The organism is Bacillus sp. JH7 (assembly GCF_001563515.1).
GTDB lineage: Bacteria > Bacillota > Bacilli > Bacillales > Bacillaceae_G > Bacillus_A > Bacillus_A cereus.
Genome location: NZ_LPUS01000001.1, coordinates 3170053 through 3227723, shown reverse-complemented (window position 1 = coordinate 3227723; position 57671 = coordinate 3170053). Strand labels below are relative to the sequence as shown.

Sequence of the window (57671 nt, the reverse complement as noted above, 5' to 3'; positions counted from 1 at the left end):
CGTATTTGGGGAAATCGCCCAGAACTTATGGATGAAATTAATACGAAACATGAGAATGGTCGATATCTCCCAGGCATTACATTGCCAAGCACAATCGTAGCCTACTCTTCTTTAGAAGAAGCATTAGTAGATGTAAATATAGTACTGCTAGTAGTACCAACGAAAGCGTACAGAGATGTATTACAAGAGATGAAAGAAATTGTTACTGAACCAATTACTTGGATTCATGCGAGCAAAGGAATTGAACCTGGTACGTCAAAACGTATTTCGGAAGTGATTGAGGAAGAAATTCCAGAGCACTTAATTAAAGATGTTGTTGTACTGTCTGGACCGAGTCATGCTGAAGAAGTCGGTTTACGACAAGCGACAACAGTTACGTCTGCAGCAAAGCGTATGGAAGCGGCTGAGGAAGTACAAGATTTATTTATGAATAGTTATTTCCGTGTATACACAAATCCAGATATCGTTGGAGTTGAACTTGGTGGTGCGTTAAAAAATATTATCGCATTAGCTGCTGGTATAACTGATGGTCTTGGATTAGGTGATAATGCAAAGGCGGCATTGATGACACGTGGTTTAACAGAGATTGCTCGTTTAGGAAGAAAAATGGGCGGGAATCCGTTAACGTTTGCTGGTCTAACTGGTATGGGAGACTTAATTGTAACTTGTACAAGTGTTCATAGCCGAAATTGGCGCGCTGGAAATATGCTTGGAAAAGGACACTCTTTAGAAGAAGTGTTAGAAAGCATGGGTATGGTTGTGGAAGGTGTAAGAACAACGAAAGCTGCTCATGAATTGGCAGAGAAAATGGAAGTTGAAATGCCGATTACAGCTGCTTTATATGACGTGCTGTTCAATGGGAATAACGTAAAAGATGCGGTAGGCTCATTGATGGGACGTGTTCGAAAACATGAAGTGGAAGCTATACCTGATTTACTGTAAAGAAAAGCGACAGAAGTACATTTGTACTTCTGTCGCTTTTTTTATTTTTTGGGTCTTTTCACCATTTTTTCATTTTTGCATAGGATGAAGAGTAACTTGAGGAGAGGGTGAAAAGAATGGATAATAACATTTTTAATAATATTGAGAAGGAAGCGAAAGTAAATAAAGAGGATATTTTTAAATTAGCATCATCCGTGCAAAATGCGAATTTACGTGATGAAACTGTACTTCGTCAATTAATTCATCAAGTGGCTCTTATGGCGGGACGTGAAGTGCCGAAAGAGCAAGAGGATCAAATTGTAAAAGCGATTATTAATAATAATATGCCAACAGATTTTGGCTCGTTAAGCAAAATGTTTAAAAAATAAATTATGAGAAACAAAGAGTTTGTAGATTGCATATGATAGCCATGAAAGAATGGGAATAGAGCTGTTTTTGGGCATATTTGGTCAACCGAAGCGAGAGATACAATCGCTTCGGTTTTATTTTTGTCTAGATTGGTGAGAAATGCTGGAAAACCTATTGATTAAAGTTATATATTCGCAATTTGTAGTAAAATGTTCTTTTTGTATTTGTTTAAAGATTTTAATTTGTTAAAATAGTATAAAAATAGATTAATAAAAAGGGGTGTGTATATGTCAGAAGGGCTTATGAAAATGTGGTTAGCTTTAGGGGCAATTGGATTTATGTTTTTTGCAGTAAGTTTTATTTTATTAAGTAGACATAAAATAAAGAATAAATTTTTGAAAGGGATTACAGCGTTAGTAGCGTACACCCTTATGATTGTGTCAGGAATTGTTATTTTTCTTGTTGTATTTAGTGGACCTGTACAGCAGTAAATGGAATGGTCTCGAAAATACTACATACAGAGCAAATTAGATTAGTATGAAAAGGTGATGCTAGTGAAAAAATTACATATTATTTTAATATTTTGTTGTATGAGCCTTTTAACGGGGTGTCTGTATCCGAAAGAAAATATGAAGCAAAATGCGGTTCCTTATGAAGATCAGCTACAGGTTGTTCAAAAAGCTGTTGTGACATTTAAGGAGCAAAATGATGGGATATTGCCAATTAAGACGAGGGATATGAGTACACCTATTTATCAAAAGTATCCGATCGATTTTCAACAGATTGCCCCGCGTTACATACAAGAAGCGCCAGGGAATGCGTATGAAAGTGGAGGAGTATATCAATACGTATTAATAGACGTTGAAACAAATCCAACAGTAAAGTTAATTGATGTTAGGATGGCTGAACAAATTCAGGAACTATCTTTAAAGCTTAGGATATATCGTGATGAACATCAATATCCACCTTTTAAAAAAGTAATTTCAGATGGTGTATATGAATTGGATTTCAAAAAACTAGGATATAAAGATGTGCCACAAGTGACAAGCCCATATTCTGGTAAAGGACTTCCTTTTGTAATTAATGAAAAAGGAGAAGTTTTTGTTGATTATAGAATTGACTTATATGACGCTTTGAAAAAAAATGAAGGGCAGTTTGCGGAGGGAGAAGATATTCGAAATATACTTTCAAAAGGATCCCCGTTTGTACCAGCTTATTCTTTACCGTACACAGTAAAGGACGGAGAACCAATTTTTTTAAAATGATAAGTCATGAACCTTTCTTTTAGTGAATAAGTTCTAGAAGAAAGGTTTTTTATGTTATACAACTTACGATGCAAACAAAAGATATTTTTTAATAGTCATATGAAATTGGACAAAATTATATGATATATTGTCCGAACTTCTAGAATACCATTATATTATATCAGATATTATAGGCAACGTTAGAGAAGGTATTAGTTGACTATAAACGCGGAATTATTCCCAAAAATTTTGAGGGAGGGAATCACTTGGAAAAGGTAGATATTTTTAAAGATATTGCAGAACGAACAGGCGGTGATATTTATTTTGGAGTTGTAGGAGCTGTTCGAACAGGGAAATCAACATTCATTAAAAAATTTATGGAACTTGTAGTTATTCCAAACATTGAGAATGAGTCTGACCGTCAAAGAGCGCAGGATGAATTGCCTCAAAGTGCTGCTGGTCGTACAATTATGACGACGGAACCGAAGTTTGTTCCAAACCAAGCGGTTTCTATCGAAGTAGATGAAGGACTTGAAGTGAATATTCGATTAGTAGATTGTGTTGGATATACGGTTCCTGGAGCGAAGGGCTATGAAGATGAGAATGGCCCGCGCATGATTAATACCCCTTGGTATGAAGAACCTATTCCATTCCATGAAGCTGCAGAAATCGGCACGCGTAAAGTAATTCAAGAACATTCAACAATTGGTGTTGTAATTACAACAGATGGAACAATTGGTGAAATTCCAAGAAGAGATTATATAGAGGCAGAAGAACGCGTTGTAAATGAGTTGAAAGAAGTAGGAAAACCTTTCATTATGATAATTAATACGGTACAGCCGTATCATCCAGATACAGAGCAATTACGCCAAAGTTTATCAGAAGAATATGATATCCCGGTTATTGCAATGAGTGTGGAGAGTTTAAGAGAAACAGATGTATATAATGTACTTCGTGAAGCGCTATTTGAATTCCCTGTATTAGAAGTGAATGTGAACCTTCCGAGCTGGGTAATGGTGCTAAATGAAGGGCATTGGTTGCGTCAAAGTTATCAAGAAGCAGTTCAAGAAACTGTGAAGGATATAAAACGTCTTCGTGATGTGGATCGCGTTGTTTGGCAGTTTAGTCAATATGAATTTATTGATCGAGCGAGCCTAGCTGGCATTGATATGGGGCAAGGTGTGGCGGAGATTGATTTATATGCGCCAGATGAATTATATGATCAGATTTTAAAAGAAGTAGTAGGAGTAGAAATTCGAGGGAAAGATCATTTATTAAAGCTTATGCTCGATTTATCTCATGCGAAAATAGAGTACGATCAAGTGGCGGATGCACTGCGTATGGTTAAGCAAACAGGATATGGTGTAGCAGCGCCTGCATTAGCGGATATGAGCTTAGATGAGCCAGAAATTATTCGTCACGGTTCAAGGTTTGGTGTGAAGTTAAAAGCGGTAGCGCCATCTATTCATATGATTAAAGTAGATGTAGAGTCAACGTTTGAGCCGATTATTGGTACTGAAAAGCAAAGTGAAGAATTAGTTCGTTATTTAATGCAAGATTTTGAAGATGACCCGTTATCAATTTGGAATTCTGATATATTTGGACGTTCACTTAGCTCGATTGTTCGAGAAGGAATTCAGGCGAAATTATCTTTAATGCCAGAAAATGCTAGATATAAATTAAAAGAAACGCTAGAAAGAATTATTAATGAAGGATCTGGCGGATTAATTGCGATTATACTATAAGAAAAAATCCCTCTCACTGTAGAGGGATTTTTTGTTTTTTTGATTATAAAATAGAAAAATAAACAGTCATTATCTAATACATTGTTGTAAATTGTCAAGTTTCATCAGATTTTCACATTTTCAGAGTAACAATTTCCTTAAAAATATTGAATTATAAAGGAGAATCGTATAATATAGGCGTTGATAATGATTTATCTACATCTTTGTAGTATAGAATTTGCAAAAATTGCCTACAAATGAAAGTAAGACTCATTTTATGATCATTATACAGTCTTATCTTTGGGAGGAGGTGAATGGCATGAACAAGACAGATTTAATCAATGCTGTTGCAGAAGCAAGTTCCCTTTCTAAAAAGGACGCAACAAAAGCAGTAGACGCTGTTTTTGATTCTATCTTAGAAGCTTTAAAACAAGGTGATAAAGTACAACTGATCGGATTCGGTAACTTCGAAGTTCGTGAGCGTGCGGCTCGTAAAGGTCGTAACCCACAAACAGGTGAGGAGATTGAAATCGCTGCAAGTAAAGTACCTGCATTCAAACCTGGTAAAGCGTTAAAAGATGCGGTTAAATAATCCTTACATATTAACAGGGAAGAAGAGTTTCCTTTTTGGGAACTCTTCTTTTTGCTTTTAAAAACATAAATATGCTAGAATGTGTTCGTATCACTTTTAGGTTTTCGGGAGGGCTAGCGGATGGCAAAAGTTAATTTAGAACAAATTGAACATGCAGTACGCCTTATTTTAGAGGCGATTGGGGATGACCCAAATCGTGAAGGAGTACTTGATACACCAAAGCGTGTTGCAAAAATGTACGCAGAAGTGTTCTCAGGTATGCATGAAGATCCGAAAGAGCATTTGCATAAAGTATTCGGAGAAGATCACGAAGAGCTTGTACTAGTAAAAGATATACCATTTTATTCGATGTGTGAGCATCATTTAGTTCCATTCTATGGAGTTGCTCACGTTGCATATATTCCGCAAGGTGGAAAGGTGACAGGGTTAAGTAAATTAGCTCGTACCGTAGATACAATTGCACGTCGCCCACAACTGCAAGAACGTATTACATCAACAGTAGCGAACTCTATTATGGAAGTACTAGAGCCTCATGGTGTAATGGTGGTAGTAGAAGCAGAACATATGTGTATGACGATGCGTGGTGTAAAAAAACCAGGTGCGAAAACAGTAACGACAGCAGTGCGTGGTGTGCTTGAAAATGATGCTGCAGCGCGCAGTGAAATTTTATCGTTTATTAAAACGAAGTAAAGAAAAGCGGGAAACTGCTTTTCTTTTTTTTTTTAGTAAATAAATGATATAGTTTTAACTAGACAGAGTGAGATTAGAAAGATTGCTTACATGAATGGCAGGTGTAGCCAAGTTTTGGTTATAGAAAATAGAGTGTATGTGTTATAATAAGTTTTATGAATTAGAAAACAAGGGTGATTTTTTGTGTGTGACATCTACGGAGGGTATGCGGGTATAAAAGAAAAATTGATGGAGAAATTACGCCATCCTTACTTTATAAACTATATTGAAGAACCATTTATTGATGAAGAAAAGATAGCATTGTTATATGGTGCTTTAAAGAGTGCAAACTTACATATAGAACAAATTGAGCATTACGTAGTAACAATTATGCTTGTACAAATTGCGCTTGATACGCATGAAAGGGTATCAAATAAAGCAGGCGAGGAAGAGATTGAATTCCATAAATGTCGTCAATTAACAGTACTTGCAGGCGATTACTATAGTGGACTATATTATTATTTATTGTCTATGAATCGTGATATTGTTTTAATTCGTGCACTTGCTGAAGGAATTAAAGAGATAAATGAACACAAAATTATGTTATACCAAAAAGCGCATGAAACGACGGATGACATAATGAAAAGCGTAGTAACGATTGAGTCTGCGCTCCTTCAAAAAACATGTGATCATTTTCATTTATCACATTGGAAGCCATTTATCACATACGTATTAGGTGGAAATCGCCTTCAAAAAGAAATTCAATTGTATGCTGATAAGCAACATTCACCTGTTTTTCAAGCTATGCAAGATGCTTTAGGGGATAAAGCAGAAGTAGTGATTATTGGTTGGATGAAGGAATTGAGAAAGAAAGAAAAACAATTTTTAGAAAATCACACAGACATAAATGAAATAAATTCTGTGTTAAGGAATAAATAGAAGACATAAGCAATTTTACATTGGAAGAAGGTACGAGCATGCAACAATCAAAAGAAGAAAGAGTACATGACGTATTTGAAAAGATTTCTGATAAATACGATGTGATGAATTCTGTAATTAGTTTTCAAAGACATAAAGCGTGGCGTAAAGAAACGATGCGAATTATGGATGTACAACCAGGTAGTCAAGCGCTTGATGTATGCTGTGGAACCGCAGATTGGACAATTGCGCTAGCTGGAGCCGTAGGTGAACAAGGAAAGGTTGTTGGCTTAGATTTCAGTGAAAATATGTTATCTGTCGGTAAGCAAAAGGTAGAGGCGTTACAATTAAAACAAGTAGAACTTCTACATGGGAATGCAATGGAACTTCCGTTTGAAGATAATACGTTTGATTATGTGACGATTGGGTTTGGTTTACGTAACGTACCGGATTATATGCACGTATTAAAAGAAATGACGCGTGTAGTAAAACCAGGTGGAAAAGTAATCTGTTTAGAAACATCTCAACCAACAATGATTGGTTTTCGACAAGGATATATTTTATACTTTAAATATATCATGCCGTTATTTGGAAAGATGTTTGCGAAAAGTTATAAAGAGTATTCATGGCTTCAAGAATCTGCTAGTACGTTCCCAGGGATGAAAGAATTGGCTCAAATGTTTGAGCAAGCTGGACTTGAACGTGTGCAAGTGAAACCATTTACTTTTGGGGTAGCAGCGATGCATTTAGGTATTAAACCAGAATCAAAATAGAAAAAAGAAGTTTTAGGTTAAGGTGAACAATATGAAGTTACAACTTATGTACTCTTTTTTACGATCGGATATTAATGTGATAGAAAAAGAATTAAAAAAGACAGTTGCTTCTGAACAGCCATTAGTAGAAGAGGCAGCATTACAGCTTATTGAAGCTGGTGGGAAACGAATTCGTCCTGTATTTGTGTTGCTTGCAGGGAAATTTGGAGATTATAAGTTAGATGCGATTAAGCATGTTGCTGTTGCGTTAGAACTTATTCATATGGCTTCTCTTGTTCACGATGATGTTATTGATGCTGCATTTTTACGACGCGGCAGTGCGACTGTGAATGCGAAATGGGGAGATCGTATTGCGATGTATACAGGGGACTATCTGTTCGCTAAGTCTCTTGAATGTATAACAAATATCGAAATTCCAGAGGCGCATCAAGCGTTATCACATACTATTTTAGAAGTCTGTAAAGGTGAAATTGAACAAATTAAAGATAAATACAATTATGACCAAAATTTAAGAACGTATTTAAGAAGAATAAAGCGAAAAACAGCATTGTTAATTGCCGCGAGTTGTCAATTGGGAGCGATTGCTGCTGGTGCTAATCGTGATACGGTAAATCGTCTATTTTGGTATGGGTATTTTGTAGGGATGTCTTATCAAATTATTGATGACATTTTAGATTTCGTTTCTACAGAAGAGAAACTTGGAAAGCCTGCTGGCGGAGATTTACTACAAGGGAATATTACACTTCCTGCTTTATATGCGATGGAAGATCCCGTACTTCGTCAGAAAATCACATCTGTACATGAAAATTCAACAGCAAGTGAAATGCAAGAAATTATTGATGCTGTAAAAAATAGTACAGCAATTGATCAAGCATTTGCGTTTAGTGAACGTTATTTACATAAAGCTTTAGAAATAATAAAACCACTTCCACGTGGAAAAGCAAAGTACGCATTACAAAATGTTGCAAAGTATATTGGAAAACGAAAATTTTAATGTTTATTCTAAAAAATAAAATAATCTCTCTATTTCAAAACTATTGCACAATTGTGATAAGGGTGATAATATGTGTGTGGGGATATACAATTACATACATAATTCAGAAGTGGAGAGATTTTTTATGGAAAAAACATTTCTAATGGTAAAACCAGACGGTGTACAACGTGCCTTCATTGGGGAAATTGTAGCTCGTTTTGAGAAAAAAGGCTTTCAATTAGTTGGTGCAAAATTAATGCAAGTCACTCCGGAAATTGCTGGACAACACTACGCTGAGCATAAGGAAAAACCTTTCTTTGGTGAGTTAGTAGACTTTATTACATCTGGACCTGTGTTCGCAATGGTATGGCAAGGTGAAGGTGTAGTAGATACAGCGCGTAACATGATGGGGAAAACAAGACCACATGAAGCAGCTCCTGGAACAATTCGTGGAGATTTCGGTGTAACTGTTGCGAAAAACATTATCCATGGTTCTGATTCTTTAGAAAGCGCAGAGCGCGAGATTGCTATTTTCTTTAAAGAAGAAGAATTAGTTGACTACTCAAAATTAATGAATGAATGGATTTACTAATTATTTTGAAATAATTTGTAAACGCTTTAATCACTGTGATAATAGTAAAAAGTGCAAGGAGAATAGGGGTATTCTTCTTGCACTTTTTTTATTTTCAGTTAGTTACGAAGTTTGAGCTGTTATGATATGTTGATATTTAAATTAGGCCTATCGGAAATATAGAATAAGAAAATGGTCGATTTATGATATAATTTCTTTAATATTTTTAGAATGATAAAAGTTAATATAGTGAGATAAATACATATACGAAAAGAGGAATAACGTATGCGATATATTACAGCTGGTGAATCTCATGGTCCACAACTTACAACGATTATAGAAGGTGTTCCGGCAGGATTGTCTTTAGTAGCAGATGATATAAACGAAGAGTTAGCTAGAAGGCAAAAGGGATATGGGCGCGGTAGACGCATGCAAATTGAAACGGATCAAGTGCAAATTTTAAGTGGTGTTAGACATGGAGAAACATTAGGTTCCCCTATTGCACTTGTTGTTGAAAATCGTGATTTTGCACACTGGACAAAAATTATGGGGGCGGAGCCTTTAACTGAGCAAGAAGAAAAAGAGATGAAAAGGAAAGTGACAAAACCAAGGCCTGGGCATGCTGATTTAAATGGTGCGATTAAATATGGTCATAGAGATATGAGGAATGTACTGGAACGTTCGTCAGCGCGCGAAACGACGGTGCGTGTTGCTGCTGGTGCGGTTGCTAAAAAGGTGTTAGCAGAACTTGGTATTAAAGTGGCGGGCCATGTAATTGAAATTGGCGGTGTACAAGCTAAGGAGATTACGTATAGTTCAATTGAAGAATTAAAGAGTATTACAGAAGCATCTCCTGTACGTTGCTTAGATGAAGAAGCTGGTAACCAAATGATGAAAGCGATTGATGATGCGAAAGCAAATGGTGATTCAATTGGTGGAATCGTTGAAGTAATTGTGGAAGGGATGCCAATTGGAGTAGGTAGCTACGTGCATTATGATCGAAAACTGGATGCGAAATTAGCAGCTGCAATTATGAGTATTAATGCTTTTAAAGGTGTCGAGATTGGAATTGGTTTTGAAGCAGCGCATAGACCAGGAAGTGAAGTTCATGATGAAATTCTGTGGGATGAGGAGCATGGATATACACGAAGAACAAATAATGCAGGTGGACTAGAAGGCGGTATGACGACTGGAATGCCAATTGTTGTGCGCGGTGTGATGAAACCGATACCTACACTTTATAAACCTCTTCAAAGTGTAGATATTGATACGAAAGAGCCTTTTACAGCGAGTATTGAACGTTCAGATAGTTGTGCAGTGCCAGCAGCTAGTGTCGTTGCAGAAGCGGTTGTGGCTTGGGAATTAGCGACAGCTTTAATAGAACAATTCGGATTAGATCGTATGGAACTAATTCGTGAAAATATTGAGAAACATAATGAATATGCGAGGGGATTTTAATGGGAAACATACATATTCAAACGAAATCAAAAGAATATGATGTACATGTTGGTAAAGAAGCGTTGTCAAACTTAACAACGATCGTTCAAAATATGCAGCCAGCGGTATCTAACGTAATGATCATTTCAGATGAAGCTGTTGCATCACTACATTTACAGACAGTTATCGATGCATTACAAGTAGAGCAGCACGTGTTTTCGTTTGTTGTACCAAGTGGCGAAAAAGAGAAGTCTTTCGAAAATTTCTATGCGGCTCATACGTCAGCTCTTGAAAATAAATTAGATAGAAATTCTTTAATTCTTGCACTTGGAGGCGGAATGATTGGAGATTTAGCTGGTTTTGTTGCTGCATCGTTTATGCGTGGTATTCGCTTTGTGCAGGTTCCGACAACTTTATTAGCGCACGATAGCGCAGTGGGTGGGAAAGTAGCGATTAACCATCCGTTAGGTAAAAATATGATTGGTGCATTCCATCAGCCAGAAGCAGTTGTATATCATACACCGTTTTTACAGTCTCTTCCTGAAAAAGAGTGGCGTTCAGGTTATGCAGAGGTGATAAAGCATGCTCTTATCGGTGATGTGGAGCTATACCATTGGTTAAAAGAAGAAGTGCAAACATTAGCGGATCTTCATGATGAGAAGTTAATCCATATATTAACGAAGGCGATTCCTGTAAAGGCAAATGTTGTGTCACAAGATGAAACAGAGAAGGGTGTACGTGCTCATTTGAACTTTGGACATACGTTAGGACATGCTCTTGAAAAAGAGCTAGGGTATGGAAATATTACTCACGGTGACGGTGTAGCGGTTGGAATGTTATTCGCCATATTTTTAAGTGAGCAAGTGTACAAGGTTGATCTTGCTTATGAAGATATGAAGCAGTGGTTCTTGAAATACGGCTATCCAAAAATGCCAAGAGATTTGAATGTAGAGCGCCTCGTTCAATTGATGAAACAAGATAAGAAAGCAAATGCAGGAGCAATTCATATGGTGCTTATGCAGGAATATGGGGTAGTGAATGTCGTATCTATTTCAGATGAGACTGTTCATATTGCGTTAGAGGCATTTCAAAAAGATATGGTTTAAAATGATAGCGAAGTGCTGTGAAGTGCTCATTTAGAGGTATTCTCGTAATAGTGACGGTTATGACAAAAGATTACAGTAAGGGGCTATAACCGTATTGTAATCAAATTGAATGAAATGACTGGGGGAAGAAAAATGAGAGTGAAAGAGCAATTGTTAACTTTGAGAGCGTATGTGCCTGGGAAAAACATTGAAGAAGTAAAAAGAGAATATGGTTTATCAAAAATTGTGAAATTAGCATCCAACGAAAATCCATTCGGTTGTTCAGCACGTGTGACAGAAGCATTAACTTCTTTAGCGAGCCAATATGCCCTTTATCCAGATGGATATGCCTTTGAACTTCGGACAAAAGTAGCGAAACATTTAGGTGTAAAAGCAGAACAACTACTATTTGGTAGTGGATTAGATGAAGTCATTCAAATGATTAGCCGAGCGTTATTACATGAAGGAACAAACGTTGTAATGGCGAATCCTACGTTTTCACAATATCATCACCATGCTGTTATTGAAGGAGCAGAAGTTCGTGAAGTATCACTTAAAGATGGTATTCACGATTTAGATGCAATGCTAGAGCAAGTAGATGAGAAAACGAAAATTGTATGGATTTGTAATCCGAATAATCCAACAGGTACATATGTTGAGAAACAAAAATTACTTTCATTTTTAGAATCAGTTCCTAAGTCGGCTCTCGTTATTATGGACGAAGCATATTATGAATACGCGGAAGCAGAAGACTATCCGCAAACATTACCACTTCTTGAAAAGTATGAAAATCTTATGGTTTTACGCACGTTTTCAAAAGCATATGGTTTAGCTGCTTTTCGTATCGGATATGCGATTGGGGATGCGAAGTTAATCGGACAGCTAGAAGTAGCTAGGTTACCATTCAATACATCAACTGTAGCCCAATCTGTAGCACTCGCTGCATTAGAAGATCAAGCCTTTTTACAAGATTGTGTGCAAAAGAATGCTGAAGGTTTAAATCAGTATTATGCATTTTGTAAAGAATATAACGTATTCTATTATCCATCTCAAACAAATTTCATTTTCTTAAAACTTGGTATACCGGGTAATGAAGCTTTCGAACGATTAATGAAAAAAGGATATATCGTTCGTTCTGGTGCTGCATTTGGTATCGATGATGGTATTCGTATTACTGTCGGTTTGAAGGAAGAAAATGATGAAATTATAGAGTTGCTGAAAGAGCTTGTAAATGAGCAAGTACAGAAAGAAGAAACATATTCTTAAGAGATTGTGAAGGCTCCTAGTATAGGAGCCTTTTTTATCGCATTCAAAATAAAGGTTGAAGACTGCTAATTAAGTTATTCTGTAAACCACGGTTTGTATGGCTCGATAATTAGTGAGAGAAGTTATTTGCACGGTCATAAAAGAAAGCGGTACAATAGAAGATGATGGTAAGGTATCGGTGTCATATCCGAACCTTTTGAACAATTAACTACTCTGTAAGAAGAAGTATAAGAAGAAGTATGCTCATTCTAAAGGTTGCGTTCTAACAGTGAGTTGCTTATGATAAATGAACAGAAGAGAATATTTTTTAGAATTAAAGGAGACGTTTATGCAAAAGTTTGAACAAGCTGTTTCATATATTGAAAATGGTGAAGCGGAAAAAGGATTACAATTATTAAAAGAACAATTAAAAATTGCGAATGATGAAGAGAAGTATGATATCGCTCGTTACTATCATACGCTTGGATTTACAGATGAGGCATTAGCAATTACTGAAGACTTACGTTTACTGTATCCAGAAGAAAGTGAATTCACTGTATTTTTAGCAGAATTATATATTGATCTAGATAAAGAAGATGAAGCGATTGAAGTGCTTCATGATATTCCAGAAAATGACGATTTATATGTTCAATCGTTATTACTTGTTGCAGATTTATTCCAAATGCAAGGTTTTGATGATGTAGCAGAGCAAAAACTATTAAAGGCGAAAGAAATGATGCCTGATGAACCTGTTATTACGTTTGGGTTAGCAGAATTATATAGTAGTAAAGGTGAAGAACAAAAGGCAATTACTTATTATGAATCGCTATTAGCGGAACATAAAGTAATGGGTGGTGTTGTGATCGCACTTCGCCTCGCAGAAACGTTAAGCGCGATCGGAAACTGGGAAGAAGCGATTTCTTATTATGAAGCAGGCCTAGAGGAACAAAAAGATATTCACTCATTATTTGGATATGCCTTTACATTATACCAAGGTGAAGAATATCAGAGAGCAATTGGTGCTTGGCAAGAACTAAAAGAATTAGACCCTGAGTACGCATCACTGTACATGTATTTAGCGAAAAGCTATGAAAAAGAAGGAATGCTTCAAGAAAGCTATGAAACGCTTCATGAAGGAATTAAAGTAGATGAGCTTTCAGTTCCATTTTATGTAGAGTTAGCGAACATTGCGGCGAAATTAGGGAAAATAGTAGAAGCAGAGGAAGTTCTTCAAAAAGCGCTTGAGTTAGATCCAGGGCATTTAGGTGCAACATTAAAATATGCATATATCTTAAAAGAACAAGAAAAGTACGAAGAGTTAATTGCAATTGTAGAGCGTGCTATTGATAGTGGAGAACCAGATACACAACTACTTTGGGATCTTGCGTATGCAAAAAAACAATTAGAAATGTATTCGGATGCATTAAAACACTATGAAAGTGCATATACTTCTTTTAAGAATCATCCAGACTTCTTAGAAGAGTACGGTTATTTCTTATTGGAAGAAGGAAAACGAAAAGAGGCGAAAGAAGTATTTACCCAGTTATTACAACTAGACCCGACACAAATTCATATTGAAGAATTGTTATATAATTTAGAGGATTTTTCATAAGTTGGAAGGAAACTGAATGCCGCTTCTTGAATCTAAAAAGAAAAGAGAAAGACAGAGGAGGGACTTAATTGCTATGAATACCCCTGTTTCTGTAAACGAGAAGAAGGATTTTGTAAAATGGTTTTTGAATAATTACCAACTGAAACAGCGTGAATGTGTATGGATTCTGAATTATTTAATGAGTCACGACCAATTGATGCATAAAGTCCACTTCGTAGAGCATGCAAAATATTGTCCGCGTGGCTTAGTGATGTCAGCGAATTGTGTGAAAGACACACCGTTTCACTTTTTTAAACAAAATGTTATGACAACAGATGCTGAAAAATCGTTTCATGATATTCGTTTAAATCGAGATGAGGATATTTATATTCAACTCAACTTTAAATCATCGTTTCAAAATGCGAATTATGTAGCTGTATTAGAAGAAAACCCATATCTACCAAAGCATATTGAAGTAAATGAAAAAGATCGTTTACTTGCAGAAAGGTTTTTGGAAGAAAGTGTATTTTCGTTTAGGAGAGAACGCCTTTTGAAACAAATTGATGAAGCGTTAGATAAGCAAGATAAGGAAGCGTTTCATAGATTAACGGCAGAGTTAAAGACTTTATAGAATTTATTTGGATTAATTAATTTTTACAAATTTCAGACTTTTATAAAGAAAAACTACCTATATTGGGTAGTTTTTCTTTTTTTACCTCTTTTAGTGTGGTTTAATATATATAAAGTGAAAGTTCTGTCATTTGCAAGTGAAGGAGGGAAGGGATTTGAAGTGGATTGTAAAAGATGTAGAACAGTTTGAGCAAGCAAGAGAGTATGTTGATACAGGAGTAATACCGCTGTTATCAATTTCGGCAGCAAAAGAAATGAAAATGGTTGTAGAACAAGGTGAATTTATCGAATTGTTGAGCACGGAATTGGAAAGAGAGTATAAAGGAAGAGTGCTTTTACTGCCTGCGTTTACGTATTTGGTAGAAAGTCAAAAGAATGAAAAAGGTCGTTTGCAAGAATGGACAAATCATTTACGAAGTGAAGGTTTTAAGCATATTGCTTATGTTACAAGTGATTTTTCATGGAAAGAGGATATGCAAGAGTTACAGGGAGATTTATTTTGGTTTCCTTCATTAGCGTTAGAACAATTTAGTGATCAAGCAAAAAGAGAAGTTATTCATGCGCATATAAAAAATATAATGGTGATGTTGGAAGAGAAATGGGGAAACTCGCAATAAACAGAAAGTTCTTATTATTATGAGTAGTATGATATTGACCTGTGCATGAGCGTATTATATCATGATAGTGTCCTAGTTTTTATTTTTTATATAATTTATCACGAGGGGACAATTTCTGATAGAGGGGGGGAAATTTTCGTGAGCGACAAAGAACATCGCGTGTCAAGAAGACAATTTTTAAATTACACACTCACAGGGGTAGGAGGCTTTATGGCTGCCGGTATTTTAATGCCGATGACGCGATTTGCGCTTGATCCGGTGTTAAGAAAAGAAGCGGGAACAGATATGGTTGCTGTTGCGCAAGTAAAGGATATTACAACAGAGCCGAAGCGTTTCGATTTTAAAGTGAAGCAGGTTGATGGTTGGTACAAGTCTGAAGAACCAAAATCGGCTTGGGTTCATAAAGATGAAAGCGGAGACATTGTTGCGTTCTCTCCAGTATGTAAACATTTAGGATGTACAGTTAACTGGAATTCGGACAAAGCACATCCGAATCAATTCTTTTGCCCATGTCACGGGGGGCGTTATACAAAAGATGGGATTAACATTAAAGGTACGCCACCCCTTGCTCCGCTTGATGTGTACGAGTCTAAAGTGAAAGATGGAACGCTGTATCTAGGAAAAGCGAAGCCAAGAGGGGGTGCAAAGTAGATGTTAAATAAAATTTATGATTGGGTGGATGAAAGATTGGATATTACACCAATATGGCGTGATATCGCTGATCATGAAGTACCTGAACATGTAAACCCGGCACATCACTTTTCTGCATTCGTCTATTGCTTTGGAGGACTTACCTTTTTCGTTACTGTAATTCAAATTTTATCTGGAATGTTTTTGACGATGTATTATGTGCCTGATATTAAAAATGCTTGGGAATCAGTTTACTATTTACAAAATGAAGTTGCTTATGGGCAAATTGTTCGTGGTATGCACCACTGGGGTGCTAGTCTCGTAATTGTAATGATGTTTTTACATACACTCAGAGTTTTCTTCCAAGGTGCGTATAAAAAGCCCCGTGAGTTAAATTGGATTGTTGGTGTTCTTATTTTCTTTGTTATGTTAGGTCTTGGTTTTACCGGATATTTATTGCCGTGGGATATGAAAGCTTTATTTGCTACAAAAGTAGGGATTCAAATTGCAGAGCAAACACCGCTCATTGGTCCTTATATTAAAACATTACTCGCTGGTCATTCCGAAATTGTTGGCGCTCAAACATTAACTCGCTTCTTTGCTATTCACGTCTTCTTCTTACCAGCAGCACTTCTAGGTTTAATGGCCTTCCACTTCATCATGATTCGCAAACAAGGTATTTCCGGTCCACTATAAGAGATTGCTAAATTAAAGGGGAAAGAACTAAAGGAGGGAGATTATGCATCGCGGCAAAGGGATGAAGTTTGTAGGAGACTCTCGGGTACCAGTAGCTCGGAAACCAAATATTCCAAAAGACTATTCTGAATACCCAGGGAAAACAGAAGCATTTTGGCCGAACTTCTTGTTAAAAGAATGGATGGTTGGTGCAGTTTTTTTAATCGGTTATTTATGTTTAACAGTGGCGCATCCGTCGCCGCTTGAGAGAATGGCGGACCCAACAGATGCTGGATATATACCACTTCCAGATTGGTATTTCTTATTCTTGTATCAGTTATTAAAGTATTCTTATGCTTCCGGTTCATTTACTGTAATTGGAGCATTTATTATGCCAGGGATTGCGTTTGGAGCATTACTGTTAGCTCCATTTCTTGATCGAGGTCCAGAAAGACGTCCATTGAAGCGTCCTGTGGCAACTGGATTTATGCTTTTAGCAATTGCATCGATTATCTTTTTAACTTGGGAATCTGTAGCACACCACGACTGGGAAGCTGCAAAAAAACAAGGAGCAATTGTAAAAACAGCGCCAGTTGATAAAAATGATGATGGCTATAAATTAATGCAAAAAAATACTTGTTTAACATGTCATGGTGACAATTTACAAGGCGGGGCAGCAGCACCGGCACTGCAAAACTTAACTTTAAAGCCAGAAGAAATTGCTAAAATTGCGAAAGAGGGAAAAGGTTCAATGCCTAAAGGTGTATTTAAAGGTACGGATGAGGAACTGAAGAAGCTTTCGGAATTCGTTGCAAAGTATAATAAAAAATAATAAAAAGCTGACTACAAAATTTGTAGTCAGCTTTTCTATTTAGTTGGATGAAGTTTGTTATAATAGAGTAGGATTTAATGAATGAATTACTTTGCTTGAAAGGTGTTGGACATACGGATTGGTGTACTTGTATGCAATGTTAAGACAACGCTCGGTATTATTATTTTTATTAATTGTTAACATATTAGGTACAATTTACGGATTTATATGGTACGGAAATCAATTGAAAGAAACGTCACCTATATTTTGGCCGTTTGTACCAGATAGTCCTATGGCGAGTCTCTTTTTTGTGTTTGTTTTAATTGCTTTTTTGGCAAAGAGAAACTGGGGATTAATAGAAGCGTTAGCGATTGTAACTTTAATAAAATATGGTATTTGGGCTGTTGTTGTAAACGGGATTATGATTTACGTAAAAGGGCCTATTGGCCTTATGGGCTACATGTTAATGCTTTCGCACTTTGCGATGGCAGTACAAGGATTTTTATATGCTCCATTCTATCGTATAAAAAAATGGCATTTTATAGTAGCAGCTGTGTGGACGTTGCATAACGATGCAATTGATTATTTATTTTGGCAAATGCCGCGATATGGAATTATGCATTTGTTTGTAGAGGAAATTGGTTATTTTACGTTTTGGTTAAGTATTGCTGTACTATGTATTACATATTATTGTTGCTTACGTGAGCAAAGGAAACAATTTTCTTTATGATGGTTAGAACATTTAGGGGGAGAACATGGAGAAAAATAAGAGTGGTACAAAAATATTGGATCGATTGATTACTTTAGTTGTTTCATATAGCATAGCATTTTCTATTTTTGCACTCGCAACAACGGCAGTTGTCTATGGAAAATGGCTGTATTATTTTGAAATTGATTTTTTAAATATTCCTGATTTAGCGGATATGACGAAGGATGAAATTAAAAGAAATTACGATGTGCTTATTACATATTTATCCCCGTTTTATGACGGAGCATTACATTTGCCAACATTAGATATGTCCACAAATGGCCGTATTCATTTTGTAGATGTTAAAAATATTTTAGTAAAGATTCAATATGTGATGTATGCGACAATTATGATTGCAGTGATAGGCGGAATTTATTTATTAAAAAAGAAAAATGAAAAGTTTTTACTGCACGGATCGATTTTAACAATCATTTTTCCGATAGCGCTTATGTTACCAATTGCTATTAATTTTGAAAAGAGTTTTGTATTATTCCATAAACTTTTATTTAGTAATGATTATTGGGTTTTTGATCCTGAAAAAGATCCAATTATATTAATGTTACCAGAAGAGTTCTTTATGCATGCTGCGTGTGCTATTTTATTATTCATTTTAGGTGGTAGTATACTTTGTTACAGTTTATATCGATATTTCGTAAAAAAGAAAAGGATGTCACAGAAAAAATTCTCTGCTTAAAGAGAATTTTTTTCTTTGTAAAATGATAATATATTTTTCGGTCTAGTTCTGTTCTATTCTTGTCCAAATTAACATATTTTGTACTAGTAGTTATAGGGGGGACCGGGATGAAGAGAACATTAATTGGATTGATAGCATTTCTAATTATAATGTTTCCGTTACGTATATATGCTGAAGAGTGGAATGAGCTAACAGGGTTGTTAGACGACTCGTTACAGTTAGTGAAGCGTAATGAAGATGAAAAAGCGGTACAAGTATTACAACATTTCTCGGAGCAATTTTTAATAAAGGGGAATGAAAAGAAGCAGGAAGTAACACCAGATCAAGTTAGAGTTATTTCTTTAGCTTACGATAAGGCGCAACAATCGCTCTCTGAAGAAGGTTTAGGTAAGCAAGCTAAAATTGATAATGTGCTGGCATTACAACTTGCTGTTGATGCACAAGTATCGAAATATCAACCACTTTGGATGGAAAGAGAAAGGAAAGTAATGGATGCCTTTTCTCAAATGGAAAAAGCGATGGAAAAAGAAGATGCTGGGCAGTTTCAACAAACGTTAAATACGTTTTTAAATGAATTCAATATTATTTATCCAAGCTTAATGATTGCTTTGCCAGAAAACGAGGTTCAGCGTGTAAATGTTCATTTATCTTATTTAGATGAATTTCGTAACGTTATGTTAAAAACGAAAGGCGGCCAAATGCAATTAGGGATTATTAAAGGGGATTTGCAAAAGATATTTCACACAGTAAAAAAAGATGAAATTGCACCCTCTCTCATTTGGTTTATGACAATTACTGGGGGACTTATTTTCTTCACATTAACTTATGTTGGATGGAGAAAGTATAAAGGAGAGAGAGAAAAAAGAAAAAGTAATGTACATTCTAAAAATAGATAATGCAATAAATAAAGATATGGATTGTAAGGTTTATTCATTGACAATAGTGGCAGAAGAAAATAGAATGAGAAGTACTATAATTAAAACTTCAATGGAGGTTCATGATGTTTTATTTAATTTACTTCGCGATCATAATGATCATACCGTTGTATGCACAGTCAAGAGTACGTAGTGCCTATAGCAAGTATTCACAAGTTTATTCAACATCAGGTATGACAGGAGCGGAAGTGGCTCGAAAAATTTTAGATGAAAATGGATTATACAACGTAGCTGTAGAAGAAACACCAGGTCATTTATCAGACCATTATGATCCAACCGCTAAGACGGTTCGATTATCAACAGATAACTATTATGGACATTCAGTTGCTGGTACAGCAGTTGCAGCACACGAAGTAGGACACGCAATTCAAGATGCAAAAGATTATAAATTTATGCGCGTTCGTCATTCGTTAGTGCCAGTTGCAAACTTTGGTTCGAATATGTCTTGGATTTTCGTCCTAATCGGTATATTTGCACAAATGTCTGGTTTGTTGTTATTAGGTATCATTTTAATGGCAGCAGGTGTTGTGTTCCAGCTCGTTACATTGCCAGTTGAGTTTGATGCGTCAAAGCGCGCAATGCAACAAATTGAAGCGTTAGGTATTGTATCAACAGATGAATATGGGCAAGCTCGTAAAGTATTAAATGCGGCAGCATTAACATATGTAGCAGCTGCAGCTGTAGCGGTATTTGAATTATTACGTCTCGTATTAATGTATACTGGTATGCAGCGTAGCGACGACTAAAGACTATCAATTTTGATAGTCTTTTTTTGTTGTATGGATTGAATTATATAATGTATTGCAAATAGAAATAATAGAAGTAATGCGGAAAGGCGGTGGGGGGAAATGAAATATCCAGACCATTTAGTAAAACAAGTGCAAGAGCGCAGTGCTCCTTATCAACTAGAAGGTTTTTTAAGTGGACAAGGTCCTGAAAATCCCAAATTTATGTTGTTAGGAGAAGCGCCTGGTGAAACAGAAATTCATAATGGGATTCCGTTTAGCGGGAGGGCGGGAAAACAATTAATGGATTTTTTAGAGCGTATTGATGTTACAAGGGAAGAAGTATATATTACGAGCGCTGTTCGAAGTAGACCTTATAAATGGCGAGAGAAAAAAGAAAGAAATGGTGAAATCATACAAAAAAAGTATAATAGAACGCCAAATCAGGGAGAAATAGTTGCCCATGCGCCTTTGTTAGATTATGAATTAGAGAAAATACATCCGAAGCTTATCGTCACGCTTGGAAATATCGGTCTTCAACGTTTAACAGGAAAAAATAAAAAAATCACAGATGTACACGGGCAATTATTAAAACAGCCCATTCAAAAATTAAAGGATATGCAAAGTGCAGAGTTTACATGGTCAGAGAAAGAATATCATGTTTTTCCGACTTTTCATCCAGCTTCCATTTTTTATAATCGGAGTTTATTGGAGCTTATTCATGAGGATTTTGAGAAGCTTAAAAGACTTGTAATAAAAAACTAGAAAAGCTAAGGCGCTTTTCTAGTTACATTTAATTATGTAAAGGGTTTTTATTTTCATCTAACGTAAATCCTTCACCAACTACATCATGTACATCACTTACAGCGACAAAAGCATGAGGATCTACAGAAGTAATGATATTCTTTAATTTCACGATTTCATTTTTAGCAACAACGCAATACAATACGTTACGTTCCACTTTTGTATACGATCCAACAGCTTTTAAAAAGGTTGCTCCGCGCTCCATTTCAGATAAAATTTTGGCAGCAATTTCATCGTTTTTCTCTGAGATAATAGTCGCTCCTTTGGCAGCATAAGCTCCTTCTTGCATAAAATCAATGACTTTAGCACCGATAAAAACAGCAACTAGCGTATACATGCCCTCGCGGTATGATAAATAGGTAAGAATAGAGACTACGATAACGACAGCATCAAACATAAACATTGTTTTCCCCATACTCCAGCCAACATATTTGTGAGCTAGTCGTGCGATAATATCTACACCGCCAGTAGTCCCGCCATATTTAAATATTATTCCAAGGCCGATACCGATAAATGCCCCGGCGAATAAAGCTGCGAGTGTCATATCATTTTGCAAGTTTAAATGTAAGTTGAGTACTTCGTAACGCTGGAAAATCCATAGAAATAAAGATACGCTAAAGGTGCCAATTAATGTATATAAAAATGTCGTTCTGCCAAGTAACCTCCAACCAATAAAAAATATAGGGATATTTAAAATTAAGTTTGAGTAGGAAGGATCAAACTTAAATAAAAAATACAATAATAGTGTAATACCAGTAAACCCACCCTCTGCAAGGTGGTTTTCAATATTGATATTGACAATACCGAAAGAAAATATAGCGGAACCGATTAAAATAAAAATAATATTTCGCATCTTCAATTTTGATGTCATATAGAAATCCCCCTAATTATGTAATGATTGCATTGCTCCGCTGAAACAGTAAAACATAATAATAAGTAATTTCTAGTTGCTAGTGAAAATAGTAAGAACTTGATTGATGTGGGCTGATCTTTTGTGAAAAGCACAAAAGAAGGTTTCACTTTATCCCGCTCTAACGGCTGATAGGAGATGAAGCAAAGAAGAGGGGCAAACCAGCCGTAGGAACTCGATTAGTTCAACTAATCTTTTGCAAAAAGCGCAAAAGAAGTTTCACTTTACCCCGTACCAACGGCTGGTAGGAGATAAAGCTCTGAAGAAAGGCGAACCAGCCGTAGGAACCCGATTAGTTCAACTAATCTTTTGCAAAAAAACGCAAAAGAAGTTTCACTTTATTATAGTCTATCCAAAAATGGGTCGCAAATAGGTGTTTGGCGGGGAATAATATTTGTCAAATCGCGATGAATTGGCTAACATGAAAGAGGAAGGATTAGAGGTGAATAGTATGGAAGCAAAAACGATGAAAGATATGCAGAAAGAAGTAGATGCATATATTGGTCAGTTTAAAGAAGGTTATTTCAGTCCGCTTGCAATGATGGCTCGTTTAACGGAAGAAATGGGAGAGCTTGCAAGAGAGGTAAATCATTATTATGGTGAGAAACCGAAGAAAACAACTGAAAAAGAAAGAAGTATTGAAGAAGAGCTTGGAGATGTATTATTTGTTATGATTTGTATGGCAAATAGTTTAAATATTGATTTAGAGACAGCACATAACATTGTAATGAATAAATTTAATACACGTGATAAAGATCGCTGGACACGTATTGATGAGGGAGAGAAAGAATAATGAAAGAAATTAAAGTAATTATCGCCGGACCAAGAGGACGTATGGGACATGAAGCAGTTCTTCTTATGGAAAGAACGGAACATTTTAATTTAGTAGCAGCAGTGGATTATAAGCATGGTGGTGAGAAGATTTCTGATTTACCTGGCATGCCAGCATCACATGCACCGATTTACGCTGATTTACATACTTGTTTAGATGAAGTAGAAGCAGATGTGTTGTTAGATTTAACAACACCAGAAGTGGGGAAACAACACGTTACACTTGCAGTTGAGCGTGGACTTCGTTCGGTTATTGGTACAACTGGATTTACAGAAGAAGAATTGGCACGTTTAACAGAGAATGCAAAAGAAAAAGCAGTAGGAACAATTATTGCTCCAAACTTTGCAATTGGTGCAGTTCTTATGATGAAATTCTCACAAATGGCAGCGAAATATTTCCAAGATGTTGAGGTAATTGAATTACATCATGATCAAAAATTAGACGCACCATCTGGTACAGCTGTAAAAACGGTAGAGTTAATTCGTCAAAATCGTGAATCAAAGCAGCAAGGTCATCCAAAAGAAGTAGAGCAACTAGCAGGTGCACGTGGTGCAAATGTAGACGGTATTCACATTCATAGTGTACGTTTGCCAGGGCTTATTGCACACCAAGAAGTAATGTTCGGTGGAGATGGACAAATGTTAACAGTTCGTCATGATTCATTCAATCGTGCATCATTTATGTCAGGTGTAAAACTATCAATTGAGACAGTAATGAACCTTGATCATCTTGTGTACGGTTTAGAAAATATTATCGACTAAAGGGGAGACAACGGATGAAAATTGCCTTAATCGCACATGACAAAAAGAAAAATGATATGGTTTCGTTTGCATACGCATATAAACCAATTTTTGAACAACATGAATTATTTGCAACAGGAACGACAGGGCTTCGTATTATGGAAGCGACTGGATTAGTTGTAACAAGATATCAATCTGGCCCTCTTGGTGGAGATCAAGAAATTGGTGCAATGATTGCAAAGAACGATTTAGATATGGTGATTTTCTTCCGCGATCCATTAACAGCACAGCCGCATGAACCGGATGTGAATGCATTGCTTCGTTTATGTGATGTATATGCGATTCCACTTGCAACGAATATGGCAAGTGCTGAAATGTTAATGCACGCATTAGAGCGAGGAGATTTAGATTATCGTAAGTTAAGAAAATGAGGGGAACAATTATGAGTGGATTACATATATTAGCGTTTGGTGCTCATGCCGATGATGTTGAAATCGGCATGGCTGGTACCATCGCTAAATATACAAAGCAAGGGTATGAAGTAGGTATTTGTGATTTAACAGAAGCTGATCTTTCTTCAAATGGAACGATAGAGTTGAGAAAAGAAGAAGCGAAGGTTGCAGCTCGTATAATGGGAGTAAAAACGAGGCTGAATTTAGCGATGCCAGACCGTGGTTTGTATATGAAAGAAGAGTATATACGTGAAATTGTCAAGGTGATCCGTACATATAAACCAAAACTAGTTTTTGCACCGTACTATGAAGATCGCCATCCAGATCATGCAAATTGTGCAAAGCTTGTGGAAGAGGCTATTTTTTCAGCAGGAATCCGTAAATATATGCCGGAACTTTCACCACATCGTGTGGAGTCTTTTTATAATTATATGATTAATGGTTTTCATAAACCGAATTTTTGTATAGATATAAGTGAGTACCTCTCTATAAAGGTGGAAGCATTAGAAGCGTATGAAAGTCAGTTTTCAACAGGGAGCGATGGTGTTAAGACACCGTTAACAGAAGGTTACGTTGAAACTGTAATCGCTCGTGAGAAGATGTTTGGAAAAGAAGTTGGAGTCTTGTATGCCGAGGGATTTATGAGTAAGAAACCGGTTTTATTACATGCTGATTTATTAGGGGGATGTAAATGAAATTAAAAATAGGTATTACATGTTATCCTTCTGTAGGTGGTTCTGGAGTTGTTGGAACAGAATTAGGAAAGCAATTGGCGGAACGTGGGCATGAAATTCACTTTATTACATCGGGTTTACCATTCCGGTTAAATAAAGTATATCCAAACATTTATTTTCATGAAGTGACGGTAAATCAATACTCTGTATTTCAATATCCACCATACGATTTAGCGTTAGCAAGTAAAATGGCCGAGGTTGCACAAAGAGAAAACTTAGACATTTTACATGTGCATTACGCAATACCACATGCAATTTGTGCATATTTAGCAAAACAAATGATCGGAGAGCGTATTAAAATTGTTACAACCTTACATGGAACAGATATTACTGTGTTAGGTTCCGACCCTTCGTTAAATAATTTAATTCGTTTTGGTATTGAGCAATCGGATGTTGTCACTGCTGTCTCGCATTCATTAATTAACGAAACACATGAGCTTGTAAAACCAAGTAAAGAAATTCAAACGGTATATAACTTTATAGACGAACGTGTATATTTCAAGCGTAATATGTCTCAATTAAAGAAAGAATACGGTATAAGTGAGAGTGAAAAAGTACTTATTCATATTTCGAATTTCCGTAAAGTGAAACGTGTGCAGGATGTTGTTCAGGCATTTGCTAAAATTGTTAAAGAAGTAGATGCGAAGTTGCTTCTTGTTGGAGACGGACCAGAATTCTGTACGATTTTACAGATAGTGAAGAATTTACATATTGAAGATCGCGTTTTATTCCTAGGGAAGCAAGATAATGTTGCAGAACTACTTGCGATGAGTGATTTAATGTTGCTTCTATCAGAGAAGGAAAGTTTTGGTCTTGTTTTATTAGAAGCAATGGCGTGTGGTGTACCTTGTATCGGAACGCGGGTTGGAGGTATTCCAGAGGTTATTCAACACGGGGAAACAGGATATTTATGTGAAGTTGGCGATACAACAGGAGTGGCAAATCAAGCTATTCAGCTATTAAAGGACGAGGAACTTCACCGTAATATGGGAGAACGAGCAAGAGAAAGTGTTTATGAGCAATTTCGCTCAGAAAAAATTGTTTCACAATATGAAACGATTTACTATGACGTACTAAGGGATGACAAAAATGGAAATATTTAAAAAAGCTAGTTCTATTATTGAGACATTAAAGCAACAAGGACATGAGGCTTACTTTGTTGGTGGGAGCGTACGAGATCTTATTATCGATAGGCCGATTGGAGATATTGATATTGCGACATCTGCTCTACCAGAAGAAGTGATGGCTATATTCCCAAGAAATGTTCCTGTTGGTCTTGAGCATGGAACTGTAATTGTTGTAGAAAATGGTGAGCCTTATGAGGTAACTACTTTTCGAACAGAAAGCGAATATGAAGATTTTCGAAGACCTAGTAGTGTTCAATTTGTTCGTTCATTAGAAGAGGATTTAAAACGTCGTGATTTCACGATGAATGCAATTGCTATGACAGAAGAAGGCAAAATGGTTGATTTATTTGCTGGACAGGAAGCCATTCAACAGAGAGAAATTGTGACAGTTGGAAATGCTGCGGATCGTTTTCAAGAAGATGCCCTGCGAATGATGCGTGGTATTCGGTTTGTAAGCACGTTAGGTTTTTCATTAGAAATGAAAACGAAGCAAGCGATTGAAACGCATGGGCATTTGCTAGAACATATAGCAATTGAGCGTATTACAGTAGAGTTTGAGAAACTGTTAACTGGTACATATTGTGTGAAAGGTCTCAAAGAATTAGTAGAGACGAAGCTATTTTCTCATTTGCCATATTTACAAATGTCAGAAGAGAGACTGTTAAAAGCTACGCAGTATAAATGGGATTCTTTCGAAACGGATATTGAGGCGTGGGCATTTTTCTTATATTGTATCGGAGAAGAACATCCATCTGTCTTTTTACGTCAATGGAAGTTTTCGAATAAAAAAATAAAAGATATTGTTGCAGTTTTATTGGCAATTCGTACTAGAAAGGAGAAGGATTGGGATACAGTCCTTCTTTATAAAACGGGAATTCATATCGCTGAAATGGCAGAGAGAGTATATGAAGCGATGATTGAAAGCTATGACCCTACATCTGTTGAACGAGTACAATTAATGTTTCATGCATTGCCAATCCAGGAACGTCAAGAAATGAATGTGACTGGTAATGATTTATTAAACTGGGCAAACAAAAAGCCTGGTCCGTGGGTTGCTGAAATGCTTCAGAAAATCGAAGAAGCAATCGTACAAGGAAACGTAGTTAATGAGAAAGAGCGTATAAGGGAGTGGCTGCAAGCATGCAATCTACTATAAGAAAGCAGTTATTGCAAGTTTTTTCTGAAGCGGATGGCGAGTTTGTATCCGGCCAAACAATTAGTGATAAACTTGGTTGTTCAAGAACTGCTGTGTGGAAACATATGGAGGATCTGCGGAGTGAGGGATATGAACTTGAAGCTGTGCGCCGATTAGGTTACCGAATTGCAAGTAAGCCAGACAAAGTGACTGCTAATGAAATTCAGTTAGGGCTACAAACGAAGCGGATTGGTAGAACAGTGTATTTTGAAGAAACTGTTGAATCAACGCAGCACATTGCAGCAAAACTTGCTTATGAAGGTGCAGAAGAAGGAACTGTCGTTGTAGCAGAAGAACAAACAGCGGGAAGAGGTCGTTTAAGCAGAAAATGGCATTCACCAAAAGGAACAGGGATTTGGATGAGTATTATTTTACGCCCGTCAATCCCAGTTCATCATGCACCGCAACTTACTTTGTTAGCGGCTGTTAGTGTTGCACAGGCAATTGAAAAATGTACAGGTGTAAACGTAGGAATAAAATGGCCAAATGATATTTTAATTCAAGGTAAAAAGGCTGTAGGTATATTAACAGAAATGCAAGCGGATCCTGATAAAATTAATGCTGTCATTATGGGCATCGGTATTAATGCGAATCAAAAGCAAGAACATTTTGATGAAGAAATTCAGCACATCGCTACTTCATTAGCGATTGAATCAGGTAAGCCGATTGTTCGTGCAGAACTTATGCAACAAATCTATTTACAACTAGAAAAATTATATGAAGAATATTTACAAAATGGTTTCTCTGTCATTAAAATTCTTTGGGAAAGTTACGCTGTGAGCATCGGGAAAGAAATTACCGCTCGAACGATGAGAGAGACAATTACGGGGTTAGCAAAAGGAATCACAGAGGATGGTGTATTACTTCTGGAGGATCATGAGGGGAAAGTACATCATATTCATTCTGCAGATATCGAAATTAAGTAAAAGAAGTTCCTCTTTTGGAACTTCTTTTTATTTCAATAGTTTTGAGTTGAATTTGTAACATGATAATAAATTCTTTTCATATTTAAAGTTCATTTCAAAATAGCTTCCGTCGAGTTGACCTGGCATGTTATTTGACGATTACTTTGCCTGTCATTCCTTTAAGAAGATGGTATCGACATATTAATTCATATGTACCAGTATTTTTAGGTTTCACGGTAATATTCTTTTCTTTTCCTGACTGGACTACGACGTCAATACCGAGTTTTTTCACTGTAAAGGTGTGCTCGTTTTTACCTTTATTTTTCAATAGTAATGTTGTTGATCCTTCAAGCGGAATCGTGATGACATTTGGATTAAAGTAATCATCATTTAGTTCAACCTCAATCACTTTCGTTAAATCGGTGGGTTGTGTTACGACATGAACTGAGGCAAATACTTGGGAGGATCCTAAAGACATCCACCATACAATCATTACAAGCAAACTGCTGAATCGAAATAACCACCTGTTCATAGACATCTGCAATTCTCCTTTGTTAAGTACTTTCCTCAATTAACCTGCATCATTAGTTTAAGAGTTATACTATATAGTTAAATTGATTACAGAAAAAATTAACTTGGACTTTTTTAACATGCGTTGAAAAAACATGTATCTTTTCAGGATTGAATTATCCATAAAAACTGTATAGCATATATACTCTCGTGTTAAATTTCATATACCGTAATAAGAATAAAAAATTATTTTTTCGAAAAAATGTAGTAATTCCTTTTTGTAGTTTGCTATAATTAGTTCGAATGTGGGCAGTATCAGAGCGAACTGCACCATGATTCGAAGTCATACGAAAAATAATAACTTGGATTCTGCCTTGATCCAATAACGGACTGGGACAGAGGGATGAATAATGCCGACTAACACACAACCCTTCTGCCCTTTTATGGCCAGAGGGGTTTTTTTATATGATTTCGGCCATCTCCTCTCTCCTGCATAAAGGAGGAGTAGTTTTTGAAAACAAAAACAGATTTTTTGAAGATGAAAGAGCAAGGTGAGCCGATTACAATGCTAACGGCGTATGATTATCCATCTGCTAAATTAGCAGAAGAAGCTGAAGTTGATATGATTCTAGTTGGAGATTCTCTTGGAATGGTTGTACTCGGATACGATTCAACAGTACCTGTAACAGTAGAGGATATGATTCATCATACGAAAGCTGTACGCCGCGGAGCGAAAGAGACGTTTATTGTAACTGATATGCCATTTATGTCGTATCACGTATCATTACAAGAAACGATGGTGAATGCACGCCGCATCGTTCAAGAGAGCGGGGCACACGCACTGAAGGTAGAAGGTGCTGGAGAAGTTATATCGACGATTCAATATTTGACGAACGCAGGAATTCCTGTTGTAGCGCATTTAGGTTTAACCCCTCAATCTGTAGGAGTGTTGGGTGGATATAAAGTGCAAGGAAAAGATGCGGAGAGTGCAAAAAAATTAATAGAAGATGCAAAGAAATGTGAAGAAGCTGGTGCAATAGCGCTTGTGTTAGAATGTGTACCAATGCAGTTAGCAGAACTTATTTCAGAGCAACTAACAATACCGACAATTGGGATTGGCGCAGGACAAAAAGTAGATGGGCAAGTGCTTGTTTATCATGATCTTATCTCATACGGCGTAAATCGTGTTCCGAAATTTGTGAAGCAATATACGTCTGTTCAAGAGGAGATTGTGCGTGGGATTTCACAATATGTTACTGAAGTAAAGACAAGGCAATTTCCTGAAGAAAAACATTCGTTCACAATGAAAGAGGAAGAATGCTTAGCGTTATATGGAGGAAAACAATAATGAAAATCGTAACTACAGTGCAAGAGATGCAGCAAATTACGAGCGAACTTCGTGCAAGTGGAAAGAGTATTGGTTTTGTTCCAACGATGGGTTATTTACATGAAGGCCATGCTACTTTATTACGTAAGGCAAGAGAAGAAAATGAAACTGTAGTTTTAAGTGTATTTGTAAACCCACTACAATTTGGCCCAAATGAAGATTTAGATCGATATCCTCGTGATATTGATAGAGATGAAAATGTAGCAAAAGAAAACGGTGTAGATTATTTATTTTATCCGAGTGTAGAAGAAATGTATCCAGCAGAACAAACAACAACGGTAGAAGTTGTGAAGCGCACGGACGTATTATGCGGTCAACAAAGACCTGGTCATTTTGCTGGTGTTGCAACTGTACTAATGAAACTATTTAATATTACGCTGCCAAAGCGTGCTTATTTCGGTATGAAAGATGCTCAACAAGTTGCAGTAATTGAAGGGTTTGTAACTGATTTCAATATTCCAGTTACAATCGTACCAGTTGATATTGTAAGGGAAGAAGATGGTTTAGCGAAAAGTTCTCGTAACGTGTACCTATCACAAGATGAACGTGAAGAAGCTCTTCATTTATACCGCAGCCTATGTATAGCGAAAGAAAGAATTGAGGCAGGTGAACGTAATCCCGAAATCATTACAAATCTTGTGAAAGAGTATATTGAGACGCATACGAAAGGCACTGTAGATTATGCGGATTTATATGCATATCCGTCATTAACAATGATAGAGAAAGTCGAAGGACGAATCATTTTAGCTATTGCAGTTAAGTTTGAAAATGTAAGATTAATTGACAATATAACATTAACGGTTAAATAAGGGGGAGCATCTATGTTTCGCACAATGATGAGAGCAAAGTTACATCGTGCAACTGTAACGGAGGCAAATTTAAATTATGTAGGTAGTATTACAATTGATGAAGACTTAATGGATGCAGTAAATATTGTAGAAAACGAAAAAGTCCAAATTGTAAATAATAATAATGGTGCTCGCTTAGAGACATACGTTATTAAAGGGGAACGCGGTAGTGGTGTTGTTTGTTTAAACGGTGCTGCGGCAAGGCTTGTACAACCAGGGGACAAAGTAATTATTATTTGTTATGGGCTAGTTACGGAAGAAGAGATTCATAAACAAGAACCAAAAATTGCAGTATTAGACGATAATAATCAAATTATTGAAATGTTAGGTGCTGAAAAAGCGGGTACGATATTATAAGTAGAAAGGCTATCTCCATTGCGGAGATAGCTTTTTTGTGCATCTTTTCATTAAGATGAGATAAAACGTGGTATAGTAACATTATATAAATTATTGTTGTTTGAAAGGTAAGAAATTGAGGTGTTACATATATGAGTAAGCGTTATGTCGTTGTTGATTTAGAGACGACAGGGAACTCCTGGAAAGATGGGAAGGATAAAATTACCCAAATTGCAGCTGTTGTAGTAGAAGATGGAGAGATATTGGAGATTTTTTCGTCTTTTGTTAACCCAAAGAGAGAGATCCCACCATTTATTACAGAATTAACAGGGATTGATGAAAGTCTTGTAAAACAAGCCCCGTTATTTCAAGATGTAGCCCCGATGATTGTTGAGCTATTACAAGGTGCGGCTTTCGTTGCGCATAATGTTCACTTTGATTGGAATTTTTTAAATGAAGAATTAAGGCAAGCTGGATATACAGAAATACATTGTCCGAAAATCGACACGGTTGAATTGGCTCAAATTCTTTTGCCGACAGCCGATAGTTATAAATTACGTGATTTAGCTAAGAAGCATGAACTAGAGCACGATCAACCACATCGTGCGGATAGTGATGCTCTTGCAACAGCGGAATTATTTTTACAATTTTTAAATGAAATTGAAAAGTTACCACTTGTCACGTTGCAATCGCTTTATGAATTAAGTGATGTGTTCCAAAGCGATATAGCTGATGTGCTTTCTGAAAATATTTTAAAGAAAGTAATGCACGGTAAAGAAGATATAGCGGAGTATGAAATACATCGAAATATTGCGCTGAAAAAGCGGAACTATTCCTTAAACCTTGGAGAAACGTGTTCATCAAAGTTTGATGCTTTCTTGAATAAAACGATGGATAAATTGGAATCACATATGCCAAAGTTTGAAAGAAGAGAAAGTCAACAACTGATGATGAAAGAGATATATACGGCGTTAAGAGATTCTCGTTTTTCACTAATTGAAGCGGGTACAGGAACAGGAAAGACTCTTGCTTATTTGCTTCCTAGTCTTTATTTTGCAAAGAGAAAAGAAGAACCTGTCATTATAAGTACACAAACGGTACAACTCCAACAACAAATATTAGAAAAAGAAATTCCGTTATTACAAAAAATAATGCCATTTTCATTTGAGGCAGCTCTTCTAAAAGGAAGAAAGCATTATTTATGCTTACATAAATTTGAGTATGCTTTGCAAGAGGAAGAAAAAAATTATGATATGGCACTTACGAAGGCGAAGATTTTAGTTTGGCTATTGCAAACTGAAACAGGTGATCGAGACGAATTAAATATTCCTGAGGGCGGAAAGTTACTTTGGAATCGTATTTGTAGCGATGCGTATAGTCCAGGCGGTATGCAAAGTAATTGGTTTAGTCGTTGTTTTTATCAGCGAGCGAAGAATAAAGCTTTATTTGCAGATATCGTTATTACAAATCATGCGTTATTATTTCAAGATTTTTCAAGTGAAGAACCGTTGTTTGCTTCATGCGAACATATTATTTTTGATGAAGCTCACCATATTGAAGAAGCTGCGAGTAGAACATTGGGTGAACAGTTCTCTTGTATGTATTTTCAATTGGTTATATCTCGTCTTGGGACGCTAGAAACAGAAGATGTACTCTCCAAAGTATATAAAATGATGAAAAAATCAGAGCAAGCATCTCGTTCAACTTTCCGTATGATAAGTTATAGTTTGAAGGAACTTAAGTTTGATGCGGATGAACTCTTCCAAATGTTACGTACTTTTATATTTAAACAAACAAAGCAAGAGCAAGGAACGAATAATATGCCGCTCATCTATAGGTATAACGCAGAACTAGAAAAAGGTAAGTTGTGGGATAGTATCGTCGAATTAACAAATCGTTTTATATATGAATTAAGAAGGGTAGTAACTGCTCTTGAGAAGCAAGTGGATATATTGCAAAGTAAGTTAGAATGGGAGATGCATGTTGTAACAGGTGAATTTATGCATTTAATTGAGTTGCTGAGAAAGATGGCAGAATCATTACAGTTACTCGTATTAGAAAAGAATTCGTATGTAACTTGGATGGAGACTGAAACGAAAGGGACGATTCATTCAACAGTTCTATACGCACAGCCTGTCCATATTGGTGAAAGATTTGCTGATGAATTTTTAACAGAAAAAAAGAGTGTTATTTTTACATCCGCAACACTAACAGTTAACGATACGTTTGATTATATAAAAGAGGAACTTGGTTTACATGATTTCGCTCCAAATACATTAAAGGTTCCGTCACCATTTCGTTATGATGAACAGATGAAATTAATGGTTTCAACGGATGTACCTTTTATTAAGCAAGTAAGTAATGAGCGATATATTGAATCTGTATCGGAACATATTGCAAAGATAGCAAAAGCCACAAAAGGCAGAATGCTCGTTTTATTCACTTCGTATGAAATGTTAAAAGAAGCGTATGCGAATTTAAAAAATAATGATGAATTAGAGGGTTATTTATTACTCACCCAAAGTGTGAATAATAGAAGTCGAAGCCGCTTAATTCGAAAGTTTCAAGAGTTCGACAAATCAATTTTATTAGGGACGAGCAGTTTCTGGGAAGGAATAGATATTCCTGGAGATGCCTTAAGTTGTCTTGTTATAGTCCGTCTACCATTTACACCACCTCATCAGCCGATGATGGAAGCGAAAGGTGAGTGGCTAAAAAATCAAGGTGAAGATGTATTCGCTAAATTAGCGCTCCCACAAGCAATATTACGTTTCAAACAAGGATTCGGCCGCTTAATTCGAACGAATACAGATACAGGAACGGTAGTAGTGTTAGATCGTCGTTTGACGAGTTCTTCCTATGGAAAACGATTTCTACAATCGATTCCTAACGTACCTCTTTATGAAGGACCATTAGAAGAATTGTTAGTACAATTAGAAGAACCATCAAATGAATAAAAATGGAAGAAAAATACGCCTGAAGTACTTATAAACTTCAGGCGTAAAAAATGTGGGTAGGAGGAATTTTATTTTTCTTACTTCTTGTATACAAAATGTGTTGGTTTTCGACTTGAAACCTTTTTTTGCTGTACATGTCCTGCTATAATAGATGGGTGATGAAGCAGGGGTTGTAAAGAATGTACTCTTATTGTAACCGCATTGCGTTCTTCTATAATTAGAAATTTTTGTGTAACGGAGGAGTTTTTTCATGGATAAGAAAATCGAAGTACTATCAACGACGCGTATTAAATATTCGTCGGATTTGTATAAAATTGTTGATAGTTTAAATCGTACGTTAAAAGAGCAGGACCTCATGTTCGGACTAGCATTAGACGAAAAAGATAAAGAAACAGCTGTATTTACGATTTACAGAACGTAGTGATACAATGAAAAAGTGGATCTTTGCAATCATTATTGTTATCGTTGCTAGCGGAATATATGGGGCGTATGTTTATAATAAAGCGATGGGAAAGAAAATTCCAAAAGAGTCGAAATTTGTAGAAATTGCTAAAGAAAAAGCAAAGCTTACAAAGGTGAAATCTGTTGATTATTACAACGGAAAATCTGCATATATAGTCGTGCAAGGTACAGATGAAAAGGGAGAACAACTTATCGTTTGGGTGCCTGAGAAAAAAGGGGATACTGTAGTAAGGAAAAAGAGCGAAGGTATTTCTGAAAAAGAGGCTATACAAAGAACAATAGAGCAAGTCGGCAATGAAAGTAAGGAATCAAAAAGTAAGCCGAAAGAGATTATGAAAGTGAAATTAGGCTTTGAAAATGATGTACCACTATGGGAAGTTACATATATTGATGATGACAATCGTTATAGTTATTACTATCTTGAATTTAAAGATGGAAAATTTTTAAGACGATATAGCATTGAAAAATAGATGTAGGGGGAACTACAAATGAAATTAGCAAAGCGAGTAGCTGCTTTAACACCGTCTTCAACTTTAGAAATTACAGCAAAGGCACAAGCATTAAAAGCAGAGGGTCATGATGTAATTGGATTAGGGGCAGGGGAACCTGACTTTAATACACCAGAGCATATTATGGATGCTGCACATAAAGCGATGTTAGAAGGGCATACGAAGTATACACCAACAGGTGGATTACAATCGTTAAAACAAGAAATTGTGAAGAAATTTACTCGCGATCAAGGTATTGCGTATGATCCATCTGAAATTATTGTATGTAATGGTGCAAAGCATGCATTATATACATTATTCCAAGTATTACTTGATGAGGGAGATGAAGTTATCATCCCAACTCCTTACTGGGTAAGCTATCCAGAGCAAGTAAAGCTTGCTGGCGGTAAGCCGGTTTATGTAGAAGGTTTAGAAGACAATGAGTACAAAATTACAGCAAAGCAGCTGCGTGAGGCAATTACAGAGAAAACGAAAGCAGTTATTATTAATTCACCGAGCAATCCAACAGGAATGATTTATAGCAAAGAAGAATTACAACAGCTTGGAGAAGTATGTTTAGAACATGATATTTTAATCGTTTCTGATGAAATTTATGAAAAATTAATTTATGGTGGCGTAGAATATACTTCAATTGCCCAGCTTTCTAATGCATTAAAAGAACAAACACTTATTATTAATGGTGTATCTAAATCTCATTCTATGACAGGATGGCGTATTGGATATGCTGCAGGAAATAAGCAGCTTATTAAAGCAATGACGAATTTAGCGAGTCATAGTACGTCAAACCCTACTTCAATCGCTCAATACGGCGCAATTGCGGCATATGCAGGCTCACAAGAACCTGTGGAAACAATGCGTCAAGCCTTTGAAGAGAGATTAAACATCATTTATGATAAATTAATTCAAATCCCTGGCTTTACTTGTATTAAACCGCAAGGGGCATTTTACTTATTCCCTAACGTAAAAGAAGCTGTAGCTTTATCAGGATATGCAACAGTTGATGATTGGGCAAAAGCTCTATTAGAAGAGGAAAAAGTGGCTCTTGTACCAGGTACAGGATTTGGTGCTCCAAATAATGTTCGTTTATCATATGCGACATCTCTTGAACAAGTAGAGAAAGCATTAGAGCGCATCCATACATTTATGAAAAGTAAAGTGCAAGCTTAATTTTATATTTCATTCATGTAATATAAAAAACCTCCCTATTAATGGGGAGGTTTTTTTGACGGATTGTGGCAAAAAGAAATAGCTAAAGGTGTGTTATACTAGAGAGCGAGGTGTTTGGTGATGAAAAAGAAAATGATGTTACAGTGGTTTGAGCAGGGAAGCATTGCAATTCCAAAATTGCTTATGATGCATTATAAAAAATTAGGTTTAAATGAGACGGAATTTATGGTTGTACTTCATGTACACACATTTTTAGAATCAGGTAATTCGTTTCCGACTCCTTCAGAGATTTCTGAACGGATGACGATAACGGAAATGAAATGTATGGAAGTAATTCAGACGTTGATTCAAAAAGGTTTTTTATCACTAGAAGGTGGACAAAGATCAGAAGCGATGATGTGCGAAAGTTATTCTTTACAACCGTTATGGGAAAAAATATTACATTTCTTAATGGATGAATCAATAGAGGAAGAGCAAAAAGAAAAAAAACAGCTACAAGTAAATTTATATACAGTATTTGAAAAAGAATTTGGAAGACCACTTTCGCCGTTCGAATGTGAAACGTTAGGGATGTGGGAGGACCAAGATCAACATCATCCAAATTTAATTCAAGCGGCTCTTAGAGAAGCTGTAATGAGTGGAAAACTAAATTTCCGATATATTGATCGTATTTTATTTGAGTGGAAAAAGAATGGAATTAAAACGGTAGATCAGGCTCAAAATCAAGGTCAAAAATTTAGAGCGAATCAACAAAGGGCACAACAAATGACAAAACAAGAGACGAAATTTACTGGAAAAGTGCCTTTTTATAATTGGTTGGAGCAGTAATATAGGAGGAAAAATATGCTTAACAAAACGCAAATCCGTTATTGTTTAGACACAATGGCGGATATGTATCCAGAAGCACATTGTGAATTGATTCATGATAATCCATTTGAACTTGTAATCGCGGTGGCGTTATCTGCACAATGTACGGATGTACTTGTAAATAAAGTGACAAGAAATTTATTTCAAAAATATAAAACACCAGAAGATTATTTAAGTGTTTCTCTAGAAGAATTACAACAAGATATACGCTCTATCGGATTGTATAGAAATAAAGCAAAAAACATTCAAAAATTATGCCGAATGTTATTAGATGACTATAATGGAGAAGTACCGAACGATCGAGATGAACTTACGAAATTACCAGGTGTAGGAAGGAAAACAGCGAATGTTGTAGTTTCCGTAGCGTTTGGAATTCCGGCAATTGCTGTTGATACACATGTGGAGCGAGTGAGTAAACGATTAGCTATGTGTAGATGGAAAGACTCTGTGTTAGAAGTAGAAAAAACATTAATGAAGAAAGTACCAATGGATGAGTGGGGAGTTACACATCATCGTATGATTTTCTTTGGACGTTATCATTGTAAAGCACAACGACCGCAATGTGAGGAATGCAGACTGTTAGAAGTATGTCGTGAAGGAAAGAAGCGAATGAAGGTGAAATAAAGGATGGAACGAGTTATAGAAATACCGAAAGAATTTCACTGTTTACCATTTTTTAAAGAAAGTGTAAATTTAATTAAGTATCATACAGACAATTCTTTTGAAGAGATAATACAAAATACTTACTTTATATTTGATATTGAAAGACAGTATGAGCCATGGAAGGAAATTGAAAACAGCATTCCAGCGATGTTGAATGTATGGAAAAATAAGCATGAAGACATTGCTATACTGTTTCGAAATAGAAATAAGCAAGAGGCTGAGGGACCAATGATTCTTTTTGCAGCTCACTTGTTATCGGTTGTCTATTGGCTAAATGAACAACCTGTTCATAGTTTGAATGAAATGCAAATAAATACGAATAAATTAAAAGTGCAACCTGTTAATTTTATGGAAAGATATTCATTCATTATAAAGAAACCGAGTAATTATCATTCTTATATTCAATTAGCGCAGTTGTATATCGAAATAGAAAAGCTGTATGTAAAGAAAATGATAACAAAAAAGAAGTCCGCTTCTCGTTAAGAGAAACGGACTTCTTTTTTTGTATATTAGGACTCTGTTGTAACAACAGCACCGTCTGCGTGAGGTGTATCTCCTCCGGGATTTTGGTGTTGCTGTTCTTGTTGTTTCTTAGCCTCTTCTTCAGCTTTTTTCTTGGCCTCTTCTTCAGCTTTCTTCTTAGCTTCTTCTTCAGCTTTTTTCTTAGCTTCTTCTTCAGCTTTCCTTCTAGCTTCCTCATCAGCTTTCTTTTGAGCTTCTTCTTGCTGTTTACGTTGTTGTTCTTGCTGTTGCTGTTCTTGTTGTTTCTTAGCCTCTTCTTCAGCCTTTTTCTTAGCTTCGTCTTGTTTTACTTTATCTTCATTAGCCTTTTTCTGGGCTTCCTCATCAGCTTTTTTCTTAGCTTCTTCATCGGCCTTTTTCTTAGCCTCTTCTTCAGCTTTTTTTGCATCTGGAGTTCCGCCAGGCGCAGTGAAGGATGCACCAACTGCTGGGCTTGTGCCAGTACCTTTTTTCGCTACTACAGAGAAGCTGTAAGTAACACCTGGTTTAATACCACCAAGAGTAGCTGTCGTACCACTTATTGATAGGCTACCACTTGAACCGTCAGTTGCTTTATAGCTGGCTGCATATGCATCAACTTCTGCTGGTCCAGACCAGTTTAGTGTAACTGTGCTAGCGCCATCAAAAGTGACATTCAGACCACTAGGGGCATCTACTTTAATTTGTTTAATTGCATCTTTTTTCGCACCTTTTACGTATAACTCTCCGTTTATTTCTTGTACAGAAGAAGGACGTTCAAAGCGTGATTTATCTGTAGCGAATTTGCTCATCATTACTTGGAACATTTGCTGTGCAATTCTAGTGGAGCGATCGCTAACATAATTTTTTGGACCATCTTTTTCGTAACCGGTCCAAACAGCCATTGTGTATTGTGGCGTATATCCAGCAAACCAGCTATCTCTGTTTGCATCAGCTGGGATGTCATATTTTTGAAGAACTGATTCATCAAAGTTTTGTGTTCCTGTTTTACCTGCTACGTCAACACCTGAAACGTATGCTGTTGGACCTGTACCACCAGAACCAGGTTTTACTACGTCACGAAGAACGTCAGTAACCATATAAGCTGTATAGTCTTGCATTGCGCGATGTTCTTTCGGTTTAAAGCTTTTCTTTTTCCCGTCCGGGAAGGTTACTTCTTTTACGAAGTGTGGTTTATTATAGTTACCACTATTACCAAAGGTTGCATATGCACCTGCTACTTCTAATGGAGAACTATCGTTACTACCGATTGCTGTTGATTCGTAGACTTTTCCTTCTTTAAAGGTCATGCCTAAACCTTCAGCAAATTCTTTTGACTTATTAAGACCAACTGTTTGTGCTGTCTTTAAAGCTGGAATGTTTAATGACTTTTTCAAAGCTTCACGTAGTGAAACGTCACCTTTGTAACTCTTTGTTGCATTTTGTATTTTCTTACCATTGGAATACGTATACTCTGAGTCGTTTAATTGATGGTATGTAGACCATTGTAAATTTTCAATTGCCGGGCCGTAGTCGAAAATTGGTTTCATTGTTGAACCAACTTGGCGTTTTAAATCAGTTGCCATATTATGACCTTTGAAAGTAGACTTACTTTCTTTACGTCCAGCACCAATTGCTCGAACTTCTCCAGACTGTGTATCCATAAATACGAATGACCCTTGGAATTGATCGTCCGGATACTTAATAAGATTGCCATCCATAATTTTGTCGGCGTAATCTTGAGCATCTTGATCAAGTGTTGTATGAATCGTTAAACCATCTGAACCGATATTTACATCAGGATATTCTTTTTCAACTTCTTTTACAACCGCATCTAAAAATGCTTGATACTTCATCTCAGTTACTTCTGAAGACGGTTGAAGGCCCTCAGTTACTGGAATCTTAACGGCGTTATTCATTTCTTCTTTTGTTATATAACCATGTCGATTCATTAATGATAATACGACATTACGACGATTTGTTGCTCGTTCAACATTTTCCTTTTTTGTTGGATCATAAATGTTTGGACCTTGGGGTAAACCAGCGAGCATAGCAGCTTCATGTAATTGCAAGTCTTTTAAATCTTTACCATAATATTTTTGCGCTGCTGTCGCAATACCGTATGAACGGTTACCTAAATTAATCTTATTTAAGTACATTTCTAAAATCTCATGTTTAGAGTATTGTTGCTCTAATTTGTAAGATAAGTACCATTCTTGCACTTTTCTTTTAGCAGTTTTGTCCATCGTTAGAAAGTAGTTTTTAACGACTTGCTGTGTAATCGTACTACCACCTTGGGAACCGAAACCACCAGTGACATTTTCCATAACTGCTTTTGTAGTTCGTTTAAAATCAATTCCATTATGATCATAGAAACGCGAATCCTCAGTTGCAAGAAATGCATTTTCAACTACTTTTGGAATTTGATCATAAGTAACATGTGTTCGTTTTTCAGCACCGTATTCATAAAAGAAATTTCCGTTTTTATCGAGAAACTTTGTTGATAAAGGATTAACAAGTTTGGATTTGTCTAATTTTGGAGCGTCCTTTACCATAACAAAGAAAGCGGAAACGCCGGCTACAAGACCAACGATACCAAGAAGTAGACAACCTATAAGGAATTTCTTGAAAAAGGAGCCTTTTTTCTTTGGTTTTTCTTCTTTATGTGTTTTTTTCTCTTGATTTTTCACATGATTTCGTTCTGTACGAGAACGATAATTATCTGACATTATACTTTCTCCTACCTTTCATTCTCTCCCCCAAAAGTCGAAAAAAGAGCCTTAGTGATGACTCTATCACGAAAAATAAACCATGTCTAGTACACGGATATAGTCAATCCGAGGGTGATAACCGCATGATAATAAGGATCCATGCTCTTCTATTTCTTCTTTCGTAATCGACTTGCGTCCACCAGTATTTTGACGATTCCAAAATGCAATAATATGTTTTGCATCTAGTAAATAAAATTCATCAAAAAGTGTAAATTTAATAATAACAAATGCAATTCCATTATGAGCAACCACTTGCTTCATATGTTCAATTTGATGAAGGTGGAAGTTTTGAAGTGGGAAACTAGTTTTATTTTTGGTTTCCTTTGCTTCAAAATCGATGTATTTCCCTTTGTATACACCGTTGTAATCTGTTGTAGAAGGTTGTTTAAAATACGCTTCTTTTACCACTGCAGCACTTCGAGCGGGGTAATCTACTTTTACAATTTGAAGAGGTGTAGGCTTTTTATGTACACATGCAATATTATGGGTTAAGTAATATTGATTTGTTTCATTCAATTCCTCTTCAAGGGACATACCTCTATTACTATAAGTATGTGTTTTTATAGGTGTTTTTTGAGGTTGTGAAGCTTGATTATACCTTTTTCCATTTGGGTAACGAATGGTCATAGTGTGTCCACCCCCAACTTGCTAAGAATTACTTACAAAGGTGATTATATCAAAAAATGAAAAAAGATGTGACCTTTTTGATGAAAGGTATGATGACTTATTTATGTTTACATGGAATGATTATATGAAAATTAAACAAAATCGAGAAAAAAATTTTTGTATAGAGGAAGAAAAAGCAATCATTCACAATATTAAAAAGAAAACAGAAATAGCTAATGTGGACAATATTTCTCGGACACAATCTTATCAAGAATATTATTTAAGAAATAGTGAAATCAGGTGGGCCTTTTTAGCGAGTATGGTTTCGAGAAATGCGGGCTGGAATATGACTGATTTAGAAGGGAGATATTATGCTACTGTTTTACCTAGAACGGTAAAAAAACATTTATTTCTTCTGTACGAACAGGCTAATTGGATTATTTTTTTAGATGCATTTCCTCAGCTATTATTGTATGAGGAAAGTAAGAAGAGACATGCACCTCTCTTTCATTTGTTGCAATACTTCAATGTATCAATTTTTATGGAAAAAGAATGGTTACTTTTCTGGGAAAGAAGAGATATGAATAGACTTATGACAGCGCTTATTATAAATGAACAAAATAAAATTCAAAAACCAGTCATTGAGAACACATATTTTAAAAAACATGTATTCCATACTGCACTTTTTAAAGTACAAGAAAGACTTCATATTAGTGCAGTTATCTTCCCAACAATTGAAGGAAGAATGTATGGGTTTTCGGTTTATCAATTTGAAACGTTACAAAAGCGTATAGAACTAGGAAAAAAATTAGCATGGTTATTGTTTCATCCAATTTATAATGGTTCGTTTTATAAGTTTGCACTGCAAACTACACATACTGGGTCTAGAGAAGATTATGAAGTTTACGCAAAGGAAACTCGAAAGTCTTATACGCCAACACTTAGAGATATTTATCCTGTTATTTTACATGGAGAAATAAAAATGAGAGATTGGTTTTGTGCAAATATGAAAATGAATGTGCTATTTGTACTTGAAGAACCTAAAGGGGAAGTTAATATAACAGAATGGTATAGAAGAAAGAGAGAACAAATCTATAGGCTATCTATCGTAAACCGTTTTGCTAAAAGGATCGATGAGTTCATGATATAATAAAAAAGAAGTCCCGTCTTCCATTTTGAAGACGGGACTTCTTAATTTGAAAAAATCCTGCTATGCGTGCTACAACTTTAATTTCAAAACGTAATGCTAGTAGGAGATTAAGGATGATTTGAAATTTAAATGTTCGTAATAAAGTCTCGCTTTATGTAGCAGGGAAGTTTGGACCATCTAGCTTTGGATTGCCAGTCTCGGGTTTATTTTGTTGTTTGTTTTGGTTTTTCTTTTTTTCATTTTTGTTCTTTGCCATTGTAATACACCTCCTTTTTGTATTGTTACCATTTCTATAAATGACATACGAAATGATTTCTTTGACGAATAACAACTAGTTTTGTCATGTGGGCAGGAGTGGTGAATCATTCGGCGAAATTACATGACAAAGGAAAAGCAAAGAAGGAGGCGTTTTGTATATGGCGATGGTTCAGAAGGAAGATGTAATGAAAAAAATGGATCAAATGTTAAGTTCTCTCGATTTGCTGGAAATGAATATAGGGATTAGAATGAATCATGCATTAAAGGATGCGAGTGAAAAAATATGTAATAAGATAGAAATAACAGAAATGCATATTGAACATATGGAAAATAAATTAGTGCATCACGAAGAAAAAGGGAATTGGGTGAAGACATTTCAAAACGTCGTAGTGAGTGCATAATAAGGTGGGAAAGAAATGAAGAATGAAGCATTAATACAGTCTTCAGAAAAACTCATGCAGTATAATAATGAAGCGAATGTAAAAAAAAGAGAACTAACTGAATACGACTTTTATAAGGATATGAAACCGTTTGTAGATATGGTAGATGAGGAATTAAAGAAGTGGAAAGAACTAGCTTATACGTGGATTAAAGAAGAAAAGCCAAAGTATATACATGTACAGCAAATTGATCAAGTATACGATAATTTACAAACGAATGTGTTGCAATGCTTTGTAAATAAAGGTAAAGGTAAACGATTCTTTGAAACACACCAAGCCATTTCGTATACTTTGCAAAATATAGTTGAGCAATGTAAATAACAAGAGGGAGAGCCCTCTTGTTATTTTTATGCTTCTGTCATTGTTGTAGGTTTTGTTGCGCCGTTTATTTCTAATTCTTTTATTAATGTTCGATAATCTGATATGCATATTTTTCCTTCGAGATACCAATGTCTCGCAAAGTCTAATAATTCATTTGCATTCTCTGTGCAATACCCCTTTTTTTGAGAAAACGCTTGTTTTAAATCCCCTAATACCATGTTGATTCCTCCCCCATGAGAATCTTCTTCTTAATTATCATAGCATGGAAGGGTTTTCTTTTTTAATTTTTTAAAAATTTAAACTTCCGACAAAAATAGACATATATTCCATCACACATATTATTTTATAGGTACATATTATATATGTAGAAACTTATGTGAAGGAGGAGAGAATGCATGTTTCAACAACCTAACGTATATCAGCAAACGAATCCATATGCACAGCAAAATATGTACCAATATAATACGGATACATATTTACGGTATAATATGTATCCTTTCGAGCCTTATTATGGAAATCAAAATTATTATCAACCGTTTGAAGTGTCCTTTATGAATCAAGCTCAACAACCACAACAGCAGCAACCTTATGTGAATCAAGTTCAACAATCACAAGCTCAGCAACCATACATGAATCAACCACAGCAGCAGCCTTATATGAATTCGCAATATTATATGCCACCACCATCGCCGTATGCTAATCAACAAGCGATGTTTTATCCACCAAAACAACCGTACCCGACGCAGGGTAAGCAAAAGCAACAACAGCCAAGCCAGTTTTCTAGTTTTGTTTCTCAATTTAAAACATCAGATGGTAACTATGATGTAAATAAAATGATGAATACAGCTGGACAAATGATGAATGCGATGAATCAAGTGACAGGTATTGTAAAGCAAGTTGGAGGCTTTTTTGGTAAGTGATGTTGAAGGATTGTCTATAAAAACAATGTAAATGAAATAAAGGACTAGACAAATTTCCTTGTAATAAATGGGTATATATAACAAACGGCTTTCTCTCTTTTCTCATACTGTAAAGTGTAATCAGATTTTTTTAACGAGAGAGGAGAGAAAAAACTATGCATCATTGTCATCCTTGCTTTGGAGGGCATAAGCCTACAGGACCTATTTGTACGACTGCTCCTGTCATTCATCCGACGAAACAATGCGTAACACACTCTTTTTCAACAACGGTGGTGCCACACATTTTCCCAACACATACAACACATGTACATCATCAACAAATTAAAAACCAAAACTTCTTCCCACAAACAAATTCAAATGTAAATGTTGTGGACCCAATCGACCCAGGATTCGGTGGCGGATGTGGACCGTGTGGTCATGGACATCATGGACATCATGGACATCACGTATCACCATTTGGTCCAGGACCAAATGTATCTCCGTTTGGACCAAACGTATCACCATTCGGACCGAATATTGGACCAAACGTATCACCATTCGGTCCAAATATCGGACCAAACGTTGGTGGAATGTTTAAAAAGTAAATGATATGTTAGAACTAGCGAAATGCTAGTTCTTTTTTTGTAATTGGAGTGTTGATATGAAAGTTATTGCAGTAACAGGATATAAGCCATTTGAACTTGGAATATTTAAAAATGATCATCCAGGAGTGGAGTGTATAAAGAAAGCATTACACCGTAAATTAACCAATTTTGTAGAAGATGGTTTAGAGTGGGTTATAATAAGTGGCCAATTAGGTGTAGAATTATGGGCTGCTGAAGTTGTTTTTGAAATGCAAGTAGAATATCCTGATTTAAAATTAGCGGTATTCACTCCGTTTTTAGAACAAGAAGAAAATTGGAAAGAAGATAATCGTGAATATTACGAATTTATTCTTTCTCAAGCAGACCATGTTGATAGTATCACGAAACGGAAGTATGAAAGCCCAGAGCAATTTAAATTAAAAAATCAATTTTTTATTGAAAAAAGTGATGCGCTTTTAGCGGTATACGATGAAGAAAAACCAGGAAGTCCCAAATATATTGTAGAATCAGCAAAGAAAAAAGGGGAAATAGAAAATTATCACAGTTATTTCATTCTTTTTTCTGATTTACAAGATATAATAGAAGAGGAACAGTGGAATAATGCAGAGTAATATGTAATATAGTACTCGTATATATGATTGACAAAAAGCATTGTTTCTGAAAAAATTTAGTTAATGAAAGTTTTGGTAAAAATTTGAGGTGAAGAAAATGATTTCGGATAAAATTAAATTAACAGCGAAAGATATTTTAGAAAAAGAATTTAAAACAGGTATGAGAGGTTATCAGCAAGAAGAAGTAGACAAGTTTCTTGATATGATCATTAAAGACTATGAAGCTTTCCACAAAGAGTTTGAGCAATTAAAGCAACAAAATGCTCGTTTAAAGCGTGAATTAGAGGAACAAAAACTAGCAGTAACGCAAGTTCCACAACAACCTGTACAAACACCAGTTGCACAACCAGTTTATAACAACACGAATACGGATATTTTAAAACGCTTATCTAACTTAGAAAAAGCTGTATTTGGAAGTAAGTTATACGAATGATGTAAGGTGGGAAAAGGTTTAAGCATTTTACATAGAAAAAAACGTTGCAAAATCTTTTTGTTTCCACTATACTAATGGATGTCATAACGTTTGGGTAATCGCTGCAACGCCAACGTTGTAGAGGAAAGTCCATGCTCGCACGGCCTGAGATGGCTGTAGTGTTCGTGCCTAGCCAATTCATAAGCTAGGGTATTCTGGCTGTAAGGCTGGTTTAACGGCAGGGAAAAAACCTAAGTCCTTTCGGATATGGTTTGACTACCTTTAAAGTGCCACAGTGACGAAGTCCTTGAAGAAATGATAGGAGTGGAACGAGGTAAACCCCACGAGCGAGAAACCCAAATAATGGTAGGGGAATCTTTTCCAAGGAAATGAACGACGGGAAAGGACAGGTTTTATAACCTGTAGATAGATGATTGCCACCGGAGTACGAGGCGTGGGCCGTTTGTAGTACAAAGGAACAGAACATGGCTTACAGAACGTTATGAACCAACTATGAAATAACTCAGCTCTCCTTTGTTAGAGGAGGGCTTTTTATTTGTATGAAGTTATAAAGTATGAGTTAAAATGGTTAATGAGAAAATTTTTCGTAAAATGTAATGATTAATAGGACCAATTGCTATTAATTATTGTTTGAATATACATAAGAGGTGAATGCAAATGGGAAAAGTTACTTTAATTGCAACAGCGGCAATGGGTATTGAAGCGTTAGTTGCCCGAGAAGTTCGCGATCTTGGTTATGAATGTCAAGTAGAAAACAGCAAAGTAACATTTGAAGCAGATGAAAAGGCGATTTGTCGTACGAATTTATGGTTACGTACTGCGGACCGTGTAAAAATTAAAGTTGGCGAATTTAAAGCAACAACATTTGATGAGCTATTTGAAAAAACGAAAGCATTAAACTGGGGAGATTATATTCCAGAGAATGGTGAATTCCCTGTTATTGGTAAATCTTTAAAATCTGAATTATTCAGTGTTTCGGATTGCCAACGTATCGTTAAAAAAGCTGTCGTTGAAAAATTAAAAACAACATATAAACGTACAACTTGGTTTGAAGAAGATGGTCCATTATTCCGTATTGAGATTGCAATGCTCAAGGATATTGCAACATTAACAATTGATGCGAGCGGTGTTGGACTTCATAAACGTGGATACCGTATGGATCAAGGGGAAGCTCCGTTAAAAGAAACATTAGCTGCGTCTTTAATTAAATTAACAAACTGGAAGCCAGATCGTCCATTTGTTGATCCATTCTGTGGATCAGGTACAATTCCGATTGAAGCAGCATTAATTGGACAAAACATCGCACCAGGATTTAACCGTGGTTTCGCATCTGACGAGTGGGGCTGGGTAGGTAAACAAAACTGGCGTGAAGCTCGTCAAGAAGCTGAAGATTTAGCGAACTATGATCAACGATTACAAATCATTGGATCAGATATTGATCATCGTATGATTCGAGTTGCTCAAGATAATGCAGAAGAAGTAGGCTTGGGCGATTTAATTACATTTAAACAAATGCAAGTAAAAGATTTCACAACAAAAGAGGATTATGGCTACGTTGTAACGAATCCTCCATACGGAGAACGTTTAAGTGAAAAAGCACTTGTTGAACAATTGTACAAAGAAATGGGACAAGTATTCCGCCCATTAGATACATGGTCAGCGTATGTATTAACAAGTTACGAAGCATTTGAGAAGTGCTATGGAAAAGATGCATCGAAGAAACGTAAACTGTTTAACGGATTTATCCGTACAGATTACTATCAGTACTTCGGAAAACGTCCACCGCGTAATTCATAGTATAAAACTCCTCCAGCGCGCATATACTGGCTATTATGTAATGCGTAAAGGAGGAAGTGATATGGATAATTTCCAATTATCAATGATTCAAAAAGCTATTCACCGTACGTATGATGAGCTCGGAAAAGAAGTGGATAGTCAAGATGCGATTGTAGATGAAATACAAAAAGCACAAGAAGAATATTTGTCAGCTCTTTCACATGAAACAGCGATTGATAAAAGGTATTTAAAGTCATTAATATAGAAGAAAATTTTCCTTTTTCGAAAGGAAAATTTTTTTTCGTGTATTTATATGTATGGCAACAGGGGAAAGTAGCTGCACACATATGAGTAGCGGTTACTATATCTTTTTATAGAAAAACTTTTTGGTTGGAGGCTAAGGATGTTTACTGAGAAGAGATTACCATTTGAAGTAGGAAAACAAGACAATTTTTATGATAAGTTGAATGAGTGGATTGGAGATGTGTTTTACGACATCCTTCCGGAAAAAGGTTTTGAAGAGCGTGATGAACAAATTTTTATGGCGTTTCAATTAGAGCGTGCTTTCCAAGAAAAGAAAGTTATGTTCGCAGAAGCGGGTGTAGGAACAGGGAAAACTATTGTATATCTTCTATATGCAATTTGCTATGCGCGTTATACTGGAAAACCAGCTATAATTGCTTGTGCAGATGAAACGTTAATTGAGCAGCTTGTGAAAGAAGAAGGAGACATTGCGAAATTATCTGAAGCGTTAGGCTTATCTGTAGATGTAAGACTTGCGAAATCAATGGATAATTATTTATGTTTACGTAAGCTTGAAGATGTTATGAGTGGACGAGCTCCAGAAGTAATTGAAGACGTATATTATGAATTACCACAATTCGTATTTGATCATGGTACGATGCAAAACTTTACTCACTATGGTGATCGAAAAGAATTTCCACTATTAAATGACGAAGAATGGTCAAAAGTAAATTGGGATTACTTCCAAGATTGCTTCACTTGTGATTCTCGTCATCGTTGCGGTCAAACTCTTTCACGTGAACATTATCGTAAAGCAGCAGATTTAATTATTTGTTCTCAAGATTTTTATATGGATCATATTTGGACGTACGATGCTCGAAAGCGTGAAGGACAAATTCCATTATTACCAGAAAGTAGTTGTGTTGTATTCGATGAAGGACATCTTGTAGAATATGCAGCTCAAAAAGCTTTAACATATCGTTTAAAGCAAACGATGATGGAGCAACTTTTAACGAGATTATTACAAAACGATATTCGTGAAGAGTTTGCACATTTAGTAGAAGAAACAATTTGGCAAACAGAGCGATTCTTTGATGTGTTACAAGAAAACAAAAAAGAAATTGCCGGTTCTGATCGTTTAGAAATTACTGTGACAGAAAAAGTAACAGCTGAAGCAAAACGACTTTATGCGAAAATTGGTGAAGTCGGTGATGCGTTAGTATTTGAAAGTGAAATGCATACAGTAAATACGTATGATTTAAATATCGTTGATGAACATTTAGATGTATTAGAACATTCACTTCGTCTATTCATGCATGAGAAAAATGTAATTACATGGGGTGAAGAAGGTGATGGAGCCTTCACGTTAGTAATTATGCCACGTGCAGTTGAAGAAGTATTACAAGAGAAAGTATTCTCGAAGAAAATCCCGTATATCTTCTCATCTGCTACATTATCTAATAACGATTCATTCGCATTTACAGCAAATAGCCTAGGGGTAAAAGATTACTTATCATTCTCAGTTGCCTCACCATTTGATTATGAAGAGCAAATGGCAGTAAACTTACTATCGCATACGAAAGAAAATGAGTGGGAAAGAAAGTGTCAATATACACTTGAAAATATACAGAAAACAAACGGACGTACACTTGTATTATTCCGTACAACGCAAGAACTTGCAGCGTTTAAAGAATATGTAAGTAAAGAACAAATGTCAGTTCCGTTCTTATATGAAGGGGATCAAGAAATTAGTCAGCTCGTTTCTCGTTTCCAAAATGAAGAAGAGACTGTACTTTGTGCCGTTCATTTATGGGAAGGTTTAGATATTCCTGGTTCATCATTATCACATGTTATCATTTGGTCATTACCATTCCCTCCAAACGATCCTGTGTTTGAAGCGAAGCGTAAACATGTGAATGACCCGTTCTGGGATGTAGATGTACCATATATGATTTTACGTCTTCGTCAAGGGATTGGTCGTTTAATTCGTACGAGCGACGATAAAGGTGCTATATCAATCTTCTTATCTGATACAGAAGATGAGAAAGTGATAGAAGCGGTGAAAAACGTACTACCAGTAGAAGGTAAAGAATTATAAGGAGAAAGCTTGGCGCTTGCCAAGCTTTTTTTCTATTATAAAAGGAAATTAGATTTTCATGTCGAATTAAGTTTGAGGTAGAAAAAGGAGGTTTTTATACAATGACAGTAGCTACATATGAAGTAGAAAAACAATTTTTAACATACGTGAAGAAGATACAAAATTACGGAGAAGCATTAAGCTTAATGTTTTGGGACTTGAGAACAGGGGCGCCTAAAAAAGGTGTAGACCAGCGTTCAGAAGTAATTGGCATGCTTTCATCAGAAGTATTTGCCATGTCGACTTCAGATGAGATGGGGAACTATTTAACAGAGCTTGAAGCTTTAATACGTGAAGATAAACTTTCTGAAACGACGAAGAAAATGGTTGAAGAGTGTCGTAAAGAATATGATAGAAATAAGAAAATTCCACAAGCGGAATACGAAGCGTATGTGAAATTAGAAGCGAAAGCAGAGAGTGTGTGGGAAGAAGCTCGCGAAAAATCTGATTTCGAAATGTTCCGCCCGTACTTAGAAAAAATTGTTGAATTTAAAAAGAAATTTATTACATATTGGGGTTACGAAACATATAAATACAATACATTATTAGACATGTATGAGCCAGGTATTACAGTAGAAGTTTTAGATCACGTATTTGGTCAACTTCGTGAGCGCATCGTGCCGCTTGTAAAAGAAATCTCTGAGTCTAAAAAAGGATTAAAAACAAGTGCTTTATCGGAAAAATTTTCAAAAGAAAAACAAAAGAACTTTATATTAGAACTATTAAAGCAATTGAATTATGACTTTGAAGCAGGTCGTCTTGATGAAACAGTACATCCATTCGAGATTACATTAAATAGAGGGGATGTTCGTATTACGACACGCTATGACGAAAAGGATTTCCGCATGGCTGTGTTTGGAACAATTCATGAATGTGGTCATGCAGTATATGAACAAAACATTGCAGAACAATTTGAAGGTACACCACTTTGCAGTGGTACATCTATGGGTATTCACGAATCACAATCATTATTCTTTGAGAACTTTATCGGCCGTAATAAATCATTCTGGAAGAAAAATTATGATTTATTAAAAGAGTATAGCAATGGTCAATTTGATGATATGTCAGTCGATGAATTTTATGATGCAATTAACGAATCAAAGCCGTCATTCATTCGTATAGAAGCAGATGAGCTTACATACCCGCTTCATGTTATGGTGCGTTATGAATTAGAGAAAGAATTATTTGATGGTACATTACAAGTGAAGGACTTACCAGCAGCTTGGAATGATAAGATGGAAGCATATTTAGGAATTCGTCCGGAAAATGATGCGCAAGGTGTATTGCAAGATGTTCACTGGGCTGGTGGCTCATTTGGATACTTCCCATCTTATGCGCTTGGTTACATGTATGCAGCGCAATTTAAGCAAAGAATGTTAAAAGACATTCCGAACTTTGATGCATTGTTAGAAGAAGGAAACGTAACACCAATTCGTGAATGGTTAACAGAACATATTCACCAATATGGTAAAACGAAAAAGCCACTTGAAATTTTAGAAGATGTAACAGGCGAAGGGCTAAATGCAAATTACTTAGCAGATTATTTAGAAACGAAATATAAAGAGATTTATGAGTTGTAAAAAAAGAGCTGCTTAATTGCAGCTCTTTTTATTAAAGGGGATGAGAGAATGGGGTATACATATACAGTAATGAAGCAAGAAGAAGCGGAGGAAATCGCGTATAACTGGCATTATAAAGGGGAATATTCCTTTTACGATATAGAGGCAGATGAAGAAGATTTAGCTGAGTTTTTAGAGGGTGAGAGTAGAGGGAATCATGTGTTTTCTGTGAAAGAAAATGGTACTCTCATTGGGTTCTTTACGGTTTGTAAAATAAATAATGGAACGGTTGATATAGGACTTGGAATGAGACCTAATATAACTGGTAATGGATTTGGTTTACAGTTCGTGAATGCTGGACTAGCTTTTAGCAAAGAAAAATACGGATGCAAATATATAACACTATCAGTAGCGACATTTAATGAGAGAGCGATAAAAGTGTATAAAAGGGCGGGATTTGAAGCGGTTGGAACGTTTATACAGAAAACAAATGGTGGTTGTTTTGAGTTCTTGAAAATGAACTATATATGTAAACGTGATTAAAAAACAGAGGATCTTCTGTTTTTTTATTTTGATTTAGAAATATATGATACATATTGTTTACTTGTTGTAATTGAGGCTTTTGAAATTTTGGTAGAGGGTGTGTATGATAGAAGTTTAGTAGCAAATAGTAGGTTTAGCAAGGAAAGGTAGAGGTAGTATGATTACAATTAAAACGAAAAATGAAATAGATTTGATGCATGAATCTGGAAAATTACTTGCTTCATGTCATAAAGAAATTGCGAAAATGATAAAGCCAGGTATAACGACACAAGAGATTGATACGTTTGTTGAAATGTATTTAAAAAAGCATGGTGCCACATCTGAACAGAAAGGTTACAACGGGTATCCATATGCGATATGTGCATCTGTAAACGATGAAATGTGTCATGCGTTTCCGGCCGATGTTCCTTTAACTGAGGGTAATATTGTAACAATTGACACGGTAGTAAACTTAAATGGGGGCCTTTCAGATTCTGCTTGGACGTATAGAGTTGGAAAAGTTTCTGATGAAGCAGAAAAGTTGTTGTTAGTAGCTGAGAATGCTTTGTATAAAGGGATTGATCAGGCGGTAATTGGTAATCATGTAGGAGACATTGGCTATGCAATTGAAAGTTATGTAACAAATGAAGGTTTTTCTGTCGCAAGAGACTTTACGGGACATGGGATTGGTAAAGAGATTCATGAAGAACCAGCAATTTTTCATTTTGGGAAACAAGGACAAGGACCTCAGTTACAAGAAGGAATGGTAATTACAATTGAACCGATTGTAAATATAGGTATGCGATATTCTAAAGTAGATTTAAATGGGTGGACTGTACGAACGATGGACGGGAAATTATCAGCTCAATATGAGCATACAATTGCGATTACAAAAGATGGGCCAATCATTTTAACGAAGTTGTAATTGGGAATGAAAGAGTTTGCAAAACTCGAACAAAGATAGTGGTTTTTAAAAATTTGTACGTGTTTTTTTGATAAATGCTTTTCAAAGCATAAAAAGTACGTTATAATCCTTCTATAAAATAAATAGTTAGCTACACTCATATAATCGCGGGGATATGGCCTGCAAGTTTCTACCGAAGTACCGTAAATACTTTGACTATGAGTGAGGACGAATATAATTGCTTGTTTAGCATTCTTTTTTTGCGAAACTCCAAAAGCGCGTCTCTCACTTGTAACGAGTGGTGGCGGCTTTTGGAGTTTTTTTATTGCATAAGAGGGGGAACAAACATGAAAGTATTACAAGAAAAGATTTTGAACGAAGGAAAGGTTTTATCTGGTGACGTATTAAAGGTAGATGCTTTTTTAAATCATCAAATTGATCCAGTACTTATGCAAGAAATCGGAAAAGAATTTGCTAAACGTTTTAAAGAAGAGAACATTACAAAAATCGTGACGATTGAATCTTCAGGCATTGCACCATCGGTTATGGCTGCATTAGAGCTTGGTGTAAAAGTAATTTTTGCACGAAAACGTAAATCGTTAACGTTACAAGATAATATGTACGTTGCAAACGTATATTCATTTACAAAACAAGAAACAAATGAAATTTCATTATCTCGAAATCATATCGATGAAAATGATCGTGTATTAATCATCGATGACTTTTTAGCAAACGGTCAGGCTGCTTTAGGTTTAATGAGTTTAGTAGAGCAAGCCGGAGCGAGTATTGCAGGAATTGGAATTGTTATTGAAAAAGCATTTCAAGATGGAGGAAAGAAGCTTCGTGAACAAGGCGTTCGTGTTGAATCACTAGCAGAAATTGCATCACTTGATAACGGCACAGTTACATTTGTACAGCAAGAAACTGCGGAGGTGAAATAAACGATGAAGCAGCATCCATTTAAAATTGCATCGCTTGGTATGCAGCATATGCTTGCAATGTATGCTGGAGCAATTATCGTTCCGCTTATTGTGGGCGGTGGACTTGGTTTGAATCAAAAAGAGTTAACATATTTAGTCTCAATTGATTTATTAATGTGCGGCGTTGCGACAATTTTACAAGCATTATCAAATCGCTTTTTCGGTATAGGACTTCCCGTTGTACTTGGTTGTACATTTACAGCGGTTGGACCGATGATTGCAATCGGGAAACAATACGGTGTGTCTTCTATTTATGGAGCAATTATTGCTGCCGGGTTATTCGTTGTTATTTTTGCAAAATTATTTGGAAAGCTTGTAAAACTGTTTCCCCCTGTTGTCACAGGATCTGTCGTTACTGTAATTGGAGTTACACTTGTTCCAGCTGCTATTAATGATATGGCTGGAGGAGTAGGAAGTAAAGATTTCGGTAGTCTTGAAAATTTAGCATTAGCATTTGGTGTGTTACTATTTATCATCATTATGTATCGTTTCTTCGACGGATTTATTCGTTCAATCTCTATTTTGCTAGGTTTATTGTTCGGTACAATCGTTGCAGCATTTATGGGGAAAGTAAGCTTGCAAGCAGTTGGAGAAGCAGATTGGTTCCATGGTATTCAGCCATTTTACTTCGGTACACCAACATTTGAATTGACGCCAATTATTACGATGATTTTAGTTGCTTGCGTAGGGATTGTAGAAGCAACAGGTGTATACTTTGCATTATCTGATATTTGCAATAAAAAGATTGGTGAAAAAGAATTAACAAAAGGCTATCGAGCAGAAGGATTAGCGATGGTGTTAGGTGGTATTTTCAACGCGTTCCCATATACAACATATTCTCAAAACGTAGGGCTTGTTCAATTAACTGGAGTAAGAAATCGCGTTATTATTTATACTTGTGGTGGTATGTTAATCGTTCTTGGATTCATTCCAAAAATCGCAGCTATTACAACAATCATTCCGAAATCAGTACTGGGCGGTGCGATGTTAGCAATGTTCGGTATGGTAATGGCATATGGTATTAAAATGTTAAGTAGCGTTGATTTTGGTAAACAAGAAAATTTATTAATCGTTGCATGTTCTGTCGGAATTGGGCTTGGCGTAACAGTCGTTCCTACATTATTTTCACAACTTCCAGAAAGCATTCGTATTTTAACAGATAACGGAATTGTACTTGGAAGTGCGTCAGCAGTACTTTTAAATATCGTATTTAATATGGTGCCGCAGCGCAAAGTGAAAGTAGAAGAAGAGCCAGTATCTATGCAAAGTGTAGTAAGAGAAGCGTGAAAAAGCAAGGTCTCGTTATGAGACCTTGCTTTTCTTTTTAAGTGGCATCATTTTCCCGTACGTACCAAGACGCCAAATGTACTCAAGTGGCCCGTATTGGTAATGTGAAAGCCACCAGCGGCTAATAAAGATTTGTAACGTGTAGAAACTAATGCAGAATATTGGTCCAACCCATAATGGAGCAGGATAATAATTTTTAAGGAATAGACCAAATACAAGTAATGTAACAATTGTATGCGAGATGTAATTTGTTAATGCCATTCGTCCAACGTGTTGGAACGGACGTAATAACGTTTGCCATTTTTCTTTTTGTAATAAACGCATTAGTGTGAAAATGTAGAATATGAATAACGTTTTTCCGCTAAACATTGTAAAGACCTGCATATAAATTGGTTCATAAAATGGTTTTGATAAGAAGTAACGGACCATGAAGAACCACATTGGTAATGTAAAAAGGAACATAATAATTTGCCATTTTTTAAGCTTTGAATCTAACTCTTTCGCGCGGCGGAAAATATCCTTTTTCCCGGCGTATAAACCAAGTAAAAACAGCCCAACTGTTTCTGGAAGCATAAGTAAATTTAATCCAATTCCATCAGCGTAAAATGCATGGAAACGATTTTGTATTTGTGACAGCCAATCTTCTAATGGCATGATAGGTAAGGAAAAACCTAGCTCTTCCTTTGGTACCAATGCAACTGTAATACCAGCCATTAGCATAATGAATTGAAAAATACTCAATAAAACGATAGCCCATATTAAAATAGTACGAGGTTCTCTCTTATAAAATAAAAATAAGAAAAATCCAGCAATCGCATAAGTATGTAAAATGTCTCCGTCCCATAAAAGAACGTAATGTAAGAAACCAAATAATAATAAAATAAGTAAGCGGCGAACAAATAAAATTTTCGGATGATCTGTTTTTGCTTCAGCACGAGTCATAAAAATGTAAAAGCCTAGGCCAAATAAAAAAGAAAAGATAGTATAAAACTTTGTTTGAATAAACATATCGTAAAATAGACGGATATAGCTATCTAGCCCTTCATAAACTCCTGAAATATCACGTGAGTCAATCCCAGCGATAACAGGCCAGTTCACAAGAAAAATACCTAGTACAGCTATTCCCCTAATAATATCGATGGAGTGGATCCTCTCGCCTTGTGAAATATTTTGTGTCATTTTTTTCCTCCTTGTTAAGTAATTCCCTTTTATTATACAAAATGTAAGATGGAGGGGATAGGGGATATTTCCATTTTTTTAAACTGTTAAGTTATGTAGGATGAGATATAATAAGAGTGCACAACAAGTTTTAACCTTTTTCAAAACAGGCAGTAAAGCTCCTTCTTATAAGGAGCTTTCTTTATGAAAAGTGTTGATAATGATTCTCTTTAATGATAAAATATATTTAAAATTGATAATCATTATCAAAAAGGTTGGTGTGTAAGTATGGTATATGCATTAGTAGCAGGTACAGTCGCTGTATATGCAGTTATTGCGAAGTATGTTTTAAATGGAGTAGGAACAGCAAAATGAGTGATATGACATAAAATCCCTTTCATTTGTAAAAAGAATGAAAGGGATTTTTTATTTTTAATGAGAATATGCTGAAAATTTAGTATGATAGTAAAGTGAAACTGTAATCAATGGGTAGGTGTAACTCTCACTGGTTATGAGCTCGCAAATAGCGGGGAAAAGTATATACATCTT

64 protein-coding genes, 1 other RNA gene and 1 riboswitch (1 of these 66 running past the window's edge) are annotated in these 57671 nt (G+C 35.9%); of the genes, 58 read left to right on the top strand and 7 right to left on the bottom strand.

Annotation, left to right across the window (positions count from 1 at the left end; genetic code table 11):
* The 25 genes from AU379_RS16165 to AU379_RS16045 form a co-directional block, all read left to right on the top strand.
* Window positions 1-942, top strand: partial view of an NAD(P)H-dependent glycerol-3-phosphate dehydrogenase gene (locus AU379_RS16165; RefSeq protein WP_030024641.1) — the 3' portion only. The gene continues 81 nt to the left of window position 1, outside the view; the window shows 942 of its 1023 coding nt (coding positions 82-1023); its start codon lies beyond the left edge, outside the window; its stop codon occupies window positions 940-942.
* A 116-nt stretch (window positions 943-1058) separates the two neighbouring features.
* Window positions 1059-1310, top strand: a complete 252-nt coding sequence (locus AU379_RS16160; protein ID WP_000369754.1) for a stage VI sporulation protein F — start codon at window positions 1059-1061, stop codon at window positions 1308-1310.
* 267 nt (window positions 1311-1577) lie between these two features.
* A complete protein-coding gene (locus AU379_RS16155; RefSeq protein WP_001289004.1) occupies window positions 1578-1781 on the top strand; it encodes a DUF2768 domain-containing protein in 204 nt (67 codons plus the stop codon).
* 63 nt (window positions 1782-1844) lie between these two features.
* Entirely contained in the window at window positions 1845-2555 is a 711-nt protein-coding gene (locus AU379_RS16150) for a hypothetical protein (RefSeq protein ID WP_000733110.1), read from the top strand.
* A gap of 245 nt (window positions 2556-2800) precedes the next feature.
* Window positions 2801-4279 carry a stage IV sporulation protein A gene (spoIVA, locus tag AU379_RS16145; protein WP_000416519.1) on the top strand — a complete coding sequence of 493 codons (1479 nt, stop codon included), beginning with the start codon at window positions 2801-2803 and terminating at the stop codon, window positions 4277-4279.
* A 298-nt stretch (window positions 4280-4577) separates the two neighbouring features.
* The gene (locus AU379_RS16140) at window positions 4578-4850 is read left to right on the top strand and encodes an HU family DNA-binding protein (protein WP_001043860.1); all 273 of its coding nucleotides are present in this window, start codon (window positions 4578-4580) and stop codon (window positions 4848-4850) included.
* A 120-nt stretch (window positions 4851-4970) separates the two neighbouring features.
* Complete coding sequence (folE, locus tag AU379_RS16135) at window positions 4971-5540, top strand: GTP cyclohydrolase I FolE (protein WP_001151482.1); 570 nt, start codon at window positions 4971-4973, stop codon at window positions 5538-5540.
* 183 nt (window positions 5541-5723) lie between these two features.
* Window positions 5724-6458 carry a heptaprenyl diphosphate synthase component 1 gene (locus AU379_RS16130; protein WP_000332851.1) on the top strand — a complete coding sequence of 245 codons (735 nt, stop codon included), beginning with the start codon at window positions 5724-5726 and terminating at the stop codon, window positions 6456-6458.
* Between the two features lie 38 nt (window positions 6459-6496).
* Complete coding sequence (menG, locus tag AU379_RS16125; protein WP_001187674.1) at window positions 6497-7210, top strand: 2-heptaprenyl-1,4-naphthoquinone methyltransferase; 714 nt, start codon at window positions 6497-6499, stop codon at window positions 7208-7210.
* A gap of 31 nt (window positions 7211-7241) precedes the next feature.
* On the top strand, window positions 7242-8204 hold the full coding sequence (hepT, locus tag AU379_RS16120; protein WP_000776077.1) for a heptaprenyl diphosphate synthase component II: 963 nt from the start codon (window positions 7242-7244) through the stop codon (window positions 8202-8204).
* A gap of 124 nt (window positions 8205-8328) precedes the next feature.
* On the top strand, window positions 8329-8775 hold the full coding sequence (gene ndk / locus AU379_RS16115; RefSeq protein ID WP_000415883.1) for a nucleoside-diphosphate kinase: 447 nt from the start codon (window positions 8329-8331) through the stop codon (window positions 8773-8775).
* A 264-nt stretch (window positions 8776-9039) separates the two neighbouring features.
* Entirely contained in the window at window positions 9040-10212 is a 1173-nt protein-coding gene (gene aroC / locus AU379_RS16110; protein WP_001269386.1) for a chorismate synthase, read from the top strand.
* Window positions 10212-11297, top strand: a complete 1086-nt coding sequence (gene aroB / locus AU379_RS16105; RefSeq protein WP_000526812.1) for a 3-dehydroquinate synthase — start codon at window positions 10212-10214, stop codon at window positions 11295-11297. Before aroC ends, aroB begins: the two co-directional genes overlap by 1 nt.
* 132 nt (window positions 11298-11429) lie before the next feature.
* Entirely contained in the window at window positions 11430-12542 is a 1113-nt protein-coding gene (hisC, locus tag AU379_RS16100; protein WP_025967073.1) for a histidinol-phosphate transaminase, read from the top strand.
* Window positions 12543-12870: 328 nt separating this feature from the next.
* Window positions 12871-14133 carry a tetratricopeptide repeat protein gene (locus tag AU379_RS16095; RefSeq protein ID WP_001168671.1) on the top strand — a complete coding sequence of 421 codons (1263 nt, stop codon included), beginning with the start codon at window positions 12871-12873 and terminating at the stop codon, window positions 14131-14133.
* 73 nt (window positions 14134-14206) lie between these two features.
* Window positions 14207-14743, top strand: coding sequence for a ReoY family proteolytic degradation factor (locus AU379_RS16090; RefSeq protein WP_001095925.1), 537 nt, complete (start codon window positions 14207-14209; stop codon window positions 14741-14743).
* 154 nt (window positions 14744-14897) lie between these two features.
* Entirely contained in the window at window positions 14898-15359 is a 462-nt protein-coding gene (locus tag AU379_RS16085) for a YpiF family protein (protein ID WP_000871314.1), read from the top strand.
* Window positions 15360-15497: 138 nt separating this feature from the next.
* On the top strand, window positions 15498-16010 hold the full coding sequence (gene qcrA / locus AU379_RS16080) for a menaquinol-cytochrome c reductase iron-sulfur subunit (RefSeq protein ID WP_001280593.1): 513 nt from the start codon (window positions 15498-15500) through the stop codon (window positions 16008-16010).
* Window positions 16011-16685, top strand: a complete 675-nt coding sequence (gene qcrB, locus AU379_RS16075; protein WP_000932700.1) for a menaquinol-cytochrome c reductase cytochrome b subunit — start codon at window positions 16011-16013, stop codon at window positions 16683-16685. It begins immediately after the preceding gene.
* Window positions 16686-16728: 43 nt separating this feature from the next.
* A complete protein-coding gene (qcrC, locus tag AU379_RS16070; RefSeq protein ID WP_000554603.1) occupies window positions 16729-17496 on the top strand; it encodes a menaquinol-cytochrome c reductase cytochrome b/c subunit in 768 nt (255 codons plus the stop codon).
* A gap of 118 nt (window positions 17497-17614) precedes the next feature.
* Complete coding sequence (locus AU379_RS16065) at window positions 17615-18205, top strand: DUF1405 domain-containing protein (protein WP_025967075.1); 591 nt, start codon at window positions 17615-17617, stop codon at window positions 18203-18205.
* A gap of 25 nt (window positions 18206-18230) precedes the next feature.
* Window positions 18231-18917 (top strand): TIGR01906 family membrane protein, encoded by a 687-nt coding sequence (locus AU379_RS16060; RefSeq protein ID WP_000414377.1) that lies wholly within the window; start codon window positions 18231-18233, stop codon window positions 18915-18917.
* Window positions 18918-19024: 107 nt separating this feature from the next.
* A complete protein-coding gene (ypjB, locus tag AU379_RS16055) occupies window positions 19025-19813 on the top strand; it encodes a sporulation protein YpjB (RefSeq protein WP_000831583.1) in 789 nt (262 codons plus the stop codon).
* A gap of 101 nt (window positions 19814-19914) precedes the next feature.
* Window positions 19915-20598: a zinc metallopeptidase gene (locus AU379_RS16050; RefSeq protein ID WP_058839490.1), complete on the top strand. Its 684-nt coding sequence runs from the start codon at window positions 19915-19917 to the stop codon at window positions 20596-20598.
* Between the two features lie 102 nt (window positions 20599-20700).
* On the top strand, window positions 20701-21342 hold the full coding sequence (locus AU379_RS16045; protein ID WP_000876871.1) for a uracil-DNA glycosylase: 642 nt from the start codon (window positions 20701-20703) through the stop codon (window positions 21340-21342).
* A 28-nt stretch (window positions 21343-21370) separates the two neighbouring features.
* On the opposite strand, the gene AU379_RS16040 is transcribed toward AU379_RS16045, so the two are convergent.
* A complete protein-coding gene (locus AU379_RS16040) occupies window positions 21371-22252 on the bottom strand; it encodes a YitT family protein (protein WP_000202121.1) in 882 nt (293 codons plus the stop codon).
* 490 nt (window positions 22253-22742) lie between these two features.
* On the opposite strand from AU379_RS16040, the gene AU379_RS16035 reads away from it, so the two are divergent.
* Genes AU379_RS16035 through AU379_RS16005 form a run of 7 tightly spaced genes read left to right on the top strand, consistent with a single transcriptional unit; the run spans window position 22743 to window position 28297 of the window.
* On the top strand, window positions 22743-23084 hold the full coding sequence (locus AU379_RS16035) for a nucleotide pyrophosphohydrolase (protein ID WP_002108639.1): 342 nt from the start codon (window positions 22743-22745) through the stop codon (window positions 23082-23084).
* A complete protein-coding gene (dapB, locus tag AU379_RS16030; RefSeq protein ID WP_061139489.1) occupies window positions 23084-23884 on the top strand; it encodes a dihydrodipicolinate reductase in 801 nt (266 codons plus the stop codon). Before AU379_RS16035 ends, dapB begins: the two co-directional genes overlap by 1 nt.
* A 14-nt stretch (window positions 23885-23898) precedes the next feature.
* Window positions 23899-24294, top strand: a complete 396-nt coding sequence (mgsA, locus tag AU379_RS16025; protein ID WP_000684765.1) for a methylglyoxal synthase — start codon at window positions 23899-23901, stop codon at window positions 24292-24294.
* Between the two features lie 11 nt (window positions 24295-24305).
* On the top strand, window positions 24306-25010 hold the full coding sequence (gene bshB1 / locus AU379_RS16020; RefSeq protein WP_000015673.1) for a bacillithiol biosynthesis deacetylase BshB1: 705 nt from the start codon (window positions 24306-24308) through the stop codon (window positions 25008-25010).
* Window positions 25007-26152, top strand: coding sequence for an N-acetyl-alpha-D-glucosaminyl L-malate synthase BshA (bshA, locus tag AU379_RS16015; RefSeq protein WP_048657190.1), 1146 nt, complete (start codon window positions 25007-25009; stop codon window positions 26150-26152). The genes bshB1 and bshA overlap by 4 nt, the downstream gene beginning before the upstream one ends.
* Complete coding sequence (locus tag AU379_RS16010) at window positions 26139-27332, top strand: CCA tRNA nucleotidyltransferase (RefSeq protein ID WP_061139488.1); 1194 nt, start codon at window positions 26139-26141, stop codon at window positions 27330-27332. The genes bshA and AU379_RS16010 overlap by 14 nt, the downstream gene beginning before the upstream one ends.
* Entirely contained in the window at window positions 27317-28297 is a 981-nt protein-coding gene (locus AU379_RS16005; RefSeq protein ID WP_001192063.1) for a biotin--[acetyl-CoA-carboxylase] ligase, read from the top strand. Before AU379_RS16010 ends, AU379_RS16005 begins: the two co-directional genes overlap by 16 nt.
* A 127-nt stretch (window positions 28298-28424) precedes the next feature.
* Here AU379_RS16005 and AU379_RS16000 read toward each other — a convergent pair whose 3' ends face one another.
* The gene (locus tag AU379_RS16000) at window positions 28425-28814 is read right to left on the bottom strand and encodes a cupredoxin domain-containing protein (RefSeq protein WP_000062393.1); all 390 of its coding nucleotides are present in this window, start codon (window positions 28812-28814) and stop codon (window positions 28425-28427) included.
* A gap of 483 nt (window positions 28815-29297) precedes the next feature.
* Between AU379_RS16000 and panB the strand changes: the two genes are divergently transcribed.
* The 10 genes from panB (at window position 29298) to AU379_RS15950 (ending at window position 38465) form a co-directional block, all read left to right on the top strand.
* Window positions 29298-30134, top strand: a complete 837-nt coding sequence (gene panB / locus AU379_RS15995) for a 3-methyl-2-oxobutanoate hydroxymethyltransferase (RefSeq protein WP_000851108.1) — start codon at window positions 29298-29300, stop codon at window positions 30132-30134.
* Window positions 30134-30982: a pantoate--beta-alanine ligase gene (gene panC / locus AU379_RS15990; protein ID WP_061139487.1), complete on the top strand. Its 849-nt coding sequence runs from the start codon at window positions 30134-30136 to the stop codon at window positions 30980-30982. Before panB ends, panC begins: the two co-directional genes overlap by 1 nt.
* A gap of 12 nt (window positions 30983-30994) precedes the next feature.
* Window positions 30995-31378, top strand: a complete 384-nt coding sequence (panD, locus tag AU379_RS15985; protein WP_000490182.1) for an aspartate 1-decarboxylase — start codon at window positions 30995-30997, stop codon at window positions 31376-31378.
* A gap of 131 nt (window positions 31379-31509) precedes the next feature.
* Window positions 31510-34314, top strand: a complete 2805-nt coding sequence (dinG, locus tag AU379_RS15980; RefSeq protein ID WP_000044957.1) for an ATP-dependent DNA helicase DinG — start codon at window positions 31510-31512, stop codon at window positions 34312-34314.
* Window positions 34315-34564: 250 nt separating this feature from the next.
* Complete coding sequence (locus AU379_RS15975) at window positions 34565-34735, top strand: YpmA family protein (RefSeq protein WP_000358352.1); 171 nt, start codon at window positions 34565-34567, stop codon at window positions 34733-34735.
* 7 nt (window positions 34736-34742) lie between these two features.
* A complete protein-coding gene (locus tag AU379_RS15970) occupies window positions 34743-35246 on the top strand; it encodes a DUF5590 domain-containing protein (protein WP_000758739.1) in 504 nt (167 codons plus the stop codon).
* Window positions 35247-35264: 18 nt separating this feature from the next.
* Entirely contained in the window at window positions 35265-36452 is a 1188-nt protein-coding gene (gene aspB, locus AU379_RS15965; protein ID WP_000761571.1) for an aspartate transaminase AspB, read from the top strand.
* Window positions 36453-36572: 120 nt separating this feature from the next.
* Window positions 36573-37280, top strand: a complete 708-nt coding sequence (dnaD, locus tag AU379_RS15960; protein WP_000728552.1) for a DNA replication protein DnaD — start codon at window positions 36573-36575, stop codon at window positions 37278-37280.
* A gap of 15 nt (window positions 37281-37295) precedes the next feature.
* Window positions 37296-37943: an endonuclease III gene (gene nth, locus AU379_RS15955; protein WP_061139486.1), complete on the top strand. Its 648-nt coding sequence runs from the start codon at window positions 37296-37298 to the stop codon at window positions 37941-37943.
* Between the two features lie 3 nt (window positions 37944-37946).
* Entirely contained in the window at window positions 37947-38465 is a 519-nt protein-coding gene (locus tag AU379_RS15950; protein WP_000442650.1) for a YpoC family protein, read from the top strand.
* Between the two features lie 26 nt (window positions 38466-38491).
* Here AU379_RS15950 and AU379_RS15945 read toward each other — a convergent pair whose 3' ends face one another.
* Window positions 38492-41191: a PBP1A family penicillin-binding protein gene (locus tag AU379_RS15945; RefSeq protein WP_001283099.1), complete on the bottom strand. Its 2700-nt coding sequence runs from the start codon at window positions 41189-41191 to the stop codon at window positions 38492-38494.
* A 66-nt stretch (window positions 41192-41257) separates the two neighbouring features.
* Window positions 41258-41860, bottom strand: a complete 603-nt coding sequence (gene recU / locus AU379_RS15940; RefSeq protein WP_000155598.1) for a Holliday junction resolvase RecU — start codon at window positions 41858-41860, stop codon at window positions 41258-41260.
* Window positions 41861-41963: 103 nt separating this feature from the next.
* On the opposite strand from recU, the gene AU379_RS15935 reads away from it, so the two are divergent.
* Complete coding sequence (locus AU379_RS15935; RefSeq protein WP_000495651.1) at window positions 41964-42989, top strand: DUF2515 domain-containing protein; 1026 nt, start codon at window positions 41964-41966, stop codon at window positions 42987-42989.
* Between the two features lie 151 nt (window positions 42990-43140).
* Here the strand turns inward: AU379_RS15935 and AU379_RS31230 are convergent, their stop codons facing one another.
* Window positions 43141-43320, bottom strand: coding sequence for a hypothetical protein (locus AU379_RS31230; protein WP_001987054.1), 180 nt, complete (start codon window positions 43318-43320; stop codon window positions 43141-43143).
* Window positions 43321-43405: 85 nt separating this feature from the next.
* Between AU379_RS31230 and AU379_RS15930 the strand changes: the two genes are divergently transcribed.
* A complete protein-coding gene (locus AU379_RS15930) occupies window positions 43406-43648 on the top strand; it encodes a hypothetical protein (protein ID WP_001252036.1) in 243 nt (80 codons plus the stop codon).
* A gap of 15 nt (window positions 43649-43663) precedes the next feature.
* Window positions 43664-44008: a YppE family protein gene (locus AU379_RS15925; protein ID WP_000786940.1), complete on the top strand. Its 345-nt coding sequence runs from the start codon at window positions 43664-43666 to the stop codon at window positions 44006-44008.
* A gap of 26 nt (window positions 44009-44034) precedes the next feature.
* Here the strand turns inward: AU379_RS15925 and AU379_RS15920 are convergent, their stop codons facing one another.
* Window positions 44035-44226, bottom strand: coding sequence for a YppF family protein (locus AU379_RS15920; RefSeq protein WP_000242652.1), 192 nt, complete (start codon window positions 44224-44226; stop codon window positions 44035-44037).
* A gap of 177 nt (window positions 44227-44403) precedes the next feature.
* On the opposite strand from AU379_RS15920, the gene AU379_RS15915 reads away from it, so the two are divergent.
* The 13 genes from AU379_RS15915 (at window position 44404) to pbuX (ending at window position 55964) form a co-directional block, all read left to right on the top strand.
* Window positions 44404-44928, top strand: a complete 525-nt coding sequence (locus AU379_RS15915; protein WP_030024706.1) for a YppG family protein — start codon at window positions 44404-44406, stop codon at window positions 44926-44928.
* 155 nt (window positions 44929-45083) lie between these two features.
* The gene (locus AU379_RS15910; protein WP_000546268.1) at window positions 45084-45512 is read left to right on the top strand and encodes a CotD family spore coat protein; all 429 of its coding nucleotides are present in this window, start codon (window positions 45084-45086) and stop codon (window positions 45510-45512) included.
* A 56-nt stretch (window positions 45513-45568) separates the two neighbouring features.
* Window positions 45569-46123, top strand: a complete 555-nt coding sequence (locus AU379_RS15905; RefSeq protein ID WP_000862915.1) for a DUF1273 domain-containing protein — start codon at window positions 45569-45571, stop codon at window positions 46121-46123.
* Window positions 46124-46220: 97 nt separating this feature from the next.
* Complete coding sequence (gene gpsB, locus AU379_RS15900) at window positions 46221-46556, top strand: cell division regulator GpsB (protein ID WP_000622431.1); 336 nt, start codon at window positions 46221-46223, stop codon at window positions 46554-46556.
* 86 nt (window positions 46557-46642) lie between these two features.
* Window positions 46643-47033, top strand: an RNA gene (rnpB, locus tag AU379_RS15895) — RNase P RNA component class B.
* 180 nt (window positions 47034-47213) lie between these two features.
* Window positions 47214-48353, top strand: coding sequence for a class I SAM-dependent RNA methyltransferase (locus AU379_RS15890; protein WP_000521224.1), 1140 nt, complete (start codon window positions 47214-47216; stop codon window positions 48351-48353).
* Between the two features lie 61 nt (window positions 48354-48414).
* Window positions 48415-48597: a DUF3921 family protein gene (locus AU379_RS15885; RefSeq protein WP_000368569.1), complete on the top strand. Its 183-nt coding sequence runs from the start codon at window positions 48415-48417 to the stop codon at window positions 48595-48597.
* Window positions 48598-48735: 138 nt separating this feature from the next.
* Window positions 48736-50673, top strand: coding sequence for an ATP-dependent DNA helicase (locus tag AU379_RS15880; protein WP_000493698.1), 1938 nt, complete (start codon window positions 48736-48738; stop codon window positions 50671-50673).
* 101 nt (window positions 50674-50774) lie between these two features.
* Window positions 50775-52292: a carboxypeptidase gene (gene ypwA, locus AU379_RS15875; RefSeq protein ID WP_061139485.1), complete on the top strand. Its 1518-nt coding sequence runs from the start codon at window positions 50775-50777 to the stop codon at window positions 52290-52292.
* Window positions 52293-52340: 48 nt separating this feature from the next.
* The gene (locus AU379_RS15870; protein WP_000542516.1) at window positions 52341-52814 is read left to right on the top strand and encodes a GNAT family protein; all 474 of its coding nucleotides are present in this window, start codon (window positions 52341-52343) and stop codon (window positions 52812-52814) included.
* Between the two features lie 157 nt (window positions 52815-52971).
* Window positions 52972-53718, top strand: a complete 747-nt coding sequence (locus AU379_RS15865) for a type I methionyl aminopeptidase (RefSeq protein ID WP_000628415.1) — start codon at window positions 52972-52974, stop codon at window positions 53716-53718.
* Between the two features lie 116 nt (window positions 53719-53834).
* Window positions 53835-53936: riboswitch (purine riboswitch) on the top strand.
* 108 nt (window positions 53937-54044) lie between these two features.
* Window positions 54045-54638: a xanthine phosphoribosyltransferase gene (locus AU379_RS15860; RefSeq protein ID WP_000866496.1), complete on the top strand. Its 594-nt coding sequence runs from the start codon at window positions 54045-54047 to the stop codon at window positions 54636-54638.
* A gap of 3 nt (window positions 54639-54641) precedes the next feature.
* Window positions 54642-55964 carry a xanthine permease PbuX gene (gene pbuX, locus AU379_RS15855; protein WP_061139484.1) on the top strand — a complete coding sequence of 441 codons (1323 nt, stop codon included), beginning with the start codon at window positions 54642-54644 and terminating at the stop codon, window positions 55962-55964.
* Between the two features lie 15 nt (window positions 55965-55979).
* On the opposite strand, the gene AU379_RS15850 is transcribed toward pbuX, so the two are convergent.
* Entirely contained in the window at window positions 55980-57143 is a 1164-nt protein-coding gene (locus AU379_RS15850; RefSeq protein ID WP_000193089.1) for a DUF418 domain-containing protein, read from the bottom strand.
* Window positions 57144-57671: the final 528 nt, after the last annotated feature.

What these genes read in the sequence shown, in the direction of transcription:
- ypwA (WP_061139485.1), top strand. Translation starts at nt 50,775, where the DNA reads ATGACAGTAGCTACATATGAAGTAGAAAAACAATTTTTAACATACGTG.
- ypjB (WP_000831583.1), top strand. Translation starts at nt 19,025, where the DNA reads ATGAAGAGAACATTAATTGGATTGATAGCATTTCTAATTATAATGTTT.
- AU379_RS16060 (WP_000414377.1), top strand. Translation starts at nt 18,231, where the DNA reads ATGGAGAAAAATAAGAGTGGTACAAAAATATTGGATCGATTGATTACT.
- AU379_RS15885 (WP_000368569.1), top strand. Translation starts at nt 48,415, where the DNA reads ATGGATAATTTCCAATTATCAATGATTCAAAAAGCTATTCACCGTACG.
- AU379_RS16090 (WP_001095925.1), top strand. Translation starts at nt 14,207, where the DNA reads ATGAATACCCCTGTTTCTGTAAACGAGAAGAAGGATTTTGTAAAATGG.
- AU379_RS15930 (WP_001252036.1), top strand. Translation starts at nt 43,406, where the DNA reads ATGGCGATGGTTCAGAAGGAAGATGTAATGAAAAAAATGGATCAAATG.
- AU379_RS15920 (WP_000242652.1), bottom strand. Translation starts at nt 44,226, where the DNA reads ATGGTATTAGGGGATTTAAAACAAGCGTTTTCTCAAAAAAAGGGGTAT.
- AU379_RS16035 (WP_002108639.1), top strand. Translation starts at nt 22,743, where the DNA reads ATGGAAGCAAAAACGATGAAAGATATGCAGAAAGAAGTAGATGCATAT.
- pbuX (WP_061139484.1), top strand. Translation starts at nt 54,642, where the DNA reads ATGAAGCAGCATCCATTTAAAATTGCATCGCTTGGTATGCAGCATATG.
- panC (WP_061139487.1), top strand. Translation starts at nt 30,134, where the DNA reads ATGAAAATCGTAACTACAGTGCAAGAGATGCAGCAAATTACGAGCGAA.
- aroB (WP_000526812.1), top strand. Translation starts at nt 10,212, where the DNA reads ATGGGAAACATACATATTCAAACGAAATCAAAAGAATATGATGTACAT.
- AU379_RS16160 (WP_000369754.1), top strand. Translation starts at nt 1,059, where the DNA reads ATGGATAATAACATTTTTAATAATATTGAGAAGGAAGCGAAAGTAAAT.
- AU379_RS16005 (WP_001192063.1), top strand. Translation starts at nt 27,317, where the DNA reads ATGCAATCTACTATAAGAAAGCAGTTATTGCAAGTTTTTTCTGAAGCG.
- hisC (WP_025967073.1), top strand. Translation starts at nt 11,430, where the DNA reads ATGAGAGTGAAAGAGCAATTGTTAACTTTGAGAGCGTATGTGCCTGGG.
- AU379_RS15870 (WP_000542516.1), top strand. Translation starts at nt 52,341, where the DNA reads ATGGGGTATACATATACAGTAATGAAGCAAGAAGAAGCGGAGGAAATC.
- dapB (WP_061139489.1), top strand. Translation starts at nt 23,084, where the DNA reads ATGAAAGAAATTAAAGTAATTATCGCCGGACCAAGAGGACGTATGGGA.
- ndk (WP_000415883.1), top strand. Translation starts at nt 8,329, where the DNA reads ATGGAAAAAACATTTCTAATGGTAAAACCAGACGGTGTACAACGTGCC.
- AU379_RS16140 (WP_001043860.1), top strand. Translation starts at nt 4,578, where the DNA reads ATGAACAAGACAGATTTAATCAATGCTGTTGCAGAAGCAAGTTCCCTT.
- AU379_RS15975 (WP_000358352.1), top strand. Translation starts at nt 34,565, where the DNA reads ATGGATAAGAAAATCGAAGTACTATCAACGACGCGTATTAAATATTCG.
- hepT (WP_000776077.1), top strand. Translation starts at nt 7,242, where the DNA reads ATGAAGTTACAACTTATGTACTCTTTTTTACGATCGGATATTAATGTG.
- AU379_RS15970 (WP_000758739.1), top strand. Translation starts at nt 34,743, where the DNA reads ATGAAAAAGTGGATCTTTGCAATCATTATTGTTATCGTTGCTAGCGGA.
- AU379_RS15935 (WP_000495651.1), top strand. Translation starts at nt 41,964, where the DNA reads ATGTTTACATGGAATGATTATATGAAAATTAAACAAAATCGAGAAAAA.
- AU379_RS15950 (WP_000442650.1), top strand. Translation starts at nt 37,947, where the DNA reads ATGGAACGAGTTATAGAAATACCGAAAGAATTTCACTGTTTACCATTT.
- folE (WP_001151482.1), top strand. Translation starts at nt 4,971, where the DNA reads ATGGCAAAAGTTAATTTAGAACAAATTGAACATGCAGTACGCCTTATT.
- bshA (WP_048657190.1), top strand. Translation starts at nt 25,007, where the DNA reads ATGAAATTAAAAATAGGTATTACATGTTATCCTTCTGTAGGTGGTTCT.
- AU379_RS16045 (WP_000876871.1), top strand. Translation starts at nt 20,701, where the DNA reads ATGAAATATCCAGACCATTTAGTAAAACAAGTGCAAGAGCGCAGTGCT.
- AU379_RS16000 (WP_000062393.1), bottom strand. Translation starts at nt 28,814, where the DNA reads ATGTCTATGAACAGGTGGTTATTTCGATTCAGCAGTTTGCTTGTAATG.
- AU379_RS16095 (WP_001168671.1), top strand. Translation starts at nt 12,871, where the DNA reads ATGCAAAAGTTTGAACAAGCTGTTTCATATATTGAAAATGGTGAAGCG.
- aroC (WP_001269386.1), top strand. Translation starts at nt 9,040, where the DNA reads ATGCGATATATTACAGCTGGTGAATCTCATGGTCCACAACTTACAACG.
- AU379_RS16050 (WP_058839490.1), top strand. Translation starts at nt 19,915, where the DNA reads ATGATGTTTTATTTAATTTACTTCGCGATCATAATGATCATACCGTTG.
- recU (WP_000155598.1), bottom strand. Translation starts at nt 41,860, where the DNA reads ATGACCATTCGTTACCCAAATGGAAAAAGGTATAATCAAGCTTCACAA.
- nth (WP_061139486.1), top strand. Translation starts at nt 37,296, where the DNA reads ATGCTTAACAAAACGCAAATCCGTTATTGTTTAGACACAATGGCGGAT.
- aspB (WP_000761571.1), top strand. Translation starts at nt 35,265, where the DNA reads ATGAAATTAGCAAAGCGAGTAGCTGCTTTAACACCGTCTTCAACTTTA.
- qcrC (WP_000554603.1), top strand. Translation starts at nt 16,729, where the DNA reads ATGCATCGCGGCAAAGGGATGAAGTTTGTAGGAGACTCTCGGGTACCA.
- AU379_RS15860 (WP_000866496.1), top strand. Translation starts at nt 54,045, where the DNA reads ATGAAAGTATTACAAGAAAAGATTTTGAACGAAGGAAAGGTTTTATCT.
- AU379_RS15910 (WP_000546268.1), top strand. Translation starts at nt 45,084, where the DNA reads ATGCATCATTGTCATCCTTGCTTTGGAGGGCATAAGCCTACAGGACCT.
- qcrB (WP_000932700.1), top strand. Translation starts at nt 16,011, where the DNA reads ATGTTAAATAAAATTTATGATTGGGTGGATGAAAGATTGGATATTACA.
- AU379_RS15890 (WP_000521224.1), top strand. Translation starts at nt 47,214, where the DNA reads ATGGGAAAAGTTACTTTAATTGCAACAGCGGCAATGGGTATTGAAGCG.
- panD (WP_000490182.1), top strand. Translation starts at nt 30,995, where the DNA reads ATGTTTCGCACAATGATGAGAGCAAAGTTACATCGTGCAACTGTAACG.
- AU379_RS15880 (WP_000493698.1), top strand. Translation starts at nt 48,736, where the DNA reads ATGTTTACTGAGAAGAGATTACCATTTGAAGTAGGAAAACAAGACAAT.
- AU379_RS15850 (WP_000193089.1), bottom strand. Translation starts at nt 57,143, where the DNA reads ATGACACAAAATATTTCACAAGGCGAGAGGATCCACTCCATCGATATT.
- AU379_RS15905 (WP_000862915.1), top strand. Translation starts at nt 45,569, where the DNA reads ATGAAAGTTATTGCAGTAACAGGATATAAGCCATTTGAACTTGGAATA.
- AU379_RS16010 (WP_061139488.1), top strand. Translation starts at nt 26,139, where the DNA reads ATGGAAATATTTAAAAAAGCTAGTTCTATTATTGAGACATTAAAGCAA.
- AU379_RS16040 (WP_000202121.1), bottom strand. Translation starts at nt 22,252, where the DNA reads ATGACATCAAAATTGAAGATGCGAAATATTATTTTTATTTTAATCGGT.
- menG (WP_001187674.1), top strand. Translation starts at nt 6,497, where the DNA reads ATGCAACAATCAAAAGAAGAAAGAGTACATGACGTATTTGAAAAGATT.
- dinG (WP_000044957.1), top strand. Translation starts at nt 31,510, where the DNA reads ATGAGTAAGCGTTATGTCGTTGTTGATTTAGAGACGACAGGGAACTCC.
- AU379_RS15945 (WP_001283099.1), bottom strand. Translation starts at nt 41,191, where the DNA reads ATGTCAGATAATTATCGTTCTCGTACAGAACGAAATCATGTGAAAAAT.
- AU379_RS15865 (WP_000628415.1), top strand. Translation starts at nt 52,972, where the DNA reads ATGATTACAATTAAAACGAAAAATGAAATAGATTTGATGCATGAATCT.
- AU379_RS15925 (WP_000786940.1), top strand. Translation starts at nt 43,664, where the DNA reads ATGAAGAATGAAGCATTAATACAGTCTTCAGAAAAACTCATGCAGTAT.
- bshB1 (WP_000015673.1), top strand. Translation starts at nt 24,306, where the DNA reads ATGAGTGGATTACATATATTAGCGTTTGGTGCTCATGCCGATGATGTT.
- mgsA (WP_000684765.1), top strand. Translation starts at nt 23,899, where the DNA reads ATGAAAATTGCCTTAATCGCACATGACAAAAAGAAAAATGATATGGTT.
- AU379_RS15915 (WP_030024706.1), top strand. Translation starts at nt 44,404, where the DNA reads ATGTTTCAACAACCTAACGTATATCAGCAAACGAATCCATATGCACAG.
- gpsB (WP_000622431.1), top strand. Translation starts at nt 46,221, where the DNA reads ATGATTTCGGATAAAATTAAATTAACAGCGAAAGATATTTTAGAAAAA.
- AU379_RS16155 (WP_001289004.1), top strand. Translation starts at nt 1,578, where the DNA reads ATGTCAGAAGGGCTTATGAAAATGTGGTTAGCTTTAGGGGCAATTGGA.
- dnaD (WP_000728552.1), top strand. Translation starts at nt 36,573, where the DNA reads ATGAAAAAGAAAATGATGTTACAGTGGTTTGAGCAGGGAAGCATTGCA.